Here is a 50,614-nt window from a genome sequence, read left to right as displayed (position 1 = left end):
GATCAATGGAGAGCACCCTGCTGGTGGGCGATTACCTGTTTGTGAGTAAAATGAATTATGGCGCGCGTCTGCCAATGACACCGATATCGTTCCCTTTTGCGCAAAACACCATGCCGCTTATCGGTACCAAATCGTATTCTGATATTATAAAATTGCCTTATTACCGCCTGCCGGGCTTTGGCGATATTAAAAAGGGTGACGTGGTAGTTTTCAACTTTCCGATGCAGTCTGATTCACCTTATTACAGGCCGATTGACAAGGAAGATAACTACATTAAGCGTTGCCAGGGTACACCGGGTGACACGCTTTCTATTGTAGATGCCCAGGTTTATGTGAACAGCAAGCCTAATCCTAATCCGCCGCAAAGCCAACCATCTTATTTGGTTACCTCTGATGGCAGCCAGATCAATCCGCAGATCCTTACAGATCTTCATATAGAACCGGGAATGGCCAACGGCGAAATGCTTATGACGCGGCAAGCGGCGGCTACTTTAAAAGGCTATTCCAATATTAAATCGGTAACCGAATATATACAGCCAAGAAACACCTTCAACCCGGAAGAATTCCCCCATGATCCGCATCTAAAATGGAACGTTGACAATTACGGCCCGATCATCATTCCAAAAGTGGGGATGACAATCAAGCTCGATAGTCTTACATTCCCGGTTTACAGGCGTGTTATTGAAGTTTATGAAAAGAATAAACTGGAGCTAAAGGGCAATGATATTTTAATCAACGGTAAAATAGCTACTAGCTACACATTTAAGCAAAACTACTACTGGATGATGGGCGATAACCGTCATAATTCAGAAGATTCACGATTCTGGGGATTTGTGCCTGAAGATCACATTGTAGGTAAAGCTTTGTTTATCTGGATGAGCACCGATTCGGCAGGAAGCTTCTTAAATTCTATCCGCTGGAATAGGATATTTAAGGGGATACATTAAGGGATTGCGGAATTCGGAAGTTTGATTTCGGAATTTAATGCCTATATTGGTGTATGAATTATACTGACTATATAGAAATTAATCCTGAAAAGAGATTTGGACGACCGATTATCATTGGGACTCGTATTTCTGTTTACGATGTTTTAAGTTGGCTTTCGGAGGGTATGTCTATTAATGACATCATTTTAGATTTTCCCGAATTAAATGAAGATCAGATAAAAACGTGTGCATCTTACTCAGGCAGCACATTAACATAGTCTTTACTCCTTCCTATTGATAATCTCATGCAATTCAAATACTTCAAAGGCCCTGAAGATGATATGTCAGATTTGGTTGATGGTACAAACATATGCTCAATATGTGGAATCGAAGACCGGTGTTTTGAACTTGATTACAGCATCACAAATGAGTTTGATGATGAGGAGAAAGAAGGAAAGTTAGGTTGTATAAACTGTTTAAAATCTGGCCGTTTTGAGTTTTGGCATGACACTGAATTTGGATTTCTTGACGAAACCGGATTATCCAAAGTTTATAGTCACAACATGAGTAATCCTCCGTCTATCAGTCCTTCAATTCTTGAAGAGTTACGAAGAACGCCAAATGTAATTACATGGCAACAGACTCCCTGGTTGAGCCATTGTGGCGATTTCATGATTTACAAGGGCACATGGGAACCAAAAGATTTTTATAACAATAGCCCAGATGGTGATGGCCGGAAATTGTTTATGGACATGACCAGCGAATATCAAAATTTGTGGGATGACAGTTTATCGGAAGGTGAAACTAAACTCGATGAATGGTATGCCACATATTACACTTTCGAATGTGCTCATTGTAGCAAGCTACGAGGTAATTGGGATTGTGATTAATCAAGCCAACTTTTCTACCCCAAACTTTTCAGCTATCTCATTCAAATCTCTTACCACAGCATCTACCAGCGGGATGCCATTAATTTCCCTATCAGCTTCAGCTTCCAGTTCCGGTTCGCCGGGGATGATCACTTTCTGATTTGGGTCGATAGTAGCGGATGATTTAAAACGACTGATCCAGTTATCCATATGCTGCTTAAACTCATCAACCGGGCGGAAACCATCAACACGCATAGCGCCAACAAAGTGGCCGATACCTGTACCAACCGGGTCATCCGGCGGATCAAGAAAAGCGACAAATGGCGGTACCCACGGACCATAATTAGCGCCTGATAATACAGCTGAAAGTATATCAACGGTCGCACTTAATCCGAACCCTTTGTGACTGCCGTGATCGCGGTCGCTGCCCAAAGGCAACAACGCGCCGCCTGATTTTAAAGCATGTGGATCGGTGGTTGGCTCTCCCTGTTTATTTTGGATCCATCCTTCGGGAACTTGTTCACCTGCCCGCTGAGCAATTTCAAGTTTACCATTGGCTGCTGCTGAGGTGGCAATATCAACAATCACCGGCGGAAATTTACCCGCAGGGAATGCATAGCACATCGGATTGGTACCCAGTAAACGCTCACTCGAGAAAGTCGGCGAAACTAATGGACTGGCGTTGGTCATCGCAAAACCGATCATATCTTTTTCTACAGCTTGCATGGCGTGGTAGCCCGCTATACCAAAATGGTTGGAATTCCGTACCGATACCCATCCTGAGCCATATTTTTCTGCCTTTTCAATAGCTACTTTCATGGCAAAAGGCGCTACGACTAATCCTAATCCTGCATCGCCATCAACAGTCGCTGTAGTTGCTGTTTCATGTACAATTTTGATATGAGGATTGGTATTGATCCGCTTCTTTTCCCATAAGCGTACATAGCCCTGGAGCCTTGCAACACCGTGTGAATCAATACCACGCATATCAGATTTGATCAATACATCGGCAGCCAGTTGTGCATGTTCGGCGTTGCAGCCCATTGCTGTAAAAATGTTTTCAGTAAAACTGCGGAGGATAGATTCGGAGACGAGCATAGGGGCAAATATAGCAACCTTATGCAATCAGTTTTGAATTTAATGATGCCTGGTTAGCAGGACCGAACGATTATTTAAAGCTCTTCCTGTATGATAGTAGATTTTTTGAACGATATGCCCCAATGAAGACTTTGGTAATACCCCTGCCACCGTAGTCACCATGCCTGCAGGTGTTATTTTACGGATCAGGTTATTATTAGCATCGGCTACATATAAATTATTCAGGGCATCTATGCTGATTCCTGCCGGATCGTTAAATGATGCTTGTGTCCCCAGCCCATTTTGCGAACCTGCTTGTCCGCTACCTGCCAAAGTCGTAACTGCCCCGACTGGTGTTATTGCACGGATCAGGTTATTGACATCATCGGTCACATATACATTTCCTGAAGCATCAACCGTTAAGCTGTTCGGGAAATAGAACCGCGCGGCGGTATCCAGGCCATCTTTTGAACCTATATCTCCATTCCCGGCTAGTGTGGTTGTCGTCCCATCGGGGGCCACCTTGCGGATCAGATTATTCAGCATATCAGCCACATATACATTCCCGGATGCATCTACTGCTACTCCTGTTGGATTATTAAAAGTGGCATTTTTCCCCGCTCCATTGTTTGAACCTGCATTGCCATTACCTGAGAGTGTGGTTGTATTACCCGATGGACTAACCACGCAAATCCGGTTATTTCCGGCATCGGCCACATACACATTTCCTGAGGCATCAACTGCCACCCCACTGGGGCCAGAAAAAAGCGGCGTGCTTGTTACGGTATTGCTTGTATCCACAGCCACCACCGTACCTGCAAGCGTGCTTACTGTACCATCAGGCGTGATTTTTCGGATAAGGTTATTTCCGGCATCAGCTACATATACATTGCCCACTGCGTCAACAGCCAATCCGGATGGTTTATTAAAAGATGCCAGTTTACCTATACCATTTATAGCCCCTACATTTCCTGTTCCGGCCAGGGTTGATACGGTTCCATTTGTCGATATTTTCTGAATACGGTTGTACCAGTAATCAGCAACGTAAAGATTTCCTGCTGCATCTACTGCTACATCAGAAGGCGACGAAAATAGGGCTGGTATTACTGCAGTTGAGTCAGTTGATCCTGTGGCTCCCGTTACGCCTGTAATACCGGTAGGGCCGGTTGTTCCCACATTATAAGGGGTCGGGTCGTATTTACCAGGGATTATTTTAACATCAGTTTTGGTACATGATGCCACAATAGCCACCATGCACAAAATAATTGCGGCAGGTAATAATTGCTTAAAATGAGGTAAATATCTCAATGCTGATAAATAAACTGGTATTTGTACGTTGACTCCGGATGCTATGTTCACACAGGTCAACCAAAGATAATATTTTTCTTTACGCAGGCTTTCCCGATTTTTTATTCGCATTTCGATACCTGGCAATTAGTGGTTATATTTAAAACACTAATCCTCAACATTATGTATTTCAGCTGCGGCAAATTCATCATCACTTTTATCTCATTTAGTTTAATCAGTGTTGTAACCTTTGCTCAAAAACCGCGTGGCCGGGATATTGGCATTCCGTTTAGCGGTACTCCCGGCAAATACAATGCGATAACCGATGTAGCAGGCGTTGAAGTTGGATATAGCACGATCATCAGTGGTTCAGGTAAAGACCATATTGGTAAAGGCCCTGTTAGAACAGGCGTCACAGCTATTTTCCCTAACGGGAAGGTGAATCACCACCCGGTATTCGCTAATTGGTATACGCTGAATGGCAATGGTGAAATGACAGGCACCACATGGGTAACAGAATCAGGCTTCCTGGAAACACCCATTATGATAACCAACACCAATAGCGTAGGTACCGTACGGGACGCAGTGTTGAAATGGTTTGTAGACCGCAAATGGTATAATGAAGATTTTTGGTACACCTATCCTGTTGTTGCCGAAACTTACGACGGTTTTCTGAATGATATTTACGGCTTCCACGTAAAGGAAAGTAATGTCTACGAAGCTCTGGATTCTGCCAAATCAGGACCGTTGAAAGAAGGTAACATCGGCGGCGGGACTGGCATGATGTGTCTTGGCTTTAAAGGCGGAACCGGGACCGCATCAAGAGTGATCACTATCAACAATAAACAATACACACTGGGTGTTCTGGTGCAATCAAACTTTGGGAGAAGGGCAAACCTTACCATAGCCGGGGTACCTGTAGGCAAAGCCTTGATGGACACACTAAAAACCGTACTAGTCGCGCCACCACAGTACAAAAAAGATGAAGGCCAAGGGTCTATCATCGTGGTTGTTGCTACCGATGCACCTTTGCTTCCGCATCAACTCAAAAGGATTGCTGAACGGGTGGCATTGGGCGTTGGTATTGTTGGCGGCAGAGGAGAAAATAGTTCGGGTGATATATTTATTGCATTTTCCACTGCCAATCCGGATGCCTTCAACCGGAAGGACAATGTAAAAGTAGAAATGCTGGCAAACGATCAGATAAACCCTTTATACCAGGCAACAGTAGAATCAGTGGAAGAATCCATTATCAACGCTATGGTTGCTGCTGATACGATGGAAGGCATCAATGGAAATAAAGCTTATGCCCTGCCGCATGATGCGGTGATCAAATTATTAAAACAACATAATGTGATTAAGTAGAGACGCCATGCATCGCGTCTATCCGCTAGATTTTATCTAAACGTTTCAATATATCCAACCCCTCATCCCACTGCCCATATCCGGACGCTACATTGATATGCCCAGCTTCGCCTATACTGATAAATTCGCTGCCCCATGCGTCAGCAAATTGTTTAGCCCGTTCAACGGTCGCGAAGAAATCATTGGTGCTAGCCACTACAATAGACGGGAATGGCAATTTGAATAAGGGCATTGGTGCAAAACCAATTGCTCCTTGCGGAAAGGTTTGTGCCTCCGGATCGGCTGGTGCTACCAGCAAAGCAGCCTTTATTTTGGTTTGATACCGTTCTGCCCATTTTGCGATGGCTGAACAAACCGCACTGTGGCCAACCAATATCACCTTCTTAGGATCATGTTTAGATACCGCTTTTTGAATGTTTGCCACCCATTCATCCCTGAAAGGTATTTCCCATTCCTGCTGTTCTATCCGGGTAAAGCCATATTCTTTTTCCCATAAGGATTGCCAATGCTGCGGTCCTGAGCCACCAATACCGGGAAGGGTTAGGATAGTAGATTGGAATTGCATTATTTTTCTGTCAGTACAGTGAATTTAAAATCCAGCGGTTCAAAATTGCGGATAAGCTCGTCGATAAATTGCTGGCCCCATTTTACATAAAACAAGCCGAAGTTTTCGGTACGTTCCTGCAGGCTGTCCTTCGGGAAAAGCTCAGCCTTGATATGATCTATTTGCTCCAGGCGGGTATGATAGTTTTTCTTTTCGGCCCTGATCAGTTTCTTCTCCAATCGATCTATTGCATGCTCTAACCTTGCTCTTATAGCATCTGTAGATTGTGCCAATGTAGGGTCGATTTTAGATGAGCGTGATTTTATTTTTTCAAGGATTTGCTGTAATTCGCTCCACTCCTTTTTTAAAGAAAGCTCGTGCTCACTATGCTGCTTTATCCAATTGGTTTTGATAGCATCGGTGCTTTTGAATAACTCAACCACAGGCAATTCCATCCGTGCAACTTTTGATGCTGATTGCTTTGGAATAACCAAGCCCGAATTGCGGAGCATTAATATTGGAAAATCGACCTTGTAATACTCAAAATTCGATTTCAACTCAAGCCAGTAAACTACTTCAGCCCCACCACCTACATAAGCAATGTTGGGTAGAATATATTCCTGGTAAAGTGGCCGCATTACCACATTTGGACTGAAATGCTCTGGACTTGCTTGAATCTCTTTCTGCAGTTCTTCTCTGGTAAAGCTGATCTCGGTATTCAGCACTTTGTAAGTATCATTTTCATACACAATCCGCTCGCGCAAACCATCGTTGAGATAGAAGAAATTGATCTCACGTGGGTTTACCTGTATATGTACGTGCAGTCTTTTCAACTGCTCATTGGTAGTCTCGATGTTTTTTGAGCTATGCTGCTCAATGATATCTTCTTCAATGATATGTGCAAACTGCTTTTTCAGATCGTGATCGTCCGCATCGATGATCACTAAGCCATATTGCCCGAATAAGGCATTTACCAAATAACGGGTAGCATCAGCAAGTTTGCTGAATTTGGCGTAAGCATTTTCAACAATTTCAGCTAGTTCCTCAGCATGATGATCCAAACCCAAAACCCCTTTGTACTGGTTCAAGGCATGGCGCATGGTAACCGGATCGATGCGACCTGTTGCACCTGACGCTTCATGCCACCAATGCACTTTTTTGCCGCCTATATTGGTATAGTTGATCTCAGCAAAATCATGATCCTCAGAAGCCATCCAGTAAACGGGGACAAAATTTTTATCCGGGAACTTCTCCTTTAACTGAGTCGCTAGTTTGATCGCGGTAACGATCTTATATATAAAGTATAGTGGACCAGCAAAGATATTTAATTGGTGACCCGTAGTAATGGTGTAAGTATTTTCTGATTTGAGTAAGTCGATATGAGCCTGAACTGATGTATGCCTCCTGCTATCCGATGCTGGAATAGATTGGTATTGTTTGGTCAGAACCTGCATTAAAAGATCGCGGTTGCCGATTACCTTTTTATTTTGAAGTAAGGCTTTGAAACCATTCCAATCGGGTCTGTAGCTATAAAATGGGCGTAATTCAGGTTTATCTTCCAGGTATTCGCTAACCGTTTGCGAGAAATATCCGGTCTCTTTATAGCTTATACAGGCTGCATCCATGAGTTTGATTTCGGATTTCGGATGTTCGATTTCGGATTTAGAAACTTCATCAATCATCTGAAAATTGCTTGATTTAATCCCGAAATTAGATTTTAAAATCTTAAATCAGCAATCGCCTGCTTAAAATCCGGTTATTTTACAATCTGTCCATAAAGGTCGAAGTCTTCCGCGCTGTCAATCTTCACATTAACAAAGCTGCCTACGGTGGCATAATGTTTTTTAGCGTCGATCAATACCTCGTTATCTACTTCAGGTGAATCAAACTCCGTACGGCCTACGAAGTAACCGCCATCTTTTTTATCGATCAGCACCTTGTAGGTTTCGCCTACTTTTTCCTGATTCTTTTCAAACGAAATGCCCTGCTGAATTTCCATAATAGCATCAGCACGCTCCTGCTTTACTTCTTCCGGCACATCATCTACTAATGAATAAGCATGTGTTTTTTCTTCGTGCGAGTATGTAAAGCAACCTAAACGGTCGAAACGGGTTTCTTCAACCCATTGTTGCATTTCCTCAAAATCCTGTTGAGTTTCGCCCGGATAGCCTGTGATCAGCGTGGTACGCATAGCAATGTTCGGCACTTTGTCACGAATAGCGTTCACCAGGTCGATGGTTTTTTGTTTGGTAGTGCCGCGGCGCATGGATTTCAGCATATTATCGCTGATGTGTTGCAGCGGCATATCCAAATAGTTGCAAATATTCTCTCGCTCATTCATCACATCCAATATCTCCATCGGGAAACCGGAAGGATAAGCATATTGCAAACGGATCCACTCAATACCATTTACATCAGACAAATGGCGTAGCAGCTCATCCAGGTTGCGTTTATTATAGAGGTCAAGACCGTAGTAAGTAAGGTCCTGAGCGATTAGTATTAGTTCTTTTGTACCGTTTTTTGCCAAATGTTGGGCTTCCTTCACCAAATCCTCAATCGGCTTAGAAACGTGTTTACCACGCATTAAAGGTATAGCACAAAATGAGCAGGGACGGTTACAACCCTCTGCAATTTTGAAATAAGCGAAATGAGTTGGTGTAGTCAGCAGACGCTCACCTATTAATTCATGGCGATAATTGGCGCCTAAAGTACTCAGCAGATTTTGCAGATCATTAGTACCAAACCATGAATCCACATTGCTGATCTCAGCCTCAAGTTCCGGTTTATAACGTTCAGACAAGCATCCGGTAACGATCACTTTCCCTACTTTTCCCTGTTCCTTTAGTTCGCTGTATTGCAGAATAGTGTCTATGGATTCCTGTTTGGCATTATCAATAAATCCGCAGGTATTGATCACGATGATATCATCGCTGCTTACTTTCTCAGCTTCGTGAACCACGTCAAAGCTGTTGCCCTTCAGCTGGCCCATTAAAACTTCCGAGTCGTGGATGTTCTTAGAGCAACCGAGGGTTACTACATTGACTCTAGGCTTATTTACTTTTTGAGACTGATTAATTTCTTTTGTTTTCATTTCACACAATATCTATCTGCGATGGGTGTCATGCTGAGGCACTCGAAGCATGGTGGGCAAGGCCTTTACGCACCGCACTTCGACCGGGCTCAGTGTGACATCCTTATTTTATTGTTTAAATAAGGAATCTACAAATGCTTTGCGATCAAACAACTGCAAATGTTCCACACCTTCGCCTACACCTATATATTTTACCGGGATCTTAAATTGATCCGAAATACCAATAACCACACCGCCTTTAGCTGTACCGTCCAGCTTGGTTAATGCCAGCGCATTTACAGCAGTTGCTTCAGTAAATTGTTTGCACTGTTCAATGGCATTTTGCCCGGTTGATGCGTCCAGCACCAATAGTATCTCGTGCGGCGCGCCGGGAACTACCTTTTGCATTACGTTTTTTATCTTGGTCAGCTCGTTCATCAGGCCAACTTTATTATGCAAACGACCGGCGGTATCTATTATCGCCACATCATCGCCATTAGCTACTGCTGAACGTAAAGTATCATAAGCTACCGAGGCCGGGTCCGAACCCATTGCCTGCGCCACCACCTTTACACCAATGCGTTCCCCCCAAAGCTGGATCTGTTCCACAGCCGCGGCACGGAAAGTATCCGCAGCACCTATCACCACCTTATTACCTGCCTGTTTTAATTTATGAGCCAGTTTGCCAATAGTAGTCGTTTTACCAACACCATTCACACCCACAACCATAATTACATAAGGCTTGTGGTTACCATATTCAAAATTATGGAAGTCGTTGCTATTATTTTCGGCAAGTAAATGTTGTATCTCGTCGCGGAGCAGGTTATTCAGTTCAGAAGTACCTACATATTTGTCGCGGGCCACACGGTCCTGTATCCGTTTAATGATTTTCAGGGTCGTTGTAACACCTACGTCCGAAGTTACCAGCACTTCTTCCAGGTCGTCCAGTACATCGTCATCAACAGTCGACTTGCCTGCAACTACCTTAGTGATCTTTGAAAAAAAGCTGTCCTTGGTTTTCTCTAAACCAGTATCCAGCGCCTGCTGTTCCTGCGGCGTGCTTTCCTTCCTCTTAAAAAAATCGAATAATCCCATGATTTAAATTTGCAGATGTGCGGATGTGCAAATATGCAGATTGTATTAATGTGCAGATGTTATGCATATTCAAATTTAATTTAAAGTCCATTTGCAAATCTGCACATCCGCATATCTTCTTTTCATTTGCACATCTGCACATTCGCACATCTGCACATCTTCTTTCATCTGCATATCCAATAAAAAAAGCCCTCTCGTAAATACAAGACGGCTTTTATATCTATTTCAGATCTGATTAGTGGCCTTTGGAAGCATTGATCGCATCCTTAACGTGGTCGTTATGTACGATTACTTCTTTGAATGAATAAGCACCGGTTTTAGGCGACTTAGTCATGGTGATCACTTTTGAATATTCTTTGCCTTTTCCTGTTTTCAGGGTTGCAACTACTTTCTTTGCCATGTTCTTTTAATTATTGAGTTAGTGAATGAGTGAATTAGTGATTGAAACCAATCGACCTATCAACTTAATCAACCAATTATTACTTAATTTCTTTGTGAACGGTTACTTTCCTTAATACCGGGTTGAATTTTTTCAACTCCAGTCTTTCAGTAGTATTTTTCTTGTTCTTGGTAGTGATATAACGAGACATGCCTGGCAGTCCGCTTTCTTTATGCTCGGTACACTCTAGTATTACCTGAACCCTGTTACCTTTTTTTGCCATCGTATTTTTAATTATTGAGTTAGTGAATGAGTGAATTAGCGATTGAACCCAATCAACCAATCAACACAATCAACTCTATTAAATGTATCCTTTTTTAACGTATTTATTGATACAAGCAGTTATACCATTCTTGCTGATGGTTTTAACAGCCGAAGTAGATACTTTCAAAGTGATCCACTTATCTTCTTCAGGAATATAAAACTTCTTCAGCTTTAAATTAGGGTGAAACCTGCGTTTGGTCTTAACATTTGAGTTAGAAACGTTGTTACCAACCAGTGAACCTTTTCCTGTTAAATCACAAATTCTTGACATGACAATCGATTTAATTCAATCCCTTTTTCTAAAAGAGTTTGCAAATATCCGAATTTAATGTCAAATAGGCAACACCGATTTCAAAAATTTTTGAAAAAGATTTTGATTGCTGAACCTACACATGGTTAATGCCTTTCCAATGTTATAAAATCATTAAATAATTAGCTTAATTAACCCCCTTTCCCAATAAAATTGCTAATTTTCGCTCACCAATTTACTATTTGATATTCCGCTGTTGTTTGTGAAATGTTCTGTCATTGAGTAACAACAAAATCTATCAAAACACACAACCATGAAGATCACTTCTTTTGAAGAGTACCAACAAGCCTACCAAAAAAGCGTTGAACAACCCGAGGAGTTCTGGGCCGATATTGCCGGGAATTTCCAGTGGCGCAAGCCTTGGCTAAAGGTGCTGGAATGGAACTTTACTGAGCCTAACATCAAGTGGTTCAGGGGCGCCAAACTGAACATTACCGAAAACTGCCTCGACCGTCACCTGGCAAAGCTGGGCGACAAACCGGCTATTATATGGGAGCCGAACGACCCGAATGAAGATCATCGCGTACTGACCTACCGTCAACTGTACGATAAGGTTTGCCAGTTCGCCAACGTACTTAAAAATAACGGCGCCAAAAAAGGTGACCGCATTTGTATCTATATGCCGATGGTACCTGAACTAGCTATTGCTGTTCTGGCTTGTGCCCGTATAGGCGCTATTCACTCCGTAGTGTTTGGTGGTTTTTCGGCGCAATCTATTGCTGATCGCATTAAAGATGCTACCTGCAATTTGGTGATCACCGCTGACGGTGGCTATAGGGGAACAAAAGAAATCCCATTAAAATCTATTATAGACGATGCACTGGTACAATGCCCTTCTGTCAAAAAAGTGATCGTACTGACCCGCAGCCGTACCCCGATTTCCATGATCAAAGGGCGCGATGTGTGGTGGGAAGATGAGATCAAAAAAGTAGAGACCCAGGGACACATCAACTGCGAAGCTGAAGAAATGGATGCCGAAGATATGCTGTTTATCCTGTATACCTCAGGCTCGACAGGCAAGCCAAAAGGCGTGGTACATACCTGCGGCGGCTACATGGTTTATACCGGTTATACTTTTGCGAATGTATTCCAATATAACCCGGGCGAGATCTATTTCTGTACTGCTGATATCGGCTGGATCACCGGCCACTCTTATATTGTGTATGGACCGCTTTCCCAGGGAGCTACCAGCTTTATGTTCGAGGGTATTCCAACCTGGCCAAGCCCGGGACGTTTCTGGGAGATTGTAGAAAAATATAAAGTCAATATATTGTATACTGCACCTACGGCTATCCGCTCGCTAATGAGCTTCGGTACTGATGTGGTAAAAAGCAAAGACCTGAGCTCGTTAAAGAAACTAGGCTCCGTTGGCGAACCGATCAACGAAGAGGCATGGCATTGGTTTGACGAGAATGTTGGCCACAAACAATGCCCGATAGTTGATACCTGGTGGCAAACCGAAACCGGGGGTATCATGATATCGCCGATCGCCGGTGTTACAAAAACGAAACCGACCTATGCTACTTTGCCGCTTCCGGGCGTTCAGCCTGTTCTGGTAGACGAGCACGGGCAGGAAGTGCACGGTAACGGGGTAAGCGGATTTTTATGTATCCAATTCCCGTGGCCAGGCATGCTTCGTACAACTTATGGCGATCATGAGCGCTGCCGGCAAACTTATTTCTCATCCTATCCGGGCAAGTATTTCACCGGCGACGGCTGCTTACGCGACGAGGATGGTTACTACCGTATCACCGGTCGTGTAGATGATGTGTTGAACGTATCCGGTCACCGTATCGGTACTGCTGAAGTGGAAAATGCGATTAACATGCACGCCACCGTAGTTGAATCCGCTGTAGTAGGCTATCCTCATGATATTAAGGGACAAGGCGTTTATGCATTCGTGGTAAGCCCGGGCATGCATGGCGACGAGGAACTAACCCGTAAGGATATCATCATGACCGTTACCCGTATCATCGGTGCCATTGCCAAACCGGATAAAATTCAGTTTGTAAGCGGCCTGCCGAAAACACGTTCAGGAAAGATCATGCGCCGTATTCTGCGTAAGATAGCAGAGGGCGATACTTCCAACTTAGGTGATACCACTACCTTGCTTGATCCGGCTGTGGTGGAGGAAATTAAGGCGGGAGCTTTGTAATAAATGATACATGCGCTCGATTTCCGTACTGCGTATAGTCAGTTTTACATCATTGATCCAATGGTTGATTATGATGCAGGATCTTTTAATTTTTGGACAGCAGAAGCGTTTAACGATATGTTGGCGATTGGAAACGGAATACTGGGTGTGGGAATCGGATCGTATGGTCACGTCAAAGCTGAATTAGAGATGTTGCCAAAGAATAATTCACAAAATGACTATACCAAATATGATCATGTTGTTGAAGCAGGAATTAAAATTGAATCCGGGCTCCTGCAAATTATCGATTGCCCTAACAGCGAAATTGCGTTAAGTATAGCGATTGAGCCTAAAACTTATAGAGTAAGAATTTATTCTGCGGGTTTATCGGAGTCTATTCCTGATGAAGACGAAGGCAAAGATTATTATAGAATTGAAATTTGGCCTGATAACAATATTGAACGAAAAGTATTGAAAAGGTATGTCTATAATTAATTAGCTATCCAAGCCCAAACCAAATGTTCTTTAGTGGTGTTCTACAAATACATCTAACTAAAAACATCATGGATAAATTACAAATTAAAGGCGGCTGGAATGAGATGAAAGGTAAAATTAAAAAAGCCTACGGTGACCTGACCGATGACGACCTGGCCTACGAAGAGGGAAAAGACGACGAAATGCTCGGAAGAATCCAGCAGAAAACCGGAAAAAGCCGCGACGAGCTGGTCAAATGGATCAACAGCTTATAACAACAAAGCCTCATAGAATGAGGCTTTGTTAGTTTATGTTTTTTTTTAACGTTTTAAAAGTTGAAAACCTTACTGAGATCGAAAGTTAATCCTGGCAGTAAAACTGAGTTTAATATTTCGCTTTTTTCTTTTTTCTGATTAAGCTGATATGCACCATCTTTCAGCGTATACAGTTCACAATTAAAGGCAATCGGGTCAACAATAATGTATTCCTTTACACCATATTTCTGATAAATATCTTTCTTTTGGCGAAGGTCATAATAGGCATTTGAAGGAGAAAGTATCTCAATGATCAGGTCAGGTGCTCCTTCGATCACGCTGGTGATCATTCCCGCTTTTCTTTCTGAAGCAATATAGATCAAATCAGGTTGCATAATGTTCCCCTCATCAAATTTCACGTCGAGCGGGGCATACGCCATGTAGCCATGATTATCGGACTGGCTGAGAAAATGTGCCAAGGCCAACGTAAGTTGCAATGAGATAGCCTGGTGGATCGGTGTAGGTGATGGCGACATGATAAGATTGTAGTTAATTAACTGAAAAGGCGATCCCTCTTCCAACATCATGTAGTCCTCAGCAGTATATTTCTTCTTTTCAGCAGTAAGCATAATCAAATATAACTAATTTTGGCGATTATGAAATCTGCCAAACCCACCATACTGGTTGTTAATGACGACGGAATTACCGCTCCAGGCATCAAATGCCTGATGGATACCATGAAAGAAATTGGTAACGTGGTAGTCGTAGCACCGGATAGTCCGCAATCAGGGATGGGGCATGCTATTACCATCGGTAGCCCACTGCGGCTGGATAAGGTGGACATTTATGAGGGCATTGAAAGCTACCGCTGTTCAGGCACACCTGTAGATTGTGTAAAGCTGGCTGTAAACAAAATATTTAAAGGTAAAAAGCCCGATCTATGTGTTTCGGGTATTAATCATGGACTGAATAACTCTATTAATATATTGTATTCGGGCACCATGTCCGCAGCAGTTGAGGGGGCGATTGAAAGTATACCTTCTATAGGTTTTTCATTAGATGACTATACTTTGCAGGCCGACTTTAGTCACTGCCTGAAATATGTAAAGGAAATAGCATTACAGGTTCTGCAAAACGGCTTACCCCCTTCTACCCTGCTCAACGTTAATTTTCCAAACGGAGCAAATATCAAAGGCATTAAAATATGCCGCCAGGCCAACGCCAAATGGGCCGAGGAGTTTGATGAACGTATGGATCCGCACAAACGCCCATATTATTGGCTAACAGGCGTTTTCCAGTTAAATGATACCGGCGAGGAAACCGATGTTTGGGCTTTGGATAATAATTATGTATCTGTGGTTCCGGTGCAGTTTGATATGACGGCGCATCATGCCATCCCTTTAATTAACACCTGGAAATTCAACATCTGACGGCTATGAAATATTACCTGGTAGCCGGCGAGGCCTCCGGCGATCTGCATGGGGCTAATCTGATGAAAGCGCTGAAAGAAAAAGATGCTAATGCTGAATTTCGCTTCTTCGGTGGCGACCTGATGCTGGCCGAAGGCGGTACTTTGGTAAAGCATTATGCCGATATGGCCTATATGGGTTTTATCGAGGTTGTAGCCAACCTGCGTACCATCTTTAAAAACATGAAGGCCTGCAAAGAAGATATCGCTGCATGGCAACCTGATGTTTTGGTACTGATCGACTTCCCCGGGTTCAACCTAAAAATTGCTGAGTTTGCCAAAGCTAATAACATCCTGGTATGCTATTATATCTCCCCTAAAGTTTGGGCATGGAACCAGAAACGGGTGCTGCGGATCAAACGCATCGTTGACCATCTGTTCTGCATCCTGCCCTTTGAGATTGATTTTTATAAAGACTGGGGAATGGAAGTGGATTATGTAGGTAATCCTTTGCTGGATGCAGTTTCAGCCTTCAAGCCTGATCCTGACTTTCGCAATAAAAATCAGCTTTCGGATAAAAAGATCATCGCATTATTGCCCGGCAGCAGAAAACAGGAGATTAGTCGGTTGTTGCCCGATATGATTGCGGCTGCTCAAAAATGGCCAGAGTATGAATTTGTGATAGCCGGAGCGCCATCTTTTAACCAGGCTTATTACGACCAGTATTTGCAGGGCAGTCCAATCAAAGTGTTGTTCAATTCGACCTATGATCTACTGAACATTGCCCATGCAGCCATTGTAGCTTCGGGAACTGCAACATTGGAAACTGCCTTATTTAATGTGCCCCAAGTAGTGGTGTACAAAAGCAGTACGATCAGTATTACCATAGGCAGAATGGTGATCCGGGTGAAATACATTTCACTCGTTAACCTGATAATGGATAGCTTGGTAGTAAAAGAATTGATCCAACAGGATTGCAATCCTGAAAAGATCAACGAAGAAATTGGCTTGATATTAAATGACAAGACTTATCGTGACGAGATGCTCGGCAACTATAAAATGCTTCACGAAAAAATGGGCAAACCCGGCGCCTCAGAAAAAACTGCCGGACTAATTATAAAATATACTGCAAAAAAATAGCGTACAATGCAATATTGTCGCTATCAATGTCTTTAAACCGGAAATCTATTCGTATTAGCGAACTTGCAACCTTACCTGCTGGTTGCCATGCAATAAATGCTGTTTAAGGCTCTTATTATTATTCAAATCATTCACCAGGATCGCCTTCAGTTCGTTATCAAAACGGCTCAATAGTTTAGTTGCTGTAGTTTTCTTATGACTTTTCATAATACGCTGTTAATTAGGTTACTATATATTATACGTCAATTATCCTCGTTTGGTTCCCTGTCTATATGATCTTTTTCTGTCAAATTATCTTTTCGTCTCTTTGCCTCCTTATACTGCCTAATAATTTGTTCCTTATCACGCTCGTCAGAAGGCAATTCAGGATCCTGTGGGTTTTCCCACTCCTGTTCTTCGCTGCCTGTTTTTTCTTTCTTTGGATCGATCATATCGGCCAATTATGATTTAATCAATCCCAATTCCATGCCACAATTGAGGCAAAATGAGATATTGACGTATAATCACATCCTAACAAAAAGAGAAGCAAGTTTTTATACTGATACAGAAATTGGTATGCTAAAATGGAAATTGACGAGATAACGAAATATCGTCTTCGGATTAGCTGTTTAACTATACACCGCGCCTGATTTTTTGTACAATCCGGTGGCTTAACAGATGCGCAGCGACCGCGATGACGGACACAGCGATACCCAAAATGCATACGCCGGTCCATTTATAATGCGCCCAGGCCTGTGCCGCCAGGTAAGTGCCAAAGCCTCCGCCAATAAAATAGGTTACCATGTATATGGTATTGATCCGGTTACGCGCCTCGGGCCGAAGAGCAAAGATGAGCGACTGGTTAGAAATATGTGTTGCCTGCACGCCCATATCCATTACGATCACACCTATAATTAACCCAATAAAACTATGTGCAGAAAAGAAAAATACTACAAACGAAACAACGATAAGCAATAAAGTAAAAGTGGAGAGTTTATAAGCATCCATTTTATCGCTCAGCTTGCCCATCAATCCTGCGGCAAGTGCGCCAAATGCGCCAACCAAACCAAACAAACCAGCAACATCGCTTCCTTTATTAAAGTTCTCGCGTAACAAAAAAGTAAGCGTTACCCAAAAAGCACTGAAACAGGCAAAACATAAAGCACCGCGTATGGCCGCAACGCGCAATGCGGGTTCCTCTTTTATTAAAGTAAGCAAGGATTTCATCAGTGCACCGTATGTTCCGGTGTATTCGGGTTCAACCTCCGGAAGCAGGAAAAACAACAGCAGCCAGATCACTATCATTACCCCTGCTGCGATATAAAACATCGCCCTCCAGCCCAGGTGAGCGCCAACAAAACCACTGATGGTTCTTGACAGTAATATACCTAGTAATAAGCCACTCATTACAAAGCCGATCTTGGCACCACGTTCTTCGGGCTTAGCTAAATGGGCAGTCATCGGAACCAGCAACTGTGGGATCAGAGAAAATATACCTACAAAATAACTGGCAACGATCAGCAAATTAATTCCGGTAGATAATCCGACCAACACCAATGCTATCGCCGCCAAAGCCAGGCATACCATGATCAATCGCTTGCGGCGGATCATATCTGCAAGCGGCGCAATAAAAAGCATCCCGGTTGCATAACCCAACTGTGTCAAGCCACCCACTTGCCCCGCCTTGCCACTACCTACATGAAAAGTCCGGGCCATATCGTCCAGCAAAGGTTGATTATAATACAGGTTGGCAACGATCAGTCCGGTTGCAATTGCCATTACCCATAACAGGGAAGGAGTAAGCTCGGGATGTGTAAGTTTTTTGGTGTTCGTCATGCAGGTAAAATGAATTTTGCGCAAATGTGACAAAGTATCTGAAGAAAGATGTTGGTGTTAAGTAATATTCTCAGAATTTTGCGTTATAGATGAATTAAATGATGAAAATGCCTCAGACAGAGACATTCATCATTGAAAATCAGCAATCAAAAGCAAAAACTTTAACAATTTTTAACCTTTTTAAGCTTTTTCATCAAAAAAAGATTAATAAATTTGTCGTTTATAATAAAAAAGAAGCAAAAGAAGATTTATAATTTAATATAAGCTTAAAAATCATCTAAAAATTATATAAAATCGAACCAAATCAATTAATTATTCAATTTTTTAAGATTTTATTGATGTTGATTTTATCTTTTCACTGATTTTATTAAAAAATTGTTGCTTTTTTAGTTTTTTTATCTACTTTTACATCGTTGACGCAAATAAAACAACAACACTAAGGCAAAAAATTGCAAATTTTATATAATTTCAATTATTTATTTAGTGTAAATTTAATGTTAACAGAAGTTGATTGAATTAGTGACAAAAAAATTACAAATGTGTATAGTGCATTTCAAATATTAGTGTTACTTTTACACCATAAAATTTTAAAAAAGTCTTCTCATAATTTAGGTTTATAATTGGTTAGTAAAGGCCCCTGCCCATCAGGGGCTTTACTGTTTTTAAGCGGTTTTGCTACGAAAAAATTATAAGCACCAGGGTTAATAATAGCGACTTGCTTAACACAGATTTCATAAATTCATACCGAATTTGCGTTTGTATAAGTTTTTGTTACTTTTGCCACTCTTCCAGTTGGCAGCAGGCGGTATGCAGTCCGTCATCAATCAGAGATCGTGCACACTGCAAACTGAGAACTGCAAACTCAAAAAAGGGGGATTAGCTCAGCTGGCTAGAGCGTTTGCATGGCATGCAAGAGGTCATCGGTTCGACTCCGATATTCTCCACACTGAAAGAACAAGGCCTTACAAAATTTTGTAAGGCCTTGTTCTTTTCTGCTGAAACCGTGATAAAACAAGAAATGAAAGCCCAGCGCATATTTCATTTTGCTAACGAAACTTTTTTAATTACATCAACTGCAAATTCTAATTCCTTTTCATTTAGCGAAGCAAAGCCAAACCGAAAAGCATCATGTGGTAAATGATCGCTTTTCAAATAGGGCATTCCTATAAGCCGCAGTCCTGAAGCGGTAACTTTATGAATGAGGGTGGTAAGCCGATCGTTTTCTTTAAATTTTAGCCATAACGCCATTCCTCCCTGTGGTTTTTTAAATTCTACCAGGTGGCTCAGTTCGCTGCTGATGAGGCTTGCGGCATAGTCGCATCTGTGGCTATACAGCTTGTTGGCTTTCATGATAAATCTTGAAAATTCGCCGCTCTGCATCAGCGATGCTATAGTTCCTTCTATCAATGCGTCGCCCCTCATATCGATTAGCATTTTTAATTTAATAGTGGCTTGCAAAAAACCGCGTGTTGCAATCATATAGCCGAGCCTGAAGTTAGAACCCAGTACTTTAGTAAGCGAACCGATATAGATCACATGGCCATCGTGCGCTCCGCTGGCCAGCGGCAAATATGGGCTGTATTGATATTGAAAATCGTAATCATAATCATCTTCGATCACAGCCAGCCGATGAATTCGAATCAGCTCAAGTAATTTAGCCCGGCGCGCAGAACTCATCGTTACCGTTGTCGGGTGATAGTGATGGGGAATAATGTATAACAGTTTAATGGTATTGTTTTCCAAAGCCTCTGCGATGGCTTCAACATCAGCGCCTTCATCATCTAACGGGACGGTTACCAGTTGTGCGCCAAGCTGCGTGAAAACGGCATCTGCCAAAAAGTAGTTCGGGCTGGTCACCAACACCTTATCACCCGGTTTGATGATCAATGACGCTGCCAGGTAAATGGCCATTTGGGCGCCATGGGTAACCATCAGGTTTTCGGAGTCTATATTCAGTCCGCGGGTATCATTCAGAAAGGACGACAAAGTCTCTTTAAAACCGGGCTGCCATCAAGGTTCCAGCTTGCGTTAGATTTTTTTAAGGTTTGATGGGTAAGTAATCGTCTGTATTCCGAGGAAACGCGCTCAACCGGGAAGATATCAACATAAGGGAAGCCATCATCTACAATAACTTTCGCGCCAGCCGACAATTCGGGAAACGAAGGCACATGGTCCAGCCTGTCAAAAACAATGGCAGGCTCCGCCTTATAACTTGATTTAGCTTTACTTGCATAAGACCGGGGTTTTATAATGGGCAAAAGCGTGGATACCCTGTACTCCTTCCTTTCTTTGCTGACGAGCCAGTCTTCCGCGATCAGCATATTGTAAGCCGCCATGATGGTTTTACGGTGCAAGTCCAGGTCCGCCGCCAGCTGGCGGGTACTGGGTAACTGCATGTCGGGCATTAATATTCCTTTTTGGATCAACAGGACAAGTTGTGAAGCGATTTGCTTGAACACGGCTTCAGGGCTGGTTTTGTCGATCTTTAATAAGGTTTTAAAAGGGAGCATACTTCATCAATATAAAATTTCAGCATCGGACATCAAATTACGCTGGTCACTCTGATCGGAAAAGGCTGGTACCCGAAGCGATGAACAGTCGTATTTAAATTTGTGCTGTACAAATATATATTACAATCGGCAGGATATTATGAACAGCCATGCGATATGCGTATCGCATAGCAAGGATACCCCTTGTTTAAATTAAACGACCAGAAAAATGAAAAACTTATTGATCATTAATGCAAGCCCAAGAGCTGAGCGCTCAGTTACCAGGAATATGACCAGATTATTTGTGGAAAGGTGGATAGCAGCCAATCCCGATCATACGATTAGCCACCGTGAGGTTGGCCGGGAGCCCATACCGCACGTATCCGAACTTTGGATATCGGCCGCATTTAAACCTGCCGAGCTAAGAACCGAAGCCGAAAGTAATGTACTAAAAACAAGCGACCAATATATTGCCGAACTCAAAGCGGCCGATGTGATCGTATTAGGCACGCCGATGTATAATTGGTCTATCCCAAGCGTATTGAAGGCCTATTTAGACCAGGTGATCAGGGCTAATGAAACCGTTAAAATGAGGCCGGATGATCCGCAAAATCCATACAGAGGCTTGCTGAAGGATAAAAAAGTTTACTTGCTGTTTAGCCGGGGAAACGCAGGTTACGAACAAGGCGAATATTATGCACACATGAATTTTCAAACTGAATATCTTAAAACGGTTTTCAGGATCCTGGGACTTACTGATATACAGGAGGTAGCCTTAAATGGAAGCGCCTTTGATCCGGAAGTGTATGAGCAGTCTAAAAAGGATGTTTATCATAAAATAGCCGAAATGGCTACGAATGATCGGGTTATAGCTGCAGCTGATTAACCAACGGCTTTGGCAAAATGGTTACAGGCAAGGTAGTAACCTTTGTTAAGATATAACCGGTGTGCCGTATGCAGCGCGTAGCCGCTATCGAGATGAATGCTTTTTATTCCTGCATTAGCAGCCTGGGAGGCAACATAATCTAATAAAGCGCCGGCGTATCCCCGCCCTCTGAATTCAGAAAATGTAAACAGGTCGTCAATATAGATCATAGGCCCGGTACGTAGCAGGTTCAAATTCCGGTAGCCTATAAATGCTGCGGCTTTTGTATTATCCTCGTTGGGAATAAAAGCCAACTCAAAACCTTCGTTGCTGATCATCTGAAAAACCTGGTCGACAACCGTTTCCGGATCTAAATTGCTGCGAAATTCAAGGATCGCTTCTTTACAAATTTCGATATCGGTTTTAGTGGCAGCTTGTTTGCATTCCATAACCTATTCTTAGTACTTTATAATTAGTTCGGCTTCCTGTTCCGGAGATAGTTATCAATACTCCATCTATAATGATCGATGCCGGAAAGCACTAAAGCACCGCCGGTAAAAACAAAAACAGGGTAGCTGAATGGCGCACCTATACCTACAAAAACAGCCATACATAAACCGAATATCAATGTCAGGATACCCGCACCCAGAGCAGCTTCTTTAATTCTGAAGCCAATGATGAGGCATACGCCAAATACAGCTTCAGCAATGGTTGCCAACAGGCTCATGATATTGGCAATTGGCCTGCTCGTGAACGGGACCAGCGTATGTGTATAATCCACAAAATGTTGCCAATCTCCCCAGGTAACTCCACTAGCGCCGTGGGCCCCCATTAAACCCAGCCTGTCCGCTACCGGCATCAGAAACCCGACACCAAGGGCAAGTCTTAAAATAAGCTGGGCTATTCCAGACGCGTTCTTCATCCGTTTAAATTTTTAGGCAAAGGTAAAACCGGCCCTTTAAAGTTTCAGGTACCAGTTGTCAACCGGTGAAGGGACCAGGGAAGAGAGCCGGAGTTATCCGGCCCCCTGAGTCTTTATGAGCGAACGCGGACAATGGTTTTACCTTTAACGCGACCAGATGAGTTATAGGTGGCGATGGCATTATCAAGAGTAACCACGCTTCCGGTATTCGTTTTCAAACGTCCTTCCCGGAACCTCTTAACGATCTCATTCAATTGTGCGCGATCGGCTTCTACAACAAAATCGATATTCAGCACGCCTTCGGCTTGCTCCTCATTCCAGCCGGTAATGCCGACAAACCTTCCTCCGGCGCGGATCACGCCCAAAGAGCGTTTCGCGATATCTCCGCCGAGGACATCAAAAACCAAATCAACTTTGTCAATATTTTCTAAGGCATCCGTATCCAGGTCGACGAATTCATTTGAACCGAAACCGAGCGCAGCTTCGCGGTGAGCTGCGCGCCCGGTGCCGATCACATACGCATCCGCCTGCCGCGCAAGTTGGACAGCCATCGAACCAACGATACCCGCTGCTCCATGCACGAGAACCCTTTGTCCCGACTTAAGCTGCCCATGATCAAAAAGTGCCTGCCAGGCAGTGAGGCCCGGCATTACGAGCGCGTTGCCATCGTTGAAGTCGACATCGTCCGGCAGCGGTGCCAGGTTGCGCGCCTCAATAGCCACGTATTCTGCCAATGAACCATTGCGGTACCAGTCCTGGAGGCCAAATACCCGTTGCCCCACTGACAAGCCCGTTGTGCCATAGCCAAGCGCTGTTACCGCGCCGGCCAGTTCGTGGCCGGGAACAGCAGGCGTCCGGTCACGCCCTGTGCGGTCTATCCAGGTGGACGGCCATGACAGCTCATCGCCGGTAATACTGGCCGCATAGACCTGAACGACAACATCGTTTATCGCTGCCTGCGGCTCGGGCAAGTCCACCAGTTTCATTCCGGCTAATCCCGCATTTTGGTCTGTTACAACAATTGCTTTCATCATATACCTCCTTTTTGTTTGATCAGAAACACCTGCTTAATAAAATGATGTTACTGTATATTTTTGTTATAATTCTTTTGAGTTAACACTTAAAAAACGTTTGCGCGTTACCGGAATTGCCTTTGCGGATCAGATCGAGCCGGCATGCGGCACGGGCGGAAAATCTCTTTCGGGATCGGACACATTATTGACAAAGTTAGTCAGCGAATACATCGCCACCAACGCAACAATCTCGATAATATTTGCATCGGAGTAGCCGGCATCCCGTACTGCAGCAAGATCGGCATTGCTGACCTTACCTCGGGTTTCGATCACTCTTTTTGCAAATTGAACGGCAGCATCACGCTTCGGATCAGTCGAATGACCCTTTCGGGCCAGAATGATCTCATCGGCCTCAAGCTTAGCCATATGTTTAGCCGTATAACTATGAACAGTCAGGCAGTAGTTGCAGCCATTGACTTCAGAGACGGCGAGGCCGATGCTATCTCGTGTCTTCACATCAAGCGCTTTGCTCATGATGCCGAACAGGGCCGCCCAGGCGTTGAACCCTATCGGGCTCGCTGCAAAGGTCGCCATCATATTTGGAGTAAAACCGATGTTTTTGGTAAACGCATCAAGTGTTGGTTTTGAATCTGCCGGTACTTGCTCCGGTGTAAGTGCTTCTATTCTGGGCATTGCAGGGTCTTTCGTTTTGCTTTTTAATAATCATACTAAATCCAGGACTTCTTCAACCGGGCGGCGGGGTTTCTGCTTCCAGTTGCCCGGGCGCTCCGGTCCTACTGACAATAGCATAACCGGTACCTCGTCTTCGGCTAGTCCGAACTCGCTGGCTACAGCGTCAAAATCAAACCCGATCATCGGTGTGGAACCCCAGCCCAATGAGCGGGCCGCGTAGATGATAGCCGCAGCACCGAACGTAGCAGTACGTATAGCTTCATCGCGACGGCGCTGAGGGTAGGCCATGTATAGGTCTCGCGCAGGAATTTCCCATTCCGGCACCATGCTTTCCGGCATTACACCGGATGCAACCAACGGCTCAAGGCGGCTTGGTATCACACTGGTATCCACCAGTTGGCCAACCACTATAAAAGTGACAGCTGCTTCCGTGATTGCAGGCTGGTTCCACGCAATCGGGCGTAGCTTCGCTTTCGCTTCAGGCGTACGGACAGCGATAAAACGCCAGTTTTGTAAGTGAAAAGAAGTCGGCGCAGTAGTGCCAATCTGCACCAGGTTGCGGATTTGGTCGTCGCTCAAGGTAGCAGCAGGGTCGTAGTACTTTGCGGCACTGCGGCTCAGTATCGTGTCAATGACAGCGTTGGACATAATTGTAATGTTATGGTTGGAAATTTTTTATCGGGGTAAAATTATACCGTGATTTAGGTGCCTTAGCGGACCAGTTGTAAAATATAGATGGGACCAGTTATGATTCAAAAGCCTCTCTGCATTTCATTTAAATAAGCTAATGGCATTGTCCTTTATACCAGCCCGTAGGGCAAGCTTTTTGAACCCCTTTTTGCAAAATTTGGGATTGCTGGCTATTAGCTGATTAGCTTTAAATTATGAAATGACCAAAAGATTACATAATAATTTTGAAACGATCGTTTCAAAATTATTATCTTTGTATCGTCAATCATCAAAAGACAATCAAAAATGAAAAGCTTAGAAAATAAAGTAGCCGTAGTTACAGGAGGTAACAGCGGCATAGGTTATGCAGCAGCACAAGAATTGGCTCAACAAGGGGCTAAAGTTGTTATTACAGGCCGCAATAAAGAATCACTTGACAAAGCAGTTGCCGAACTTGGTGTGACAGGATTTGTTTCCGATCAAAGCAAAATCGATCAGATCAGTCAACTGGCTGCGGATGTTAAGGAAAAGTATGGGAAAATAGATGTGTTGTTTGTGAACGCCGGTTATGCAAGTTTTAGCCCTGTTGAAAGCGCTACCGAAGAACATTTTGACTCAATAATGAATGCAAATTTCAAAGGCCTTTATTTTACCGTTCAGAAATTTCTTCCAATTATTAATGATGGCGGTTCGATCATCTTCAATGGCTCTGTAAATGCTGTTTTAGGTATGCCCGATAGTAGCGTATATGCAGCCAGCAAAGCAGCTGTTTTATCATTTAATAGAGTTCTCGCCCGTGAACTTGCTCCACGTAAGATACGTGTAAATGTAGTTTCTCCTGGCCCTATTGAAACACCACTTTATGGCAAATTGGGTTTAAGCCAGGAACAGGTAAATGGCTTTGGCGAAATATTGGGACAAAAAGTATTGCTTAACCGTTTTGGCAAAGCCGAAGAGATCGCACATGTGGTTCGCTTCCTTGCTTCAGATGATTCTTCATTTATCACCGGAACAGAAATTGTTGCCGATGGCGGTTTAACCGTAAACGCAGTAGTATATTGATTGAATTGCCCATACCCAAAACCCCTGGTTTTGGGTATGGGTTTATTTATCATATCTCACAATTAAAAACCAATTGATGTGGGATGTGTATTTTTGTGCGGAGGGAACTATGGCACGCAAAAAGGAATTTGATGAAGATGAACTGCTCGAAAAGGCGACCAACCTTTTCTGGAGGAAAGGTTATAATGCTACATCTGCACAGGATCTGGTGGATGAGCTAAAGATCAACCGCTCGAGCCTGTATAATACGTATTCGGATAAAAAAACACTTTTTGAAAAAGCACTCAAAAAATACCAGGAACAGCAGACCAATGCCATGATCGATATGCTGATTAAAGCAGACGATCCTGAAAAAGCTATCAAAAAAGTTTTTGACGATCTGGTAAAAGAAAGCTGTGAAGATACGGTGTTAAGGGGCTGCTTTATGGTAAATACCGCGGTTGAAATTGCCGGACAGGACCAGGAGATCGGAGCATTGGTGCGCGCAAATAACCAAAGTGTCGAAGATGCCCTAACCGTTATTATAGAAAAAGGGCAAAGGCTGGGGCAGTTTTCTACTAAAAACACTGCCCGCGCCTATGCCCGTTTTCTTTTCGGAGGCATTAATGCATTGCGGGTAATTGTTCGTTCAGGAGCCGATAAAAGTGCACTGAACGATGTTGCCAATATTACTCTGGCTGCTTTGAAATAAACCGTAAAAACCTGATCGTTTTGTCAAGTCCGGCATGGTATCAGAAATCGCTTTAAATAAAAGATAAAAAACTCTTTTATTTAAAACAATTGTGCTATCTTTGTCCCATAAACAGATGGGGATTTTTTCAAAGACATGTGAATATGCGATGCGGGCGGTTTTTTTTATCGCCCACAAAACTGCCGAAGGCGGCCGCGTTGGCATAAAGGAAATTGCAACCGGAATTGATTCCCCTGAGCACTTCCTTGCCAAAATATTACAGGACCTGAGCAGAAGAGGCGTAATACAATCAGCCAAAGGGCCTAATGGCGGCTTTTATGTGGATGATGTAATTTTAAATATGCCTTTGTCGGCTATAGTTGAAGCGGTGGATGGCAACAGTATATTTACCGGGTGTGGCTTGGGTTTGGAGCATTGTTCGGAGGATAACCCATGTCCTATACATCACGATTTCAAGTCTATCCGAAACCAGATACAGGATCTGCTTAAAACAACGAAGATCGGTGAGTTTAATGAGGACTTGAACCTGGGTATAGCAGTGTTAAAGAAATAAAAAATTTTATCCCAATAAAGGACAAAAAGGTATTTATATACTAAATAGATTATGAAAGACATAGCGGGTTTAGAAGATATACAATTGTTTGTGGACGAATTCTATAACAAGGTCCGTGAAGACAACCTGATCGGTCCTGTTTTCGCAAATGTGATCGCCGACTGGCAGCCGCATTTAGATAAAATGTATGCATTCTGGAATGCTGTTCTGTTTGGCGCGCCGGGGTTTAAGGGTAATCCTTTTGCGAAGCATGCACCGTTGCCAATTGCTGAAGAACATTTTGGGAGATGGCTGGAACTGTTCGGGGAAACTATTGATGCAAATTTTGCAGGGCCTGTAGCATTGGAAGCTAAGCAAAAGGCCGGAATAATGGCAACCATGTTTATGAGCAAGCTGGACAGGATGAGAAACGGTTCTGGTTTTACAATAGTTTAAACGGTATTAAATGAACAAACAACAAGTGCCTGTTATCAGGGAGATTGCCGCGATTTTTTGGTTGGGTTTTTTCATGGCCATCAGCTTTATGGAAGCGCCACTGAAATTTACTGCACCGGGCATTACCATAGTACAGGGTGTGCAGATAGGAAGGATTGTTTTTGGAGTGCTGAATAAGTGTGAGTGGGGATTGTTGCTGATTGTTTTGTGCACCTGCTTATTTAGTCGTCCCCGTGCGCTGGTAATGTTCTGTGTTTTTGTTGTTTGCATTATCCTGCTGGGAGAGACTTTTTGGTTACTGCCGATGCTCGATGCCCGGGCTACCCAATACATAGCCGGGCATCAGCAACAGGATACGGACATGCATTGGTGGTACATTATCCTTGAAATTCTGAAGGTACCCACCCTCTTCATTATCGGATGGAAGGAAGTAACAGGCGGCTGGCGAAAGTTAACAATCGCCTGAAAAAGGAAATTAAAATTTAATTATATGAAACAACTACAGGTAACCGATCACTATAAGGTGGTTAAGGTGGAGTTTGCCGCGGGCCATAGTATGCCAAGACACACCGCAACATCCGATGCATTCCTGATCGTCGAATCGGGCAAGGCGCTATTGATATTCGAAAAAGAAACAGTTGAATTGAGCCAGGGTATTACGCAACCTATACCGGCTAATGAGGAACATATGCTGAAAATTGTCGATGACTTCAAAGCATATATCATAATGGCCAACGAGTCGAAGATCAATTTTTCTAAACCTGGTCAGCAGAAGTTGAATTAATTGAACACATAAAAATTACCAGCAAGTGTCATTACTGCCTTAAGCCTGTTAATTCCTTGATGGCATGCATGAGGCCATCGGTTCGGCTCCGATATTCTCCACAGACCCACTCCGGTGGGCTTTTTTTATTCTTATCATGTGAGAAAATATATCCTCTATCCAATTAAATTTTTACCCGATATCCATTGCTCGCCGGCCTGGTTGATTAACGCGTATTTACGGCAAACAAATAAGTATTTTCCTGCGAAACTCATCTCACAATTAAAGTGTTATCAAAAAGTATGAAGGAAGAATATCAGACGCAAACATGGAAACATTGGAAATAACTATCGGGCAAAGTAAACGCGGCCTTTGCCTGGAACCGCAAGAGCAGCCAAATACCTTTAAAATTTATGCACTGGACCCTGTACAGGATTGGTTTGAACATGAACGGCCACGAAACGTTGATTTGCCCGTTGACAGTTGCCTTGGGACCATCACCGTACGCGACGAAACTGATTTTGATTTTGAAGGTGCAGGCGCCTTCACCGGACAAGAAATGCAAAGCATTGCTGCGCAAGTAAGCCTGCATCCGTTATTTAAAAAGGATGAACTATGAAATCAAGCACTGTACAACATCCTAAAAATTTGATAGTGACACTTGCACTTTCATGCTTAGCCTGGGCACTGCTGCGTTTCTTGCATTCGCCGGAAGAGGAGAAACCTGAACAGAAAATTGAAAAGACAGATCAGTCAGTTACACCATTGCTGGTTAGAGATTAATTTAAATGCCTGTTCACCTAAACTTAAAGTTACTATGCGAATAAGAACTCAAACAAAAAAATGCGTTCCGTATCTCACCCCGGAACGCACCACTTGCGTGTTTCAACTAAACCTCAGGATCTCATATTTGGAGACCTAAGTTCTTTAGCTACCCCACCAGTCACCCTGCTTTGGTTATATTGGTTGTAGCAGTTGTATTGGTTGAATTGGTTAACTACTTCAACTAATACAACCAGTCAAACCAATACAACTCATATTAGTTATTCATTTCGCAAGCTCTTCACCGGATTCGCCAGTGCTGCTTTTACTGCCTGGAAGCTGATGGTGGCAAGTGCAATAATTATTGAAGCCAGTCCACCAACAGCGAATAGCCACCAGCTGACGTGGATGCGATAAACATAGTCCTGCAGCCATTGGTGCATGTAGTACCAGGCAATGGGCGTGGCAATGGCAAAGGCAACGGCAATGAGTATGATAAATTCTTTTGAAAACAGGTATACGATATTGCTTGTGGTGGCGCCGAGTACTTTACGGATGCCCACTTCTTTTACCCGCTGCACGGCCATGAATGAGGCTAAACCATACAATCCCAAACAGCTCAGGAATATGGCAATGCCGGCAAATATCTTATACAGTTGCGATAGCTGGTTTTCCTGTTTATAAAAGCCTGCAATTTTTTCGTCAAGGAACTTATAATCGTAAACGAAATCGGGATAGGTTTGATCAAATATTTTTTTGACCGCTTGCAGGGTAGACGACATGTTTGTGGTGGCCAGTTTTATAGCGAGCTGGTTGTACATTGCAGCGTCCTGGGTAATAACCAATGGTGCAACCTCGTTGCGGAAAGACCGGTCGTTAAAGTCTTTCAATACCCCAACAACCGGACATTTTATCACACCGCCCCATATGCTCAATTCTTTACCTATTATGTCTTCCGGCTTTTTTATGCCCAGATTTTTCAGCAGTGCTTCGTTTACTAAAAACTCTTTTGTCATTTGCGATGGCTGCAAATTCTTTCCGGCTATCAGGGGCAGTTTATAAGTGGGCACATATGCTTCGTCGGCAAACTTGGTGATTACTTTAAAATCCGACTCTTTTACGTCATGGTCAAATTTTATGGTGCTCCAGGTATCGTTACCATTTTCAACCGGGGTATTGGCGCTTAGGCTTACCGTTTGCACGCCGTTTAGCGATAATAACTGTCTCTTTACATAATCCAGCTTGCTCGTGAGCATGGTATCAATACGGAAAGGCACATTTATAACGGCATCCTTATCAAATCCCAGGGGTTGATCCATAAAATAATTCATCTGCTTTACAATGATCAGCGTCCCGATGATGAGCACCTGGGCAACGATAAATTGAAAGACGACCAACCCTCTCCGCAATGAAATTCCGTTTGTATTCGATGCGAGTTTGCTCTTTAAAGCGTTAACAGGATTGAACCGGGATAAAACAATGGAAGGATAAAAACCGGCGAGCGCAGTTACAACAACCGTTACTGTTAGAAGGAATAAAATAATTGCCGGGTTGCTGAAGATATTAAATGAAAGCGAAAGTTCCAGAAGGTGACTTACCGAAGGTAACGCAACCATAGTAATACCCGCGGCAAGCAGTACAGCAATGATCACTATCAAAAATGTTTCGACGATGAACTGTGTTTGTAATTGAGATTTATTACTTCCCAAAACTTTTCGTACACCGACCTCCTTTGCACGGTTAACGGCCTGCGCAGTGGAAAGGTTGATAAAGTTTACACAAGCAATTAACAGGATGAATGCCGCGATGACCCACAATACATTAAGCAGTTCGTGACTAATGGTTTTATTGCTGTAGTTACCCACCTGTGCGTCATAATGCACCGCACTTAATGGCTGTGCAATATGACTATCCCTGTTAGCTGCAGATTCCACCTTTCGCGAGTAGGCTGCCAATTGTTGATTAAAATTATCGATAGAAGTATATGGCGGCAGCAAAATATAGCAGCCATAATCGGATACCGTATTATTCCAGTCGGTTGAGCTTGCCAGGTAGTTTCCGGTAAAACTTGTGCCATAAGCAACGACAACTTTTAGCTGGAAGTCTGAATTTGCAGGCGGATCTGCCAAAATACCTGAGACTGTTACTACATCAGTACCGTGTTCAAACATATAGCCGCCTACCTGTAGCTTAATGGTTTTACCCATTGCTGCCTTCCAGTCGCCGAAATATTTTTCAGCAATCTCTTTTGTAAGGAATACATTATTGGGGTCTTTTAATGATTCATACGTACCGGCAATTAGCGGGAAATCGAATATTTTAAAGAACGAAGGCGTGGTGAAGAATAGTCCCCTCTGCTCTTTGAATTTCTTTTCTGTATTTCCGTTCTGATCAACTATCAACAACTGATCATTCTGGCTGGCAAAAATTGGAGCTACCTGCTCTATTTGGGGGAAAGCCGTTTTCAATCCCAGGGGAATTGGAAAAGGGAGGTCTTTTCCATAAGATATTTCTGATGATTCGGCGTGATGGTATTCGGTTAGTACACGATAAATGCGGTCTTTCTTTGTGTGGAAATCATCGAAGCTGGTTTGATATTGTATGATGATAAAGATCGTCATACAGACTGCGATACCCACAGCCAGTCCGGTGATATTAATGGCGGCATAGCCTTTATTTCGCATCAGGTTGCGCCGCGCTATTTTGAAATAATTCTTAAACATATAATTGCGATTAAATTTCTCACGAGACCACTTTGGAGCGGTTTCTGAAGACGAATTTACCATCGCAATTTGTTCCTGACTTCCCAAATTATAAATTGGGAACTCTTTTTTCAGTTCATTTTTATATTGTACAGGACTTTTGCCGGTCGCCTGCTTGAAAATACGGTTAAACGAGCTTTGGGAATTGAATCCTGACTCAAATGCAATACCCAGCAGGGTGAGATGATCAAAAGCGGGGTCCTGCATTTTACGGGCCGCATCCTGAACGCGGTACTCATTAATAAAATCGTTGAAGCTTTTTCTGAGGGCTGTGTTGATGATCCGTGATAATTCATGGGTAGTCAGGTCAAGCTTTTCGGCAAGTGAAGCCAGGCTTAATTCCGGATCCTGGTAATAGCGATTTTCTTTAACTACTTTTTTCAACCAAGTGCCTTTTTGCTTGAGCTCAGCGGGCAATAATGGTTTTAAAATTGCTGCTGTATCTGGCTGCACGCTAACTTCCGTTCTTAAAAATGCCCTTGCCGCTATCCAGACGATCATGAATACCAAAAGAAAATAAAGGGGATAATAAGCTTGCACGCCCAATTGGTAATTGAAGAAAAAATAGTCTATCGCTACAAATGGTGTCCATAACAGCCACAGCATCCCGAAGCCTATCAGTAAGCGATGAAGCCAACGCAATTCGTGCCGGTAACGGTCGCCGCCGTTAAATTTTTGTTGTTGATAAAAGCCTTCGATCAGTGTGTGACATTTGTATAGATAGATAGTAACCGAAACGAATGCCAGCAGTTGTAATATGGGGTTTAATCGTTGAAAGATTAGCGTATCGTACGTTGCTGCACCTGTGCTGATACTTTGTATGATTTCTAAAACATAAGCACCTAGTTCCAGTAATAAGGGGCTGAAATGCAGCAGATCTCTGCGCTCAAATTTATATTCAGGCTGCGTTATTTTGAGTACATAAAAATAAATGAGCGGACCGAGTGCAAGCGAAAACTGCATCGGTAATCGGCTCCAAAAAGGTGCATAAGCGGACAGATGAATATCAATCGCCAATATCCGGGCTATCCACAACCCAGCTACAGCCAATGCTATTGCCAAAAATCGGTTTGCTGCTCGGTTTGCTTTCTTAGTGAACGCTAAAAGCAGGATAAAGGTGAAGCTGATAAACAGCATCCCGAAGAATGCGGCATCATAAAGGGTGATATGGAATGTATAGGATCTCAAAGTAAATCAATTGGCACAATCGTCGTTCCAAATTAATAAAATATTAAATTGGCAAAATGTTAATGATAAGTTAAAATAGAGTCAGGAATCAAGATTCTAAATACCTTATTCAGTTCGAAGGCTTTTTACCGGGTTCGCCACTGCTGCCTTAATGGCCTGGTAGCTTACGGTAGCCAATGCGATCAGTATTGCAATCAACCCGGCCACTAAAAATATCCAACCGTTCAGGCTGACCCTGTAGGCAAAGTTTTGCAGCCAATTGTTCATAGCCAGCCAGGCAACCGGTGTGGCAATAATGGCGGAAAGAATTACCAGCTTTACAATATCTTTTGACAGCATTGTCACGATGCCTATTTCACTCGCCCCTATTATTTTGCGCACGCCAATTTCTTTTCTTCGTTGCTCGACGGTAAACATGGTGAGCCCTAATAAGCCCAGGCAAGAAATAAAAATGGCCAGAAACGAAAAGCTGTCGCTCAATTTCCCTACCGTCATCTCGTCATTGTATAATTTTTGGTATTCCTCATCAGCAAATGAACACCTGAAAGGGAATTTTTTCTCCAATTGGGTAAACACGCTTTCCATACTGGCAACACCTTGCCTTGTTTTGCCGGCTTCAGTTTTTACAAGCAGGTAGCCCCAGTCAGGGTTTGGGTCCAGGTACATAATAAGCGGCTCGATGGGTTCATGCAGTGATTTAAAATGAAAATCTTTAACTACCCCTAAGATCGTTCGCCGCCGGTCGCCAATGGTTACCAGCTGGCCCAGCGGGCTTTTGAGATCCATCATCTTCAGCGCAGTTTCATTGATAATGATGCCTGTTGTATCCGTCGTAAAATTCTTTGAGAATGCGCGTCCTTCTACAAAATGAATACCCATCAGCGCGAAGTAATCATACCCAACCCAGTTACGGATAGCAAAAGCCTTTGTACCGGGATTTTTACCCGGCCAATTCAGGTCATAAGTATAGTTATTGGTGTGCGAAGGGGGCTGCGCGCTAAAGTCAACCGCTTTTATACCGGGCATAACCGAAAGCTCATGCTTAAATACCTCAAACCCTTTGGGCAGCCCCTGGGGATAGGGAAAATGCATATAGACCAGGTTTCCCCGGTCAAATCCCAGGTTTTTTGTTTGTATGTACCGCAATTGCTGCGAAATAACCAGTGTGCCGATAATCAGCACGATCGACAATACAAACTGGAAAACTACCAGGCCCTTGCGAAACAACAAGGCATTCGGGCTGAATTTCAATGCGCCTTTCAATACAACTACCGGATTGAGGGACGACAGGAAGAATGCCGGATAGCCACCTGCAATAAAACCTGTTGCAAGCAGCAGTCCCCCAATATCCAACCAAAAACTTAATTCGTTAAAAGGCAATACGATATGTTTGCCTGTAAGCTGGTTAAAATAAGGCATTACGCAGAGTGCTAAAATAAGCGCAATGACGATGGCGAAAAAAGTAAGCAGCATCGCTTCGCCGATAAACTGAACGATAAGCCTGGAACGGATTGCTCCGATGGTTTTACGGATGCCCACCTCCTTGGCGCGTTTTACCGAACGCGCAGTCGCCAGGTTCATAAAGTTAACGCAGGCAATTATTAAAATAAACAAGGCTACCATGGTAAACAATCTCACATATTCTATACGGCCGCCATCAGGTTTGCCTTGTTTAAAAATCGATTTCAGGTATACCTCATTCAGCGATTGCAGGCCAAGCTCAACGCGGTAGCCTGTGCGATAGGTCGCGGTCAAATAGGTGGTAACAAAGTTTTTTATTTTGGCATCAACCCTGGCAGCATCAGCGCCCGGTTGCAATTGTATATAAGTTTGCGGCCTGCGGTTTGCCCAGTTAGAAAGCCAGTCGACCGCTTTAAGCAAATATTGCCAGTTAATAACAAAATCAAAATGCTGGGATGTGTTAGCCGGCAAATCTTCAAAAACAGCATTCACCGTAAAAAAATGTGCGTTATTAAACTTTATCGCTTTGCCCATAGCTGCCTGGGGACTACCAAAAATTTTGGTGGCCATGCTACGCGATATGGCGATATCGTCAGGAGCGGCAAGTGCATTGGCAGCCGTGCCTTGTAGCAGTGGGTAGCTGAACATTTTAAAAAAATCTGTATCAGCATAGGTGCCCATGTTGCTGAAGTTTTTATCGCCCACGCTGAATAGGGTTTCCTCTTCGTCTTCCCAATATCCGGAAGCATATTTGATCTCAGGTATGGCGCGTTTTAATTCTGTTGCCAGCAGCCCGGGCGTTGCGCGGCCCGCTTCTACTTTTCCTTCAGAAAATACACGCTCATAAACGCTGTAGATATTTGCCCTGTTTACATGAAATGCATCCACATTACGCTCATCCTGAACCCATAAAATGATGAGCAGACTACAGGCCATGCCAAGCCCCAATCCAAAAATATTAATGAACGAGAATGCCTTATTGCGGGTAATATTCCGCCAGGCGATCTTTAAATAATTGCGAAACATATAATTGTGGTTTAATTTCTTATCAGACCACTTATGCGTGGTTTCCTGATTCGAAATTATTGCAACAAACCGGGGCTGACGTCCCAAATCACGAGATGGGAACTCTTTTTTCAGCGCCAGCTTATATTCCACAGGACTTTTGCCTGTCATTTGTTTGAGAATCCGGTTGAAAGTACTTTTGGAATTAAAGCCAGCTTCATACGCAATACCCAGCAGGGTAATGTGATCATAAGCTGAATCCTGCATTTTCCGGGCTACATCGCGAACGCGGTATTCGTTAATAAAATCGTTAAAGTTTTTCCTGAGTGCGGTATTGATAATTTGGGATAGCTCGCGGGAAGACAAGCCCAGCTTCTCGGCTAATGAATTTATACTTAGCTCCGGGTCCTGGTAATATAAATTGGTTTCCATGGCCTTTTTTAACCAGGCACCTTTCTCCCTCAACTCAGCCGCAGGCGACGGCTTGATAGCTGGTTGGGATTGGATCATCATTCCGGCTCGCGGTTTTAAGAAAGCCGCCATTGCCGTCCATATGATGATCACTGCGAAGAAGATGTAGAAGGGATAATATAAATGTACCCCTAATTGATTACGATAACCAAAATAGTCGACCGCCGCATAAGCTATCCATAACAACCACAGCAACGCAGTAGCTGCCAGTAAACGACGCAGCCATCGGAACTCAAGAAGAGAACGATCCATCAGAACGGGCTGTAATCGCCTATAAAAATTTTGGATGAGCCTATAAGACTGATACAGGTAGGTTATGATCGAAATAAATATGAGCAATTGTAGCACCGGGTTCAGTTGCTGAAAGATCGGTGTTGCATAGGTAGCTGTACCTGTCCTGATGCCTTCTTTGATCTCCAATGCAAGGGCGCACTGCTCCAACAATATCGGACTGAAATGCAGCAGGTCTTTCCATCTGAGTTTATATTCCGGACGCGTTAATTTGCGCACATAAAAATAGATCAGCGGGCCCAACGCAAATAAAAACTGCATCGGCAGCCTGTCCCAGTGAGGCAGGTAAGTTTCGAGTTGAATGTCAATGGCCAATATCCGCATCATCCATAAAATCATCGTAACCAGCGCCAATGCAAGAAACCGGTTTGCAGTACGGTTGATGCTTTTGGTGAACCATAACAGCAACGCGAAATTTAGCCCGATGAATATTGTTCCGAGCGAGGCGAGGTCATACAGGTTGATATGGAATGTGTAGGAATGCAAATCAATCAAAGTGCTTCAATTGCCATTCCAAATATATAAAAAGCTAACAAACAATATGTTAATGAGTAAACAGAAGTAAATATTGTACCAAAACCGAACGAAGTGCTGTCCGGTTTTGAAATGGACTTGTTAGAGTCAAGAATCAAGAGTCAGGACAATCTTATATCTTGACTCTTGGTTCTTGATTCCTGGCTCCAAATAGCCGATCACTCCGATCTCAGGCTCTTCACCGGGTTTACAATAGCTGCTTTAATTGTTTGGAAACTGGAGGTGATGAAAGCGGTTAGCAGCATGCCTGCGCCGCTGGCTACGAATATCCACCAGCTTATTGCTGTCTTATCTGCATAGTTTTCCATCCATTTGTTCATGGCCCACCAGGCCAGCGGGGTGACAATAACGAAGGCCAGCAGGATGAGCAATACCAATTCGGTAGACAGCAAACGTACAATCTGCGCAACAGACGCACCAAGCACTTTGCGTACACCTATCTCTTTGGTACGCTGGCCGGTAGTATAAATCGCCAGGCCCAATAAACCGAGGCAGCTGATCAATATCGAAAGCCCTGTGGCCCAGGTGAGCAGGGTTGAAGTGTGCTTTTCCTGGTCATAAAATTGTGCAATCGATTTATCATAGAACTGGTAATTGGGGTCATCGTTAGGATACATTTCTTTCCATATTTTTTGCATAGATGCCATTGTTTTCTGCCATTCGCTGCCCCCGGCGGTTTCAGGTTTCAGGGCAATATGGATAACACCATTATAGAAATCGCCATTACCTGCGGCCATGATAACTACCGGGCTTATCGGAGATTGAAGCGAATGCGTGTAAAAATCGGTCACAACTCCAACGATACGTAAACTCTTTCCGTTCGAATTAAACACTTTACCTACAGCATCGCTGGGGTTTGTAAAACCGAGTATCCTGGCATATTTTTCATTGATCATGAAGCCTGCCGCTGTATCTGTTGCTGTGATATTTCGCCCGGCAATTATTTTAATATGATACAATTTGATATAGTTTTCATCGCCAAATTTTAATTCTACCGGCGTTGTAATTTCCTTTTTGCCATCCTTATAAACAAAATTAGTGATGCTGGTACCGTCGGATGATGGCGGCTCAAAGCCCACGCTCACCAATGCTACACCAGGCAGCGATTGCAGTTTATTGGCCATTACCTGGTTAGTTGTTGCTTTACGGACCTTATATGGGGTTTCGGCAAATACAATCGCGTCCTTTTTAAAGCCAAGGTCTTTATGCAGGGCGTAATAAATTTGCTTGCTCACCAGCAAGGTCGCCATGATGAAAAACTGGGCTATCACAAACTGCGATACAGTGAGCGATTTACGCAGCCAGGCGTTCCGCGTTTTGCTGCTCCCGCTTTGCACCTGGTTTTTGAGTACCAGTACCGGCTTATAACCCGAAAGTAGAAGCGCAGGATAAAAACCAGATAAAAAGCTAACCACTACGATCAACCCAAACAGGAACAGGAAGATGTCCGGCTGATGAAGATAATCAGCCTTAACACCGGTGGTTATAAAATCTGAGAACAGCTTTAAGATCAACGGCGCCAAACCTATTGAGATAATTACCGCAAAAAGCGTGATCAGGAATGTCTCGCTCAAAAACTGAGTGATCAGCTGCCTGCGGTTGCTGCCCAGGGTTTTGCGGATGCCTATTTCCTTTGCTCTCTGGGTAGCCTGTGCAGTTGTTAGATTGATAAAGTTGATACAACCCAACAGCAGCAGGAAACCGGCTACAACTAATAACAAGTATGACCTTGTTTTACTTGCAGGACCGCTGAAATCAAAAGTACCGTAGTCCTGGCTGAAATGAATATCGCTCAGCGGCTGAACCGTAAAAGATCGTGAGCTTCCGTTCTTTATATCGTCAGCACTTTGCGGGTTGTTCTTTTTGTACATGGCATTTATTTGCTTTTGCACATCTGCTGCTGACATTCTGGGATATAGCTTAATAAACAGCTCTGACGACGAAGTTGTGCTTCCCCAGTTAGTCAGATGCATATCGATGCCCAATTTATTTTTAGGCATAGCCGAACTAAAAGAGATGAAATCGTGGCACGAGAAGTCGGTGTTTTCTTTTATGCTTTCAACAATACCGCTCACCGTTGTTTTCAACGTATCATAAGTGATTGTTTTACCCAGCATCTGCTCATAGGTGAGTGAAGGGAAATACACCTTAGCCCTGTCAGCAGTCAGAACAACCTGGTAGGGATCATTAAGCGCAGTTGTAGAAGAACCTGCAAGCCATGTATAGTGGATGATCTTAAAATAATTCTGATCTGCCAGTGTGATATGATCCTGCGCCTTAAACTTTATTGGCTCATTGTGCTTACCGATAACCATTACATCGGGGCTCAGTGTATATAGGGGCGCCACAATCTCAACCCCGGTGATGTGACTTTTTACCGCCGCGCCCATCGGCATGGTAACACCACGACTGTGGTTCACGTTGCCCTGAAACTTAAAATTGCTCACCACGCGGAATATACGATCACTGTCCTTATGAAATTTATCGAATGTGAAATCGTAATGCACGATGATATAGATAACCAGCGCTGCGCTGATACCTATCGAAAGTCCCACTACATTAATGAGCGTAAAAGCCTTGTGTTTCCAAAAGTTCCGGAAGGCGATTTTAAAATAATTCTTAAACATAACGGTGCGGTTTAATTTTTCATGAGACCATTTTGGAATGGAATCACGATGCAATATTACCGGCCGTATGCGTGCCAGGCTAGCCAACTTATCATTTGGCAACTCTTTTTTCAAACTATTCTTGTATTCCACCGGCGTTCTACCGGTCATTTCTTTGAAAACGCGGTTGAAAGTTCTCTGGGAATTGAATCCCGACTCATAAGCTATACCTAGCAGGGTGATATGATCAAATGCAGGGTCCTGCATTTTCCGGGCAATTTCACGAACCCGGAATTCATTAATAAAATCGTTGAAGTTCTTTTCCAATCCTGTATTAATGATCCGGGACAGATCGTGCGGATGAATATTCAGTTTCAGAGCGAGTGTGGTCAATGTCAGTTCGGCATCTTCGAAAAGACGGTTTGCAGCTACTGCTTCCTTTAGTCTCCGGCCTTTCTCCCTTGCATCTGAGCGATCAGTAATTGGCATTGTCAGCTGGATATCTCCATCCGGTTTCAGAATCGTTTCTCCCGCCATTATAATCAGTATAAAAGCAACAGCAAAAGAGAAAATATCATAGAACATCCATAACACGCATAATAGGCCAAGCAGAGCCAGCGTCCTGTCCAACTGGCGGAAAGCAAAACGCGGCCTGTCCATCAGTACCGGACGCAGGCGGCTGTAGAAAGCTTCTATCAGCCGGTGGGATAGGTATAAATAGATGATGATCGAAATTAGTATCGGCCAAACAGGCATCCAAAATGCAACAAACAAAGAGCAAAAGTGCAGCATATCTTTCCGGCGGAACTGCTGCTCCGGGCATGTCAGCTGTCGTACATAAAAATATACTAGCGGCCCCAATGCTGGCAAAAGAAATGGTACAAGTCCACCAGATTTCAGTACGATTACTACTAATGCAAGACTTAAAAACAGGTTATCTTTTTGGCCAAGCCTTTTCGCCAATGCTAAAAGCAGTGCAAGCGTTAGCCCGGTGAAGATGATTCCCAGGGAAACTGCATCATAAAGGGTGATATGGAAAATATGTGGATTCAAGTAAACTTAACAGATCAATCGCTGTTCCAATTTACTAATAAATTGACATACAGAAAATTAAGAAGCATACATGAGTGCATTTTGTAACAAAACCGGACGCCTTAACGTCCGGTTTTGAGTGAGTTTTAGTCTAAAGTCGCAAGTTCTGAGTCAAAAGTCTTTATCATTAAATCTACTCAAGACTTTAGACTTCCGACTTAAGACTATTCCGAACGCAGACTTTTCACCGGATTAACCAATGCCGCCTTTATGGTTTGGAAACTAATCGTTGCTAAAGCTATGATGATGATCAGCGCACCTGACAAAGCAAACATCCACCACTGTATAGGTGTAGAGAACTGATAGTTTTCCAGCCATTTATGCATAATATACCAGGCTACAGGAATGGCAATAAGAAGTGCAATAACTACCAGTGCCAGGAATTCCTTAGATAGCAGCCCGAACACCGACCGTACGCTTGCGCCAAGCACTTTGCGGATGCCAATTTCCTTAACACGCTGTTCGGCTGTAAACATGGCCAGGCCGAGCAAACCCAAACTCGAAATAAATATCGCAAGGAAAGAAAAAGCATCTGATAGCTTACCCGTCACCTGTTCGTTTTGATAAAGTTTTTGATATTCGTCGTCGGAAAAAGTATAATTAAAGGCAAACTTAGGGTTCAGCTTTTTCCAGATCGCCTGCAAAGCTGCTAAAGCCTCTTTGGTTTTACCCGGTTGTGTGCGTATCAAGGCGGCGCCATAAGTCTCCTGTTCACCGAACCTAAGCACAAGCGGATTGATCTGTTCGTGAAGGGAGTTAAAGTGGAAATCTTTGATCACACCGATGATCTTACCCGGTTTACCCCAAAAAGTCAGCGGCTGCCCCACCGGGTCTTTGTAGCCGATAACTTTTAAAGCTTTTTCGTTCACCAGGTATCCTGCAGAATCGCTTGGAAAGTCTTTAGAGTAATCACGCCCGGCTGCCATTTGAATTTTCATGCTCTTTACAAAATCGTACCCGACGGAAGCTTGTGTAAACTGGGTACGGTTATCCGGGTCCTTCCCGGTCCACAAAACACCGCTGGTACCATTTTGAATATTGGTTGGGGTTTGGCTAATACGGGATATGGATTGAATGCCCGGTTGTTGCAATGCTTCCTGTTTCAATATTTCGTAGTTTTTCCGAAGATCACCATCCAAAGGCAGGTAGATCAGGTTTTCGCGGTTATAGCCCAGGTTTTTGGTTTGTATATAATTTATCTGCCTGGAAATAATAACCGTGCCGATAATAAGCACCGTGGAAAGAAAGAATTGAAACACTACCAGGCCCTTACGGAAAAGGGCCACACCACGCCCCGCTTTCAAAGTTCCCTTCAGCACTTTTACTGGATTAAATGATGACATGAACAATGCCGGATAACTTCCGGCCAGTAGGCCGGTGAGCAACGTGATCGCCAGTAACTTGAGCCAAAACCCGGGCTCGCCGAAGGGCAGACCTATATCCTTTAAGGTGATTTGGTTAAATACAGGCAAGAGCAAAACCAGCAGGGCCAATGAAAAAACAACCGCAATCACCGTGATCAGCATGGACTCGCTTATGAATTGCCTGATCAAAGCTGAGCGCATAGCTCCAACTACTTTCCGGACACCGATCTCGCGCGCCCGGTTGAGCGAACGCGCTGTGCTCAGGTTCATGAAATTGATACAGGCAATGAGTAATATGAAAATGGCTATGATACTAAACAAGCGCACATATTCGATACGGCCTCCATCCAGTTTGTCTTCAGTAAAACTGCCGTGCAGGTATATATCATTGTAAGGCTGCATTCCTAATGTCATCGTAAATACACCTGCCTTTTGATTCTTTTTGTAGGTATCCATAAAATGGACGAGTTTCTTCTCTACAGCAGAAGGGGTTGCATCTGCCCGCAGCATAAAAAATGTTCGCGGTCCTGAGTTGTCCCAATCGCTGGCCCATGAGTTTTCCAGCATAAACTCATACCAGTTCACCAGGTAGTCAAATTTCTCCGATGATGTCGCGGGCAGGTCTTCAAAAACTGCTCCCACAATGAAGTTCTTTATATTTTCAAACCGGATACTTTTGCCGATGGCAGCCTCCGGACTCCCAAAAAACTGGACCGCCATCTTGCGCGAAATACTAATGCTTGAGGGTGTGTTCAGGGCATTTTGTGCATTGCCCTGTAAAAGTTTGTTGCCGAATACTTTAAAATAATCTGCGCTGGCGAAGTGCCCGTTCAGTTTTGCTATTTTTTCGCCTACCTGGAAAGTGTTCTGTGTGCCCCAGTCAAATTGTGTTGCATATTCAACTTCCGGGTATACTTTTTTCAACTCATCAGCCATAAGCGCCGGGCCGCCATAACCACCCTCGGCTTTGTGCCCGACGTAAATACGTTCGTATATCGTATACAGGCGCGAACCGTTCGGGTGCCAGGCATCCATGCTATACTCGTTTTGCACCCACAGCAGGATAAGCAGGCTGCAGGCCAGGCCCACGGAAAGTCCGCCAATGTTAATGAGCGAAGATGCTTTGTTCCGGATCAGGTTGCGCCATGCGATCTTTAAATGATTTTTAAACATAACCTTGCGATTTAATTTTTCATGAGACCACACAGGAGTGGTTTCACCACGCAAGATTAATGGAACACTTCGAAAACCAGGGTCCGTATTATAAAACGGTCGCTCTTTTTTAAGTTGATCTTTATATTCAGCCGGGCTTTTCCCTGTTAGCTGGCGGAATACCCGGTTAAAGTTAGTTTTGGAATTAAAGCCTGAATCATAAGCAATGCCCAATAGGGTCAATTGGTCATAAGCCGGCTCCTGCATCTTTTGGATAATTTCACGAATGCGGTATTCATTGATAAAATCGGCGAAGCTTTTCTTGAGTGTAGTATTAATGATCCGTGATAATTCATGCGTAGTCAGTCCAAGCTTTTCAGCAAGTGAACTCAGGCTTAATTCCGGGTCCTCGTAATAACGGTTGTCTTTTACAACTTTCTTTAGCCAAATACTTTTTTGCTTTAGTTCAGCTGGTGGTGATGGTTTAAAAAGTACAGATGGATTTACTGCTATGCTGACTTCAGGCCTCAAATAAGCTGACACAGCTATCCAGATCATCGTTGCTGCTACACAGAGATAAAAGGGGTACCAGTCATGATCGCCTAATTGATAAAAATAACCGGCGGCGGTATAGGGTATCCAAAGAAGCCATAGCACGCCAAAACCCATTAATAGTTGATGCAGCCATCTCAGTTCATACCGGTAACGATCGCCCGCGTTAAATTTCTGCCGCCTGTAAAAACGTTCGATCAGCAGGTGAGCATAATACAAATAGCTGATAACTGAAATAAAAGTTAGGACCTGCAATAGCCGATGCTGCAGGATAAGTTGTCCTAATAATGCCGGGATGAAATGCAGTAAGTCTTTGCGGCTAAACTTATGTTCACTCCGGGTTAATTTCAGTACATAAAAATAAATGAGCGGGCCGAGCGCTAGAGAAAATTCTATCGGCAGCCGGATATCATTATTCCAGATACGGGCCATCCACAAAACCATGACAGCCAGCGCTAGTGCCAGGAACCGGTTTGCTGAACGGTTGGGTTTTTTAGTGAGCCCTAACAATAAGGCAAAATTCAACCCGGTAAATATTACGCCCAGGAAAGCAACGTCATAAAGATTGATATGGAAAATATGTGGATCCAAGTAATTAAACAGCTCAATCGCTGTTCCAATTTACTAATAAATTGATGTACAGAAAATTAAGAAGTATTTGCCCTGCGCACTTGTAGCAAAACCGGACGTTGGGGTGTCCGGTTTTGATTTATTCTGTTCGCAAACTCCTGGTGGGGTTGGCCAGGGCGGCCTTAATGGAATGAAAGCTAGCGGTTAATAAAGTAATCAATAATACCGCCATGCCCCCGGTGAGGAATATCCACCAGGCCAGCGCGGTCTTATACTCATAACTTTCAAGCCATTTGTGTGCCGCATAATAAGCGACAGGTATGGCGATAAGCAGCGCAACGAAAATAATTACCACAAAGTCTTTCGAGAATAATTGCCATATACTATAGGCTGAAGCACCTAGTACTTTCCTTATGCCAATCTCTTTTACGCGTTGTTCAGCGATGAAAGATGCCAGCCCAAAAACGCCAAGACAGGAAATAAAGACAGCTAAAACAGCAAATATCTCCGCAAGGGTACCAATACGTTGTTCCGCTGCAAACTTGTGTGCATATTCATCATCAACAAATGTATAGTCAAAAGGGGCCGAAGGGTTTAATTCCCTGAATACGGGCTCAATTTTACTTATAGCCTGTGCAGCGCTTAATGCCGGGTTCAACCTGATAGTGATCTCCGGACCGACTTCCGTAGCCATAAAAAACAGGCCCTGCCCAACGGGTTTATATGGAGAGTCCTTCACCATATCTTTGATCACGCCGACAACGGTAAAGGGTTTGCCGTTCCATCGGATAACCTGGCCAACAGGGTGTTTTAGCCCCGTATACTTCACGGCGGCCTCATTCAGGATGACGCCGGTTTGGTCGGTCGCGAAACTTCTTGAGAAATTACGCCCAGCCAGGAATTGCCAACGAACTGTTTTAGCATATTCAGGAGTGACAGCCATCAATGCAAATGACTGGTTGTGAGGGCTGAAATTTTTTCCTTCCCATTCAAAATGGTCATCAAAATAATTATCTCCTGTGGCCGAACTGGAAGATTCGGCAAATCCTGTTGCACCACCTGACGATAACAGTTCTTTTTGAAGGATGTCGTATTTTCCTTTAAGGTCAGGCGTAGTCATTGTGATTCTGATGAGGCCATTCCGGTCGTAACCAACCGGGCGATTTTGCGCCAGCTTGATCTGCCGGTACACTACAATAGTGCCGATGATTAAAACGATGGAGACAACAAACTGCACAGTAAGCAGCGCTTTTCGCGGTAAGGCCGTGTATTTTCCTGCTTTGATTGTGCCCTTTAATACTTTTATCGGGTTGAACGAAGAAAGATATAATGCAGGATAGCTGCCGGAGATCAGAGTAGTGATTATAATAAACAGTACTGCAGACAACCAAAACAAGGCGTTGGACCATGGGAAAGAAATATCCTTGCCAGCTATCTGGTTGAATCCATTTAAGCTAACCAGCACAATAGCTACACCTAACAGTGCAGCAAGCAGCACCATCAAAAAGACTTCGCCTAAAAATTGTATGATCAATTGGCTCCGCTGCGATCCCATTGTTTTTCGGATGCCGATCTCTTTGGCCCTTTTTCCTGAGCGGGCCGTACTCAGGTTGATGAAGTTAATACAGGCGAGCAGCAAAACAAACACACCGATGAGGCTGAAAAGACGGACTATCTGAATTTGGCCGCCGGATTGAATGCCGTTCCGCCATTCAGAACGCAAGTGCCAGTCTTTCATGGGATGCGCAAATAGCTCCATTTTATTGCCCGCAGTCTGATTGGGGTTATTCTTTATTTTGGCCCAGTAAACATCTTTGATCACCGTTGATGCTTTTTGAGCCGAAATACCCGGTTGCAGATTAGCGTACAGGAAGAAAGAGCTGTTATTCCAATCGCTTAATAAATTTTTTACGTCAGGATAGATGATGACAAGCAGGTCTAAAGGACAGAAAAATTCTGTTCCGGAAAACGAGCTGTTAACCGGAAAATCTTCAAACACACCGGTCACAGTCAGCATCTGCATATTATCCAGTTTTACAACCTTACCAACGGCATCCGTTCTGCCAAAAAGAGCCAGCGCCGCCGATTGACAAATCAGGGTACTATGCGGGTCAGCAAAACCAGCTGCCGACCCTGCGACCATTTTTAAGGTAAACATGTCGGTGAAACCCTTTTCCACGAACATGCCTTGCAAAGTATGTTTTTGCTCGCCGGCAGCCAGGATATGGCCACTTTTTTCGGTGGATAAGGCCACCTGTTTGAATACGTTATTATAATTCGTCCTCAGCTCACCCGCTAGTGGTATAGGAAAATGATTGCTTCCATCCGAAATATATAAGTCGCCTTTGGATATTTCCTTTCTGGCGATCTGGGTGATAGTGGAATAATTTATATTGTAAGTATCAAAGCTCAATTCGTCCCATACCCATAAGCCCGCTAAAAGCGCCACTGCAAACCCAATAGCCAACCCGCTGATATTGATCAATGATTGCGCTTTATCTTTGACCAGGTTCCTGAATGCAATTTTTAAATAATTCTTAAACATAACCTTACGATTTGATTTTTCATGAGACCACACCGGGATGGTTTCACTACGCAAGATTAAAGGCCTGTTTCCAAAATGATGTTCCAGGTTATAAGTTGGGAGTTCTTTTTTATATGCCGCCGGGCTTTTGCCCGTCATTTCCTTAAATATGCGATGGAAGGTAGTTCTGGAGTTGAATCCTGATTCAAAAGCAATGCCCAGAAGGGTCAGATGATCGTAGGCAGGGTCCTGCATTTTCCGGATCACATCACGGACACGGTATTCATTGATAAAATCATTAAAACTTTTTTTGAGCGCCTTGTTAATGATCCGGGATAACTCATGCGGATGCATGTCCAGTTTTTCTGCCAGTGAGGATAAATTTAGCTCAGCATCCTGGTAGAGCAAATTTGTTTCCATGGCTTTTTTTAACCATTTGCCTTTCTTTATCAATTCTGCAGGAGGTAACAGGCTTGAAACGGGCAGCACTTCATCCTGTTTCGTGTCCGGCTTTAATACATTTATAGCTATCCAGGTAATTATCACTGCTAAAAGGAAATATAATAGATAATAAGCCCGGGTATCTGATTGATAATGATAATAATAACGAAAATAATCTATTGCCTTAAGTGGTATCCACAGTAACCACAATAGCGCAAAACCTGCAAGTATGCGGTGCAATTTTATAGCTTGATCGATCCTATTGACGAACCACAACAATAAGGTAAAAACCAGCCCAATAAATATCGCTCCCAAAAAAGCAACATCATACAGGTTGATATGGAGGGTATATGGATTCAAGTAAATCAAACAACTCAATCGTTGTTCCAATTTACTAATTAATTGATAGATAAAAACTTACACAGGATTCGATATATGCATTTGTAACAAAACCGGACGTTAGGGCGTCCGGTTTTGGATTGAAGTTAATCAGTTAACCGGTGATCAGTTATCAGGAATGCTGTAGGATATTCTAATCAACTGGTTAACTGATTAACTGATAACTAGTCACTCGAACGCAGGCTCTTCACGGGATTTGCCAACGCAGCTTTGATGGCTTGAAAGCTGATAGTGAACAGCGTTATGACGATAGCTGCTATTCCCGACACAATGAATACACCCAGGCCTATGCTAATATGATATTGATAGTTCTCAAGCCAATGCTTTAAGAAATAGAGCGCAACAGGTGAAGCAATGAGACAACTAACCATCACCAACACTACAAAATCCTTTGACAATAGCATCCAGACTTGTGCGATTGATGCCCCTAATACTTTGCGGATGCCGATCTCTTTGGTGCGTTGTTCGGCAACATAAGCGGCAAGCCCAAACAAGCCGAGACAGGAAATAAATATAGCCAGACCGGCAAATATACCCGCCAGTTTGCCTATAAGCACCTCGAGATTAAATTTGTTAGCATACTCCGTATCTATAAACTTATATTGATAAGGATAAGCCGGGTTATATTTTTCAAACACCTTGCCAATCTTTTCTATAGTTGTATGTACATTGGCGTTTTTCGGCAAGCGGTAGGTGATCACGAAGCCGTAAGGATTATGACCGAAAATGGCAGGTTCCACAGGCTTATACGGCGACTCCATCAGTGCATCTTTTACAACACCGATAATCCTTACCGGTTGATTGCTTCCGTTCCACGTTATCATTTGATTTACGGGGGCTTTGAGTCCGATGCGCCTTACTGTGGCTTCGTTGACGATTACGTTCAGCGAATCGCTTTTCCAATCGCCCGAAAAATCCCGTCCTGCGGCCATGGTCATCCCCATAGTTTGGAAATATCCGTTTGACACCCATATAGCGCCAATATTAACCTCTTCGTCTCCCCCAAGTTTACCCGGCCACTTTTGCAACGAATAATGACTGTATATCTGTGTTGCGGGTGATGTTGAAGATACCACGCTCTCGACAAGCCCCGATGAAACCAATTCATTTTTTAAGGCGTCGTAATGCTGATAAAGTTCTCCGTTCATGTCGGTCATCACCAGTCTGTCAGCATTGTACCCGGTTGGACGATCCTTTACAAACTGTATTTGCTGATAAACAATTACCGTACTAATGATTAAGGCAACAGAGCAGGTAAATTGGACCACCACCAATATTTTCCGTGGTAATGTTGCGGATTTGCCTGCCTGTATACTTCCCTTCAATACCCTGACAGGATTGAACGAGGATAAATAAAAGGCAGGCCTGCTTCCTGCGGCTAAACCGGTAAGCAATATGAAAGCGATCATAATGCACCAAAAGCCTATGTTGCCGTACGGAACATGGATATCGGAACCTGTTAATATATTGAACGATGGCAGGGCCAGCTGGACAAAAAGCAAACACACCAGGAACGATAGGAATGTGATCAATACAGACTCGAGTAAAAACTGGTAAACCAGATCCATACGTCCTGAGCCTATTGCCTTGCGAACGCCAACCTCCCTTGCTCTTTTTTCGGAACGCGCGGTGGAAAGGTTCATGAAATTTATGCAGGCTATGGCAAGTACTAACACGCCGATTATGCTGAACAGGTGCACATAATCCACAAACCCGCCGGATACTTTGCCGTTTTTAAATTCATTGTATAAATGCCAGTCCTTCAACGGATGTATAAATACTTCGGGCTTTGAGGGCCGCATCTCAGGGCTTCGTTTATTAACTATATCCCGGATTTTCGGCACAATTTGACCATAGGTTACGCCCGGTTCCAGCGCCACGTAAGCATTGAATGAATTCCATGTCCACTTAGTACGGCCCAGCTTCACCCAATCCTGGGTCGCCTCGGCAAATGCAAATGGCGTAATATAATGGAATTGCAGTGTTGAGTTTTTAGGAATCTCCTTAATCACCCCTGTAACCTTCAGGCTTTGCGAATTATCGAAGCGAACCACTTTTCCCATCGGGTTATCATTGCCAAATAACGCTTTGGCAGTTGATTCAGTCAGCACGATCGAATACATATCCTTCAAAGCGGTATTGGCGTCGCCTTTTAAAAAGGGAAATTGAAACATTTTAAAGAAATCTGCCCCGGCGGCGCCCCCGCCCAGGTACAATTTTTTATCACCAACCAACAGGCCATGATTCATAAGGCCTAAGGCATCCGACTCGGCTACATACTTAATTCCCGGGATCTCTTTGCGCAAAACATCAACCAGCGGAAGGGCAATAGATGTTTGGGTAGACGTACCGTTATGCTGTGAGGTCAGGTTCATTTCCACCTGGTACAATTGCTTATAATTGGGTAAGAAACGATCATAGGAGTATTGATTGGCTACCCATAAACCAATTATGAGTGCTACGGCCATGCCGGCAGCCAACCCTACAATGTTCAGCGCGCTGTAACCTTTACTATGCAGCATATTGCGCCATGCGATCTTTAAATAATTGCGAAACATATAATTGCGGTTTAATTTCTTATCAACCCACTTATACGTGGTTTTTTGATTCGAAATTAGGGCCGCGACACCGGGTTGACGCCCCAAATTAGAAAATGGTCGCTCTTTTTTCAGATCACTTTTATATTCCACCGGACTTTTCCCGGTCATTTGCCTGAATGTCCTGTTAAATGTCGTTTTTGAATTGAAGCCCGACTCAAATGCCAACCCCAGTAGCGTAATGTGATCGTAAGCGGGGTCGTGCATTTTTGATATT

At 43.6% G+C, this 50,614-nt stretch carries 45 protein-coding genes and 1 tRNA gene (1 of these 46 running past the window's edge); 20 read left to right on the top strand and 26 right to left on the bottom strand.

Translation table 11 applies throughout. The features are described from left to right. The 3 genes from lepB to VIM89_RS15880 all read left to right on the top strand — a co-directional run. A partial coding sequence (lepB, locus tag VIM89_RS15890; RefSeq protein WP_488157156.1) for a signal peptidase I occupies nucleotides 1–947 on the top strand: 947 nt, incomplete at its 5' end. A gap of 53 nt (nucleotides 948–1,000) precedes the next feature. Next, a complete protein-coding gene (locus VIM89_RS15885) occupies nucleotides 1,001–1,204 on the top strand; it encodes a DUF433 domain-containing protein (protein ID WP_488157155.1) in 204 nt (67 codons plus the stop codon). Between the two features lie 27 nt (nucleotides 1,205–1,231). Further along, nucleotides 1,232–1,816 carry a CbrC family protein gene (locus VIM89_RS15880; RefSeq protein WP_488157154.1) on the top strand — a complete coding sequence of 195 codons (585 nt, stop codon included), beginning with the start codon at nucleotides 1,232–1,234 and terminating at the stop codon, nucleotides 1,814–1,816. Here the strand turns inward: VIM89_RS15880 and VIM89_RS15875 are convergent, their stop codons facing one another. Together VIM89_RS15875 and VIM89_RS15870 are read right to left on the bottom strand one after the other, a co-directional pair. Further along, the gene (locus tag VIM89_RS15875; protein ID WP_488157153.1) at nucleotides 1,817–2,893 is read right to left on the bottom strand and encodes an Ldh family oxidoreductase; all 1,077 of its coding nucleotides are present in this window, start codon (nucleotides 2,891–2,893) and stop codon (nucleotides 1,817–1,819) included. A gap of 39 nt (nucleotides 2,894–2,932) precedes the next feature. Then, a complete protein-coding gene (locus tag VIM89_RS15870; RefSeq protein ID WP_488157152.1) occupies nucleotides 2,933–4,291 on the bottom strand; it encodes an NHL repeat-containing protein in 1,359 nt (452 codons plus the stop codon). Between the two features lie 51 nt (nucleotides 4,292–4,342). On the opposite strand from VIM89_RS15870, the gene VIM89_RS15865 reads away from it, so the two are divergent. Further along, nucleotides 4,343–5,524, top strand: a complete 1,182-nt coding sequence (locus VIM89_RS15865) for a DmpA family aminopeptidase (RefSeq protein WP_488157151.1) — start codon at nucleotides 4,343–4,345, stop codon at nucleotides 5,522–5,524. A gap of 25 nt (nucleotides 5,525–5,549) precedes the next feature. Here VIM89_RS15865 and VIM89_RS15860 read toward each other — a convergent pair whose 3' ends face one another. The 7 genes from VIM89_RS15860 to rpmB form a co-directional block, all read right to left on the bottom strand. Further along, a complete protein-coding gene (locus VIM89_RS15860; protein WP_488157150.1) occupies nucleotides 5,550–6,089 on the bottom strand; it encodes an RBBP9/YdeN family alpha/beta hydrolase in 540 nt (179 codons plus the stop codon). After that, nucleotides 6,089–7,693, bottom strand: coding sequence for a bacillithiol biosynthesis cysteine-adding enzyme BshC (bshC, locus tag VIM89_RS15855; RefSeq protein WP_488157149.1), 1,605 nt, complete (start codon nucleotides 7,691–7,693; stop codon nucleotides 6,089–6,091). The genes VIM89_RS15860 and bshC overlap by 1 nt, the downstream gene beginning before the upstream one ends. A 131-nt stretch (nucleotides 7,694–7,824) precedes the next feature. Continuing rightward, the gene (rimO, locus tag VIM89_RS15850) at nucleotides 7,825–9,159 is read right to left on the bottom strand and encodes a 30S ribosomal protein S12 methylthiotransferase RimO (protein ID WP_488157148.1); all 1,335 of its coding nucleotides are present in this window, start codon (nucleotides 9,157–9,159) and stop codon (nucleotides 7,825–7,827) included. A gap of 108 nt (nucleotides 9,160–9,267) precedes the next feature. After that, nucleotides 9,268–10,233 carry a signal recognition particle-docking protein FtsY gene (gene ftsY / locus VIM89_RS15845; protein ID WP_488157147.1) on the bottom strand — a complete coding sequence of 322 codons (966 nt, stop codon included), beginning with the start codon at nucleotides 10,231–10,233 and terminating at the stop codon, nucleotides 9,268–9,270. A 235-nt stretch (nucleotides 10,234–10,468) separates the two neighbouring features. After that, nucleotides 10,469–10,633: a DUF4295 domain-containing protein gene (locus VIM89_RS15840; RefSeq protein ID WP_488157146.1), complete on the bottom strand. Its 165-nt coding sequence runs from the start codon at nucleotides 10,631–10,633 to the stop codon at nucleotides 10,469–10,471. A gap of 79 nt (nucleotides 10,634–10,712) precedes the next feature. Further along, entirely contained in the window at nucleotides 10,713–10,895 is a 183-nt protein-coding gene (gene rpmG / locus VIM89_RS15835) for a 50S ribosomal protein L33 (RefSeq protein ID WP_002998409.1), read from the bottom strand. A 78-nt stretch (nucleotides 10,896–10,973) separates the two neighbouring features. Continuing rightward, nucleotides 10,974–11,207 (bottom strand): 50S ribosomal protein L28, encoded by a 234-nt coding sequence (gene rpmB / locus VIM89_RS15830; protein ID WP_302864976.1) that lies wholly within the window; start codon nucleotides 11,205–11,207, stop codon nucleotides 10,974–10,976. 292 nt (nucleotides 11,208–11,499) lie between these two features. Here rpmB and acs point away from each other — a divergent pair, with 292 nt between their 5' ends. From acs to VIM89_RS15815, 3 genes are all read left to right on the top strand, one after another. Next, complete coding sequence (gene acs, locus VIM89_RS15825; protein ID WP_488157145.1) at nucleotides 11,500–13,401, top strand: acetate--CoA ligase; 1,902 nt, start codon at nucleotides 11,500–11,502, stop codon at nucleotides 13,399–13,401. Between the two features lie 3 nt (nucleotides 13,402–13,404). Next, the gene (locus VIM89_RS15820; RefSeq protein ID WP_488157144.1) at nucleotides 13,405–13,875 is read left to right on the top strand and encodes a hypothetical protein; all 471 of its coding nucleotides are present in this window, start codon (nucleotides 13,405–13,407) and stop codon (nucleotides 13,873–13,875) included. Nucleotides 13,876–13,943: 68 nt separating this feature from the next. After that, nucleotides 13,944–14,129 carry a CsbD family protein gene (locus VIM89_RS15815; protein ID WP_488157143.1) on the top strand — a complete coding sequence of 62 codons (186 nt, stop codon included), beginning with the start codon at nucleotides 13,944–13,946 and terminating at the stop codon, nucleotides 14,127–14,129. 53 nt (nucleotides 14,130–14,182) lie between these two features. On the opposite strand, the gene VIM89_RS15810 is transcribed toward VIM89_RS15815, so the two are convergent. Beyond that, a complete protein-coding gene (locus tag VIM89_RS15810; protein ID WP_488157142.1) occupies nucleotides 14,183–14,737 on the bottom strand; it encodes a Uma2 family endonuclease in 555 nt (184 codons plus the stop codon). Nucleotides 14,738–14,764: 27 nt separating this feature from the next. On the opposite strand from VIM89_RS15810, the gene surE reads away from it, so the two are divergent. Together surE and lpxB are read left to right on the top strand one after the other, a co-directional pair. After that, the gene (gene surE, locus VIM89_RS15805; RefSeq protein WP_488157141.1) at nucleotides 14,765–15,538 is read left to right on the top strand and encodes a 5'/3'-nucleotidase SurE; all 774 of its coding nucleotides are present in this window, start codon (nucleotides 14,765–14,767) and stop codon (nucleotides 15,536–15,538) included. A 5-nt stretch (nucleotides 15,539–15,543) separates the two neighbouring features. Continuing rightward, nucleotides 15,544–16,656, top strand: coding sequence for a lipid-A-disaccharide synthase (gene lpxB / locus VIM89_RS15800; RefSeq protein WP_488157140.1), 1,113 nt, complete (start codon nucleotides 15,544–15,546; stop codon nucleotides 16,654–16,656). 54 nt (nucleotides 16,657–16,710) lie between these two features. Here lpxB and VIM89_RS15795 read toward each other — a convergent pair whose 3' ends face one another. The 3 genes from VIM89_RS15795 to VIM89_RS15785 all read right to left on the bottom strand — a co-directional run bounded on the left by VIM89_RS15795 (nucleotide 16,711) and on the right by VIM89_RS15785 (nucleotide 18,471). Beyond that, nucleotides 16,711–16,863 (bottom strand): hypothetical protein, encoded by a 153-nt coding sequence (locus VIM89_RS15795; RefSeq protein ID WP_488157139.1) that lies wholly within the window; start codon nucleotides 16,861–16,863, stop codon nucleotides 16,711–16,713. Between the two features lie 35 nt (nucleotides 16,864–16,898). Beyond that, the gene (locus VIM89_RS15790) at nucleotides 16,899–17,087 is read right to left on the bottom strand and encodes a hypothetical protein (protein WP_488157138.1); all 189 of its coding nucleotides are present in this window, start codon (nucleotides 17,085–17,087) and stop codon (nucleotides 16,899–16,901) included. Between the two features lie 181 nt (nucleotides 17,088–17,268). Further along, nucleotides 17,269–18,471 carry an MFS transporter gene (locus VIM89_RS15785; RefSeq protein ID WP_488157137.1) on the bottom strand — a complete coding sequence of 401 codons (1,203 nt, stop codon included), beginning with the start codon at nucleotides 18,469–18,471 and terminating at the stop codon, nucleotides 17,269–17,271. 107 nt (nucleotides 18,472–18,578) lie between these two features. Here VIM89_RS15785 and VIM89_RS15780 point away from each other — a divergent pair, with 107 nt between their 5' ends. Both VIM89_RS15780 and VIM89_RS15775 read left to right on the top strand, forming a co-directional pair. Next, nucleotides 18,579–18,725, top strand: coding sequence for a hypothetical protein (locus VIM89_RS15780; RefSeq protein ID WP_488157136.1), 147 nt, complete (start codon nucleotides 18,579–18,581; stop codon nucleotides 18,723–18,725). A gap of 616 nt (nucleotides 18,726–19,341) precedes the next feature. Next, a tRNA-Ala gene (locus VIM89_RS15775) sits at nucleotides 19,342–19,415 on the top strand. Nucleotides 19,416–19,509: 94 nt separating this feature from the next. Here the strand turns inward: VIM89_RS15775 and VIM89_RS15770 are convergent. Together VIM89_RS15770 and VIM89_RS15765 are read right to left on the bottom strand one after the other, a co-directional pair. Then, nucleotides 19,510–20,457, bottom strand: a complete 948-nt coding sequence (locus VIM89_RS15770) for an aminotransferase-like domain-containing protein (RefSeq protein ID WP_488157135.1) — start codon at nucleotides 20,455–20,457, stop codon at nucleotides 19,510–19,512. Continuing rightward, nucleotides 20,442–20,981 carry a GntR family transcriptional regulator gene (locus tag VIM89_RS15765; protein WP_488157134.1) on the bottom strand — a complete coding sequence of 180 codons (540 nt, stop codon included), beginning with the start codon at nucleotides 20,979–20,981 and terminating at the stop codon, nucleotides 20,442–20,444. The genes VIM89_RS15770 and VIM89_RS15765 overlap by 16 nt, the downstream gene beginning before the upstream one ends. A gap of 208 nt (nucleotides 20,982–21,189) precedes the next feature. Between VIM89_RS15765 and VIM89_RS15760 the strand changes: the two genes are divergently transcribed. After that, nucleotides 21,190–21,846, top strand: coding sequence for an FMN-dependent NADH-azoreductase (locus VIM89_RS15760; RefSeq protein ID WP_488157133.1), 657 nt, complete (start codon nucleotides 21,190–21,192; stop codon nucleotides 21,844–21,846). On the opposite strand, the gene VIM89_RS15755 is transcribed toward VIM89_RS15760, so the two are convergent. The 5 genes from VIM89_RS15755 to VIM89_RS15735 all read right to left on the bottom strand — a co-directional run bounded on the left by VIM89_RS15755 (nucleotide 21,843) and on the right by VIM89_RS15735 (nucleotide 25,101). Continuing rightward, the gene (locus VIM89_RS15755; RefSeq protein ID WP_488157132.1) at nucleotides 21,843–22,274 is read right to left on the bottom strand and encodes a GNAT family N-acetyltransferase; all 432 of its coding nucleotides are present in this window, start codon (nucleotides 22,272–22,274) and stop codon (nucleotides 21,843–21,845) included. The genes VIM89_RS15760 and VIM89_RS15755 overlap by 4 nt on opposite strands. A gap of 23 nt (nucleotides 22,275–22,297) precedes the next feature. After that, on the bottom strand, nucleotides 22,298–22,747 hold the full coding sequence (locus tag VIM89_RS15750; protein WP_488157131.1) for a DoxX family protein: 450 nt from the start codon (nucleotides 22,745–22,747) through the stop codon (nucleotides 22,298–22,300). A gap of 113 nt (nucleotides 22,748–22,860) precedes the next feature. Next, nucleotides 22,861–23,781: an NADP-dependent oxidoreductase gene (locus tag VIM89_RS15745; protein ID WP_488157130.1), complete on the bottom strand. Its 921-nt coding sequence runs from the start codon at nucleotides 23,779–23,781 to the stop codon at nucleotides 22,861–22,863. A gap of 126 nt (nucleotides 23,782–23,907) precedes the next feature. After that, complete coding sequence (locus VIM89_RS15740) at nucleotides 23,908–24,453, bottom strand: carboxymuconolactone decarboxylase family protein (protein ID WP_488157129.1); 546 nt, start codon at nucleotides 24,451–24,453, stop codon at nucleotides 23,908–23,910. Between the two features lie 30 nt (nucleotides 24,454–24,483). Beyond that, complete coding sequence (locus VIM89_RS15735; protein WP_488157128.1) at nucleotides 24,484–25,101, bottom strand: nitroreductase family protein; 618 nt, start codon at nucleotides 25,099–25,101, stop codon at nucleotides 24,484–24,486. A gap of 327 nt (nucleotides 25,102–25,428) precedes the next feature. Between VIM89_RS15735 and VIM89_RS15730 the strand changes: the two genes are divergently transcribed. The 8 genes from VIM89_RS15730 to VIM89_RS15695 all read left to right on the top strand — a co-directional run bounded on the left by VIM89_RS15730 (nucleotide 25,429) and on the right by VIM89_RS15695 (nucleotide 29,409). Further along, entirely contained in the window at nucleotides 25,429–26,184 is a 756-nt protein-coding gene (locus VIM89_RS15730) for an SDR family oxidoreductase (protein ID WP_488157127.1), read from the top strand. Nucleotides 26,185–26,293: 109 nt separating this feature from the next. Next, nucleotides 26,294–26,875: a TetR/AcrR family transcriptional regulator gene (locus tag VIM89_RS15725; RefSeq protein ID WP_488157126.1), complete on the top strand. Its 582-nt coding sequence runs from the start codon at nucleotides 26,294–26,296 to the stop codon at nucleotides 26,873–26,875. 115 nt (nucleotides 26,876–26,990) lie between these two features. Beyond that, complete coding sequence (locus VIM89_RS15720) at nucleotides 26,991–27,428, top strand: RrF2 family transcriptional regulator (protein ID WP_488157125.1); 438 nt, start codon at nucleotides 26,991–26,993, stop codon at nucleotides 27,426–27,428. Nucleotides 27,429–27,479: 51 nt separating this feature from the next. Then, the gene (locus VIM89_RS15715) at nucleotides 27,480–27,863 is read left to right on the top strand and encodes a group III truncated hemoglobin (RefSeq protein ID WP_488157124.1); all 384 of its coding nucleotides are present in this window, start codon (nucleotides 27,480–27,482) and stop codon (nucleotides 27,861–27,863) included. A gap of 10 nt (nucleotides 27,864–27,873) precedes the next feature. Further along, entirely contained in the window at nucleotides 27,874–28,329 is a 456-nt protein-coding gene (locus tag VIM89_RS15710; RefSeq protein ID WP_488157123.1) for a hypothetical protein, read from the top strand. A 24-nt stretch (nucleotides 28,330–28,353) separates the two neighbouring features. Next, nucleotides 28,354–28,647, top strand: coding sequence for a cupin domain-containing protein (locus tag VIM89_RS15705; protein WP_488157122.1), 294 nt, complete (start codon nucleotides 28,354–28,356; stop codon nucleotides 28,645–28,647). Nucleotides 28,648–28,954: 307 nt separating this feature from the next. Further along, nucleotides 28,955–29,245 (top strand): hypothetical protein, encoded by a 291-nt coding sequence (locus VIM89_RS15700; protein ID WP_488157121.1) that lies wholly within the window; start codon nucleotides 28,955–28,957, stop codon nucleotides 29,243–29,245. Next, nucleotides 29,242–29,409, top strand: a complete 168-nt coding sequence (locus tag VIM89_RS15695) for a hypothetical protein (protein WP_488157120.1) — start codon at nucleotides 29,242–29,244, stop codon at nucleotides 29,407–29,409. The genes VIM89_RS15700 and VIM89_RS15695 overlap by 4 nt, the downstream gene beginning before the upstream one ends. Before the next feature lie 260 nt (nucleotides 29,410–29,669). On the opposite strand, the gene VIM89_RS15690 is transcribed toward VIM89_RS15695, so the two are convergent. The 6 genes from VIM89_RS15690 to VIM89_RS15665 form a co-directional block, all read right to left on the bottom strand. Continuing rightward, entirely contained in the window at nucleotides 29,670–33,338 is a 3,669-nt protein-coding gene (locus tag VIM89_RS15690) for an ABC transporter permease (RefSeq protein ID WP_488157119.1), read from the bottom strand. 105 nt (nucleotides 33,339–33,443) lie between these two features. Then, nucleotides 33,444–37,061, bottom strand: coding sequence for an ABC transporter permease (locus VIM89_RS15685; protein ID WP_488157118.1), 3,618 nt, complete (start codon nucleotides 37,059–37,061; stop codon nucleotides 33,444–33,446). 197 nt (nucleotides 37,062–37,258) lie between these two features. Beyond that, a complete protein-coding gene (locus VIM89_RS15680) occupies nucleotides 37,259–40,759 on the bottom strand; it encodes an FtsX-like permease family protein (protein WP_488157117.1) in 3,501 nt (1,166 codons plus the stop codon). Between the two features lie 203 nt (nucleotides 40,760–40,962). Beyond that, the gene (locus tag VIM89_RS15675) at nucleotides 40,963–44,457 is read right to left on the bottom strand and encodes an ABC transporter permease (protein WP_488157116.1); all 3,495 of its coding nucleotides are present in this window, start codon (nucleotides 44,455–44,457) and stop codon (nucleotides 40,963–40,965) included. Between the two features lie 118 nt (nucleotides 44,458–44,575). Continuing rightward, a complete protein-coding gene (locus VIM89_RS15670) occupies nucleotides 44,576–47,761 on the bottom strand; it encodes an ABC transporter permease (protein WP_488157115.1) in 3,186 nt (1,061 codons plus the stop codon). 203 nt (nucleotides 47,762–47,964) lie between these two features. Continuing rightward, a protein-coding gene (locus tag VIM89_RS15665) for an ABC transporter permease (RefSeq protein WP_488157114.1) crosses the window boundary here: on the bottom strand, nucleotides 47,965–50,614 show its 3' portion. Its footprint extends 971 nt past the window's final position; only the last 2,650 of its 3,621 coding nucleotides appear in the window; its start codon lies beyond the right edge, outside the window; the stop codon is at nucleotides 47,965–47,967.

The sequence above is a fragment of the Mucilaginibacter sp. genome, assembly GCF_036568825.1.
GTDB lineage: Bacteria > Bacteroidota > Bacteroidia > Sphingobacteriales > Sphingobacteriaceae > Mucilaginibacter.
The sequence above is the reverse complement of the archived record's forward strand: the minus strand, read 5'-3'. Positions and strand labels throughout refer to the sequence as shown.

Coding starts and splice junctions, on each gene's coding strand:
- VIM89_RS15885 (WP_488157155.1), top strand. CDS start 1,001: ATGAATTATACTGACTATATAGAAATTAATCCTGAAAAGAGATTTGGA.
- VIM89_RS15880 (WP_488157154.1), top strand. CDS start 1,232: ATGCAATTCAAATACTTCAAAGGCCCTGAAGATGATATGTCAGATTTG.
- VIM89_RS15875 (WP_488157153.1), bottom strand. CDS start 2,893: ATGCTCGTCTCCGAATCTATCCTCCGCAGTTTTACTGAAAACATTTTT.
- VIM89_RS15870 (WP_488157152.1), bottom strand. CDS start 4,291: ATGCGAATAAAAAATCGGGAAAGCCTGCGTAAAGAAAAATATTATCTT.
- VIM89_RS15865 (WP_488157151.1), top strand. CDS start 4,343: ATGTATTTCAGCTGCGGCAAATTCATCATCACTTTTATCTCATTTAGT.
- VIM89_RS15860 (WP_488157150.1), bottom strand. CDS start 6,089: ATGCAATTCCAATCTACTATCCTAACCCTTCCCGGTATTGGTGGCTCA.
- bshC (WP_488157149.1), bottom strand. CDS start 7,693: ATGGATGCAGCCTGTATAAGCTATAAAGAGACCGGATATTTCTCGCAA.
- rimO (WP_488157148.1), bottom strand. CDS start 9,159: ATGAAAACAAAAGAAATTAATCAGTCTCAAAAAGTAAATAAGCCTAGA.
- ftsY (WP_488157147.1), bottom strand. CDS start 10,233: ATGGGATTATTCGATTTTTTTAAGAGGAAGGAAAGCACGCCGCAGGAA.
- VIM89_RS15840 (WP_488157146.1), bottom strand. CDS start 10,633: ATGGCAAAGAAAGTAGTTGCAACCCTGAAAACAGGAAAAGGCAAAGAA.
- rpmG (WP_002998409.1), bottom strand. CDS start 10,895: ATGGCAAAAAAAGGTAACAGGGTTCAGGTAATACTAGAGTGTACCGAG.
- rpmB (WP_302864976.1), bottom strand. CDS start 11,207: ATGTCAAGAATTTGTGATTTAACAGGAAAAGGTTCACTGGTTGGTAAC.
- acs (WP_488157145.1), top strand. CDS start 11,500: ATGAAGATCACTTCTTTTGAAGAGTACCAACAAGCCTACCAAAAAAGC.
- VIM89_RS15820 (WP_488157144.1), top strand. CDS start 13,405: ATGATACATGCGCTCGATTTCCGTACTGCGTATAGTCAGTTTTACATC.
- VIM89_RS15815 (WP_488157143.1), top strand. CDS start 13,944: ATGGATAAATTACAAATTAAAGGCGGCTGGAATGAGATGAAAGGTAAA.
- VIM89_RS15810 (WP_488157142.1), bottom strand. CDS start 14,737: ATGCTTACTGCTGAAAAGAAGAAATATACTGCTGAGGACTACATGATG.
- surE (WP_488157141.1), top strand. CDS start 14,765: ATGAAATCTGCCAAACCCACCATACTGGTTGTTAATGACGACGGAATT.
- lpxB (WP_488157140.1), top strand. CDS start 15,544: ATGAAATATTACCTGGTAGCCGGCGAGGCCTCCGGCGATCTGCATGGG.
- VIM89_RS15795 (WP_488157139.1), bottom strand. CDS start 16,863: ATGAAAAGTCATAAGAAAACTACAGCAACTAAACTATTGAGCCGTTTT.
- VIM89_RS15790 (WP_488157138.1), bottom strand. CDS start 17,087: ATGATCGATCCAAAGAAAGAAAAAACAGGCAGCGAAGAACAGGAGTGG.
- VIM89_RS15785 (WP_488157137.1), bottom strand. CDS start 18,471: ATGACGAACACCAAAAAACTTACACATCCCGAGCTTACTCCTTCCCTG.
- VIM89_RS15780 (WP_488157136.1), top strand. CDS start 18,579: ATGCCTCAGACAGAGACATTCATCATTGAAAATCAGCAATCAAAAGCA.
- VIM89_RS15765 (WP_488157134.1), bottom strand. CDS start 20,981: ATGCTCCCTTTTAAAACCTTATTAAAGATCGACAAAACCAGCCCTGAA.
- VIM89_RS15760 (WP_488157133.1), top strand. CDS start 21,190: ATGAAAAACTTATTGATCATTAATGCAAGCCCAAGAGCTGAGCGCTCA.
- VIM89_RS15755 (WP_488157132.1), bottom strand. CDS start 22,274: ATGGAATGCAAACAAGCTGCCACTAAAACCGATATCGAAATTTGTAAA.
- VIM89_RS15750 (WP_488157131.1), bottom strand. CDS start 22,747: ATGAAGAACGCGTCTGGAATAGCCCAGCTTATTTTAAGACTTGCCCTT.
- VIM89_RS15745 (WP_488157130.1), bottom strand. CDS start 23,781: ATGATGAAAGCAATTGTTGTAACAGACCAAAATGCGGGATTAGCCGGA.
- VIM89_RS15740 (WP_488157129.1), bottom strand. CDS start 24,453: ATGCCCAGAATAGAAGCACTTACACCGGAGCAAGTACCGGCAGATTCA.
- VIM89_RS15735 (WP_488157128.1), bottom strand. CDS start 25,101: ATGTCCAACGCTGTCATTGACACGATACTGAGCCGCAGTGCCGCAAAG.
- VIM89_RS15730 (WP_488157127.1), top strand. CDS start 25,429: ATGAAAAGCTTAGAAAATAAAGTAGCCGTAGTTACAGGAGGTAACAGC.
- VIM89_RS15725 (WP_488157126.1), top strand. CDS start 26,294: ATGGCACGCAAAAAGGAATTTGATGAAGATGAACTGCTCGAAAAGGCG.
- VIM89_RS15720 (WP_488157125.1), top strand. CDS start 26,991: ATGGGGATTTTTTCAAAGACATGTGAATATGCGATGCGGGCGGTTTTT.
- VIM89_RS15715 (WP_488157124.1), top strand. CDS start 27,480: ATGAAAGACATAGCGGGTTTAGAAGATATACAATTGTTTGTGGACGAA.
- VIM89_RS15710 (WP_488157123.1), top strand. CDS start 27,874: ATGAACAAACAACAAGTGCCTGTTATCAGGGAGATTGCCGCGATTTTT.
- VIM89_RS15705 (WP_488157122.1), top strand. CDS start 28,354: ATGAAACAACTACAGGTAACCGATCACTATAAGGTGGTTAAGGTGGAG.
- VIM89_RS15700 (WP_488157121.1), top strand. CDS start 28,955: ATGGAAACATTGGAAATAACTATCGGGCAAAGTAAACGCGGCCTTTGC.
- VIM89_RS15695 (WP_488157120.1), top strand. CDS start 29,242: ATGAAATCAAGCACTGTACAACATCCTAAAAATTTGATAGTGACACTT.